This window comes from Rhodococcus sp. IEGM 1302 (assembly GCF_030056935.1).
GTDB classification, from domain to species: Bacteria; Actinomycetota; Actinomycetes; order Mycobacteriales; family Mycobacteriaceae; genus Rhodococcus_F; species Rhodococcus_F qingshengii.
The window spans coordinates 1-57671 of record NZ_JASHKY010000004.1 but is presented as its reverse complement, the minus strand read 5'-3'; the positions used below and the strand labels follow the sequence as shown (position 1 = coordinate 57671).

Annotated in this window: 56 protein-coding genes and 1 pseudogene (1 of these 57 running past the window's edge); 39 read left to right on the top strand and 18 right to left on the bottom strand. The window is 61.4% G+C overall.

What is annotated here, in order from left to right; all coding sequences use genetic code 11:
- The 4 genes in view from echA20 to QM609_RS09445 are tightly spaced (at most 7 nt apart) and all read left to right on the top strand, a layout consistent with a single transcriptional unit that may run on beyond the window.
- Positions 1 to 348: the 3' portion of a (7aS)-7a-methyl-1,5-dioxo-2,3,5,6,7,7a-hexahydro-1H-indene-carboxyl-CoA hydrolase gene (echA20, locus tag QM609_RS09460; protein WP_003945611.1), read on the top strand. 429 nt of this gene lie to the left of the window's left edge; the window shows 348 of its 777 coding nt (coding positions 430–777); its start codon lies beyond the left edge, outside the window; the stop codon is at positions 346 to 348.
- Between the two features lie 7 nt (positions 349 to 355).
- A complete protein-coding gene (ipdA, locus tag QM609_RS09455; RefSeq protein ID WP_003945662.1) occupies positions 356 to 1264 on the top strand; it encodes a cholesterol ring-cleaving hydrolase subunit IpdA in 909 nt (302 codons plus the stop codon).
- Positions 1261 to 2016, top strand: a complete 756-nt coding sequence (locus tag QM609_RS09450; protein WP_003945796.1) for a CoA-transferase subunit beta — start codon at positions 1261 to 1263, stop codon at positions 2014 to 2016. The genes ipdA and QM609_RS09450 overlap by 4 nt, the downstream gene beginning before the upstream one ends.
- The gene (locus tag QM609_RS09445) at positions 2013 to 3074 is read left to right on the top strand and encodes an NAD(P)H-dependent flavin oxidoreductase (protein ID WP_019746967.1); all 1062 of its coding nucleotides are present in this window, start codon (positions 2013 to 2015) and stop codon (positions 3072 to 3074) included. The genes QM609_RS09450 and QM609_RS09445 overlap by 4 nt, the downstream gene beginning before the upstream one ends.
- Positions 3075 to 3152: 78 nt before the next feature.
- On the opposite strand, the gene QM609_RS09440 is transcribed toward QM609_RS09445, so the two are convergent.
- The gene (locus QM609_RS09440) at positions 3153 to 3872 is read right to left on the bottom strand and encodes an IclR family transcriptional regulator (protein ID WP_050655743.1); all 720 of its coding nucleotides are present in this window, start codon (positions 3870 to 3872) and stop codon (positions 3153 to 3155) included.
- Between the two features lie 250 nt (positions 3873 to 4122).
- Between QM609_RS09440 and QM609_RS09435 the strand changes: the two genes are divergently transcribed.
- Together QM609_RS09435 and QM609_RS09430 are read left to right on the top strand one after the other, a co-directional pair.
- Positions 4123 to 4887 (top strand): SDR family NAD(P)-dependent oxidoreductase, encoded by a 765-nt coding sequence (locus QM609_RS09435; RefSeq protein ID WP_007734247.1) that lies wholly within the window; start codon positions 4123 to 4125, stop codon positions 4885 to 4887.
- Positions 4888 to 4971: 84 nt separating this feature from the next.
- A complete protein-coding gene (locus tag QM609_RS09430) occupies positions 4972 to 6126 on the top strand; it encodes a 3-ketosteroid-9-alpha-monooxygenase, oxygenase component (RefSeq protein WP_042449476.1) in 1155 nt (384 codons plus the stop codon).
- A gap of 245 nt (positions 6127 to 6371) precedes the next feature.
- On the opposite strand, the gene QM609_RS09425 is transcribed toward QM609_RS09430, so the two are convergent.
- Together QM609_RS09425 and QM609_RS09420 are read right to left on the bottom strand one after the other, a co-directional pair.
- Complete coding sequence (locus QM609_RS09425; RefSeq protein WP_050655742.1) at positions 6372 to 7577, bottom strand: winged helix-turn-helix domain-containing protein; 1206 nt, start codon at positions 7575 to 7577, stop codon at positions 6372 to 6374.
- Between the two features lie 34 nt (positions 7578 to 7611).
- Positions 7612 to 8871, bottom strand: coding sequence for a TetR/AcrR family transcriptional regulator (locus QM609_RS09420; protein ID WP_007734242.1), 1260 nt, complete (start codon positions 8869 to 8871; stop codon positions 7612 to 7614).
- A gap of 541 nt (positions 8872 to 9412) precedes the next feature.
- On the opposite strand from QM609_RS09420, the gene QM609_RS09415 reads away from it, so the two are divergent.
- The 11 genes and pseudogenes from QM609_RS09415 to QM609_RS09365 form a co-directional block, all read left to right on the top strand.
- Positions 9413 to 10222 (top strand): MlaE family ABC transporter permease, encoded by an 810-nt coding sequence (locus tag QM609_RS09415; protein ID WP_003945485.1) that lies wholly within the window; start codon positions 9413 to 9415, stop codon positions 10220 to 10222.
- Positions 10222 to 11079, top strand: coding sequence for an MlaE family ABC transporter permease (locus QM609_RS09410; protein WP_003945491.1), 858 nt, complete (start codon positions 10222 to 10224; stop codon positions 11077 to 11079). Before QM609_RS09415 ends, QM609_RS09410 begins: the two co-directional genes overlap by 1 nt.
- A 3-nt stretch (positions 11080 to 11082) precedes the next feature.
- A complete protein-coding gene (locus QM609_RS09405; RefSeq protein WP_076948579.1) occupies positions 11083 to 12306 on the top strand; it encodes an MCE family protein in 1224 nt (407 codons plus the stop codon).
- A complete protein-coding gene (locus tag QM609_RS09400; RefSeq protein ID WP_042449469.1) occupies positions 12303 to 13334 on the top strand; it encodes an MCE family protein in 1032 nt (343 codons plus the stop codon). Before QM609_RS09405 ends, QM609_RS09400 begins: the two co-directional genes overlap by 4 nt.
- On the top strand, positions 13334 to 14389 hold the full coding sequence (locus QM609_RS09395; protein WP_050655765.1) for an MCE family protein: 1056 nt from the start codon (positions 13334 to 13336) through the stop codon (positions 14387 to 14389). The genes QM609_RS09400 and QM609_RS09395 overlap by 1 nt, the downstream gene beginning before the upstream one ends.
- Positions 14386 to 15483: an MCE family protein gene (locus QM609_RS09390; RefSeq protein WP_003945762.1), complete on the top strand. Its 1098-nt coding sequence runs from the start codon at positions 14386 to 14388 to the stop codon at positions 15481 to 15483. The genes QM609_RS09395 and QM609_RS09390 overlap by 4 nt, the downstream gene beginning before the upstream one ends.
- A 32-nt stretch (positions 15484 to 15515) precedes the next feature.
- Positions 15516 to 16544: an MCE family protein gene (locus QM609_RS09385; protein ID WP_232319061.1), complete on the top strand. Its 1029-nt coding sequence runs from the start codon at positions 15516 to 15518 to the stop codon at positions 16542 to 16544.
- Positions 16541 to 17761 (top strand): MlaD family protein, encoded by a 1221-nt coding sequence (locus QM609_RS09380; protein WP_007734224.1) that lies wholly within the window; start codon positions 16541 to 16543, stop codon positions 17759 to 17761. The genes QM609_RS09385 and QM609_RS09380 overlap by 4 nt, the downstream gene beginning before the upstream one ends.
- Positions 17748 to 18305, top strand: coding sequence for an Rv1363c family protein (locus QM609_RS09375; protein WP_050655740.1), 558 nt, complete (start codon positions 17748 to 17750; stop codon positions 18303 to 18305). The genes QM609_RS09380 and QM609_RS09375 overlap by 14 nt, the downstream gene beginning before the upstream one ends.
- A 24-nt stretch (positions 18306 to 18329) precedes the next feature.
- Complete coding sequence (locus tag QM609_RS09370; RefSeq protein WP_003945519.1) at positions 18330 to 19235, top strand: oxygenase MpaB family protein; 906 nt, start codon at positions 18330 to 18332, stop codon at positions 19233 to 19235.
- 485 nt (positions 19236 to 19720) lie between these two features.
- Positions 19721 to 20047, top strand: a pseudogene (locus QM609_RS09365) (transglycosylase family protein); the annotation flags it as partial.
- 384 nt (positions 20048 to 20431) lie between these two features.
- On the opposite strand, the gene QM609_RS09360 reads toward QM609_RS09365, so the two are convergent.
- Genes QM609_RS09360 through QM609_RS09350 form a run of 3 tightly spaced genes read right to left on the bottom strand, consistent with a single transcriptional unit; the run spans position 20432 to position 22646 of the window.
- Positions 20432 to 20923: an NUDIX domain-containing protein gene (locus tag QM609_RS09360; RefSeq protein WP_076948611.1), complete on the bottom strand. Its 492-nt coding sequence runs from the start codon at positions 20921 to 20923 to the stop codon at positions 20432 to 20434.
- A 23-nt stretch (positions 20924 to 20946) separates the two neighbouring features.
- Positions 20947 to 22368 (bottom strand): alpha/beta hydrolase, encoded by a 1422-nt coding sequence (locus QM609_RS09355; RefSeq protein WP_042449462.1) that lies wholly within the window; start codon positions 22366 to 22368, stop codon positions 20947 to 20949.
- Between the two features lie 5 nt (positions 22369 to 22373).
- On the bottom strand, positions 22374 to 22646 hold the full coding sequence (locus tag QM609_RS09350) for a DUF2277 domain-containing protein (RefSeq protein ID WP_003945457.1): 273 nt from the start codon (positions 22644 to 22646) through the stop codon (positions 22374 to 22376).
- 132 nt (positions 22647 to 22778) lie between these two features.
- Here QM609_RS09350 and QM609_RS09345 point away from each other — a divergent pair, with 132 nt between their 5' ends.
- Positions 22779 to 23657, top strand: coding sequence for a bile acid:sodium symporter family protein (locus QM609_RS09345; protein WP_003945620.1), 879 nt, complete (start codon positions 22779 to 22781; stop codon positions 23655 to 23657).
- Between the two features lie 82 nt (positions 23658 to 23739).
- Positions 23740 to 24750, top strand: coding sequence for an ABC transporter substrate-binding protein (locus QM609_RS09340; protein WP_050655763.1), 1011 nt, complete (start codon positions 23740 to 23742; stop codon positions 24748 to 24750).
- A 47-nt stretch (positions 24751 to 24797) separates the two neighbouring features.
- On the opposite strand, the gene QM609_RS09335 is transcribed toward QM609_RS09340, so the two are convergent.
- On the bottom strand, positions 24798 to 25385 hold the full coding sequence (locus QM609_RS09335; protein WP_042449458.1) for a TetR/AcrR family transcriptional regulator: 588 nt from the start codon (positions 25383 to 25385) through the stop codon (positions 24798 to 24800).
- A 96-nt stretch (positions 25386 to 25481) separates the two neighbouring features.
- Between QM609_RS09335 and QM609_RS09330 the strand changes: the two genes are divergently transcribed.
- Both QM609_RS09330 and QM609_RS09325 read left to right on the top strand, forming a co-directional pair.
- Complete coding sequence (locus QM609_RS09330; RefSeq protein ID WP_050655739.1) at positions 25482 to 26882, top strand: cytochrome P450; 1401 nt, start codon at positions 25482 to 25484, stop codon at positions 26880 to 26882.
- Positions 26883 to 26980: 98 nt separating this feature from the next.
- Positions 26981 to 27298 (top strand): DUF4333 domain-containing protein, encoded by a 318-nt coding sequence (locus QM609_RS09325; RefSeq protein WP_020906277.1) that lies wholly within the window; start codon positions 26981 to 26983, stop codon positions 27296 to 27298.
- A gap of 54 nt (positions 27299 to 27352) precedes the next feature.
- Here the strand turns inward: QM609_RS09325 and QM609_RS09320 are convergent, their stop codons facing one another.
- The 4 genes from QM609_RS09320 to QM609_RS09305 form a co-directional block, all read right to left on the bottom strand.
- On the bottom strand, positions 27353 to 28501 hold the full coding sequence (locus QM609_RS09320; protein ID WP_007734192.1) for an acetyl-CoA C-acetyltransferase: 1149 nt from the start codon (positions 28499 to 28501) through the stop codon (positions 27353 to 27355).
- An 11-nt stretch (positions 28502 to 28512) separates the two neighbouring features.
- Positions 28513 to 29184, bottom strand: a complete 672-nt coding sequence (locus QM609_RS09315; protein ID WP_003945807.1) for a TetR/AcrR family transcriptional regulator — start codon at positions 29182 to 29184, stop codon at positions 28513 to 28515.
- Positions 29185 to 29260: 76 nt separating this feature from the next.
- Complete coding sequence (locus QM609_RS09310) at positions 29261 to 30073, bottom strand: SDR family oxidoreductase (protein WP_003945582.1); 813 nt, start codon at positions 30071 to 30073, stop codon at positions 29261 to 29263.
- The gene (locus QM609_RS09305; protein WP_050655738.1) at positions 30073 to 31302 is read right to left on the bottom strand and encodes an acyl-CoA dehydrogenase family protein; all 1230 of its coding nucleotides are present in this window, start codon (positions 31300 to 31302) and stop codon (positions 30073 to 30075) included. The genes QM609_RS09310 and QM609_RS09305 overlap by 1 nt, the downstream gene beginning before the upstream one ends.
- 55 nt (positions 31303 to 31357) lie before the next feature.
- On the opposite strand from QM609_RS09305, the gene QM609_RS09300 reads away from it, so the two are divergent.
- The 8 genes from QM609_RS09300 to QM609_RS09265 all read left to right on the top strand — a co-directional run bounded on the left by QM609_RS09300 (position 31358) and on the right by QM609_RS09265 (position 39751).
- Entirely contained in the window at positions 31358 to 32899 is a 1542-nt protein-coding gene (locus QM609_RS09300) for a FadD3 family acyl-CoA ligase (protein WP_021332413.1), read from the top strand.
- Positions 32896 to 33768, top strand: coding sequence for an enoyl-CoA hydratase (locus QM609_RS09295; protein ID WP_007734183.1), 873 nt, complete (start codon positions 32896 to 32898; stop codon positions 33766 to 33768). Before QM609_RS09300 ends, QM609_RS09295 begins: the two co-directional genes overlap by 4 nt.
- Positions 33768 to 34928, top strand: coding sequence for an acyl-CoA dehydrogenase family protein (locus tag QM609_RS09290; RefSeq protein ID WP_007734181.1), 1161 nt, complete (start codon positions 33768 to 33770; stop codon positions 34926 to 34928). The genes QM609_RS09295 and QM609_RS09290 overlap by 1 nt, the downstream gene beginning before the upstream one ends.
- Positions 34925 to 35890, top strand: a complete 966-nt coding sequence (locus QM609_RS09285; RefSeq protein ID WP_007734178.1) for an acyl-CoA dehydrogenase family protein — start codon at positions 34925 to 34927, stop codon at positions 35888 to 35890. Before QM609_RS09290 ends, QM609_RS09285 begins: the two co-directional genes overlap by 4 nt.
- On the top strand, positions 35887 to 36939 hold the full coding sequence (locus QM609_RS09280) for an acyl-CoA dehydrogenase family protein (protein ID WP_050655737.1): 1053 nt from the start codon (positions 35887 to 35889) through the stop codon (positions 36937 to 36939). The genes QM609_RS09285 and QM609_RS09280 overlap by 4 nt, the downstream gene beginning before the upstream one ends.
- A 146-nt stretch (positions 36940 to 37085) precedes the next feature.
- The gene (locus QM609_RS09275) at positions 37086 to 37850 is read left to right on the top strand and encodes an SDR family NAD(P)-dependent oxidoreductase (RefSeq protein ID WP_003945543.1); all 765 of its coding nucleotides are present in this window, start codon (positions 37086 to 37088) and stop codon (positions 37848 to 37850) included.
- A 122-nt stretch (positions 37851 to 37972) separates the two neighbouring features.
- Complete coding sequence (locus tag QM609_RS09270) at positions 37973 to 38638, top strand: hypothetical protein (protein WP_050655736.1); 666 nt, start codon at positions 37973 to 37975, stop codon at positions 38636 to 38638.
- Positions 38639 to 38863: 225 nt separating this feature from the next.
- A complete protein-coding gene (locus QM609_RS09265) occupies positions 38864 to 39751 on the top strand; it encodes an alpha/beta fold hydrolase (protein ID WP_007734173.1) in 888 nt (295 codons plus the stop codon).
- A 1-nt stretch (position 39752) separates the two neighbouring features.
- Here QM609_RS09265 and QM609_RS09260 read toward each other — a convergent pair whose 3' ends face one another.
- Positions 39753 to 40571, bottom strand: coding sequence for an HAD family hydrolase (locus QM609_RS09260; protein ID WP_003945542.1), 819 nt, complete (start codon positions 40569 to 40571; stop codon positions 39753 to 39755).
- A 62-nt stretch (positions 40572 to 40633) separates the two neighbouring features.
- Positions 40634 to 41104, bottom strand: a complete 471-nt coding sequence (locus QM609_RS09255) for a MarR family winged helix-turn-helix transcriptional regulator (protein ID WP_007734171.1) — start codon at positions 41102 to 41104, stop codon at positions 40634 to 40636.
- A gap of 111 nt (positions 41105 to 41215) precedes the next feature.
- Here QM609_RS09255 and QM609_RS09250 point away from each other — a divergent pair, with 111 nt between their 5' ends.
- From QM609_RS09250 to QM609_RS09240, 3 genes are read left to right on the top strand one after another with little or no spacing between them, the layout of a single operon-like run.
- Complete coding sequence (locus tag QM609_RS09250; RefSeq protein WP_007734170.1) at positions 41216 to 41713, top strand: VOC family protein; 498 nt, start codon at positions 41216 to 41218, stop codon at positions 41711 to 41713.
- A 37-nt stretch (positions 41714 to 41750) separates the two neighbouring features.
- Complete coding sequence (locus QM609_RS09245) at positions 41751 to 42539, top strand: pirin family protein (protein ID WP_020906267.1); 789 nt, start codon at positions 41751 to 41753, stop codon at positions 42537 to 42539.
- Between the two features lies 1 nt (position 42540).
- Positions 42541 to 43605, top strand: a complete 1065-nt coding sequence (locus QM609_RS09240; RefSeq protein WP_050655735.1) for a maleylacetate reductase — start codon at positions 42541 to 42543, stop codon at positions 43603 to 43605.
- A gap of 7 nt (positions 43606 to 43612) precedes the next feature.
- Here QM609_RS09240 and QM609_RS09235 read toward each other — a convergent pair whose 3' ends face one another.
- Positions 43613 to 44134: an Lrp/AsnC family transcriptional regulator gene (locus QM609_RS09235; protein WP_003945867.1), complete on the bottom strand. Its 522-nt coding sequence runs from the start codon at positions 44132 to 44134 to the stop codon at positions 43613 to 43615.
- 109 nt (positions 44135 to 44243) lie between these two features.
- Between QM609_RS09235 and ald the strand changes: the two genes are divergently transcribed.
- Positions 44244 to 45344 (top strand): alanine dehydrogenase, encoded by a 1101-nt coding sequence (gene ald / locus QM609_RS09230; protein ID WP_050655734.1) that lies wholly within the window; start codon positions 44244 to 44246, stop codon positions 45342 to 45344.
- 68 nt (positions 45345 to 45412) lie between these two features.
- Complete coding sequence (locus tag QM609_RS09225) at positions 45413 to 46288, top strand: aldo/keto reductase (protein ID WP_007734162.1); 876 nt, start codon at positions 45413 to 45415, stop codon at positions 46286 to 46288.
- On the opposite strand, the gene QM609_RS09220 is transcribed toward QM609_RS09225, so the two are convergent.
- From QM609_RS09220 to QM609_RS09210, 3 genes are all read right to left on the bottom strand, one after another.
- Entirely contained in the window at positions 46289 to 47539 is a 1251-nt protein-coding gene (locus tag QM609_RS09220) for an NADH:flavin oxidoreductase/NADH oxidase family protein (RefSeq protein WP_007734160.1), read from the bottom strand. It abuts the gene before it with no gap.
- 28 nt (positions 47540 to 47567) lie between these two features.
- The gene (locus QM609_RS09215) at positions 47568 to 48071 is read right to left on the bottom strand and encodes an SRPBCC family protein (RefSeq protein ID WP_019746932.1); all 504 of its coding nucleotides are present in this window, start codon (positions 48069 to 48071) and stop codon (positions 47568 to 47570) included.
- Positions 48072 to 48143: 72 nt separating this feature from the next.
- Positions 48144 to 48719, bottom strand: a complete 576-nt coding sequence (locus QM609_RS09210) for a TetR/AcrR family transcriptional regulator (RefSeq protein ID WP_007734151.1) — start codon at positions 48717 to 48719, stop codon at positions 48144 to 48146.
- A gap of 85 nt (positions 48720 to 48804) precedes the next feature.
- Here QM609_RS09210 and QM609_RS09205 point away from each other — a divergent pair, with 85 nt between their 5' ends.
- The 3 genes from QM609_RS09205 to QM609_RS09195 all read left to right on the top strand — a co-directional run bounded on the left by QM609_RS09205 (position 48805) and on the right by QM609_RS09195 (position 52419).
- Positions 48805 to 49263: a PaaI family thioesterase gene (locus QM609_RS09205; protein ID WP_003945940.1), complete on the top strand. Its 459-nt coding sequence runs from the start codon at positions 48805 to 48807 to the stop codon at positions 49261 to 49263.
- Positions 49264 to 49550: 287 nt separating this feature from the next.
- Positions 49551 to 50852 (top strand): TrpB-like pyridoxal phosphate-dependent enzyme, encoded by a 1302-nt coding sequence (locus QM609_RS09200; RefSeq protein ID WP_003945451.1) that lies wholly within the window; start codon positions 49551 to 49553, stop codon positions 50850 to 50852.
- 142 nt (positions 50853 to 50994) lie between these two features.
- Entirely contained in the window at positions 50995 to 52419 is a 1425-nt protein-coding gene (locus QM609_RS09195; RefSeq protein ID WP_050656838.1) for an outer membrane protein assembly factor BamB family protein, read from the top strand.
- Between the two features lie 642 nt (positions 52420 to 53061).
- On the opposite strand, the gene QM609_RS09190 is transcribed toward QM609_RS09195, so the two are convergent.
- Positions 53062 to 54279, bottom strand: coding sequence for a PucR family transcriptional regulator (locus tag QM609_RS09190; protein WP_283337271.1), 1218 nt, complete (start codon positions 54277 to 54279; stop codon positions 53062 to 53064).
- A gap of 401 nt (positions 54280 to 54680) precedes the next feature.
- Here QM609_RS09190 and QM609_RS09185 point away from each other — a divergent pair, with 401 nt between their 5' ends.
- Positions 54681 to 56045: an MFS transporter gene (locus QM609_RS09185; RefSeq protein WP_076948577.1), complete on the top strand. Its 1365-nt coding sequence runs from the start codon at positions 54681 to 54683 to the stop codon at positions 56043 to 56045.
- Between the two features lie 234 nt (positions 56046 to 56279).
- A complete protein-coding gene (locus QM609_RS09180) occupies positions 56280 to 57590 on the top strand; it encodes an NAD(P)/FAD-dependent oxidoreductase (RefSeq protein ID WP_003945449.1) in 1311 nt (436 codons plus the stop codon).
- Positions 57591 to 57671: the final 81 nt, after the last annotated feature.

Below are 57671 nucleotides of genomic sequence, written 5' to 3'. Positions count from 1 at the left end.
TCGAGGCTGGTGCCACAGCACATGATGCGCACGCTCTACTACACCGCACAGAGCGTCGACGCGCACACACTCAAGCAGTTCGGCAGCGTCTACGACGTGGTCCCGCGCGAGAAGCTCGACGAGTGCGCTCGCGAGATCGCCGCGAAGATCGCCGCCAAGGACACCCGCATCATCCGGTGCGCCAAGGAAGCCATCAACGGCATCGACCCGGTGGACGTCAAGGGCAGCTACCGCCTCGAGCAGGGCTACACCTTCGAACTCAACCTCCTCGGCGTGTCCGACGAACACCGCGACGAGTTCGTCGCCACCGGCAAGCCGCGCGAGAACGCAACCCAGAAGGAAGGCTGAGACAAACATGGCTAGCAAGCGTGACAAGACGAAGTCGCTCGACGAGGTAGTCGGCGAACTCCGCAGCGGAATGACGATCGGCTTGGGCGGCTGGGGATCTCGCCGCAAGCCGATGGCCTTCGTGCGTGCGATTCTGCGTTCGGACATCAAGGACCTGACCGTGGTCACCTACGGCGGACCGGATCTCGGACTGCTGTGCTCGGCCGGCAAGGTCAAGAAGGCGTACTACGGTTTCGTGTCCCTCGACTCCGCGCCGTTCTACGACCCGTGGTTTGCCAAGGCACGCACCGCCGGTGAGATCGAAGTCCGCGAGATGGACGAGGGCATGGTCAAGTGTGGCCTCGAAGCAGCTGCCGCTCGCCTTCCCTTCCTCCCGATCCGCGCCGGCCTGGGTTCGGATGTCCGGAACTTCTGGGGCGACGAACTCAAGACCGTCACCTCCCCGTACCCCGAGGCCGACGGCCGCTCCGAGACCTTGATCGCGATGCCTGCGCTCAACCTCGATGCGTCGTTCGTTCATCTCAATCTCGGTGACAAGCACGGCAACGCCGCGTACAACGGCGTCGACCCGTACTTCGACGACCTGTACTGCATGGCGGCCGAAAAGCGTTACGTCTCCGTCGAACGCATCGTCGAGACCGAGGAACTGGTCAAATCCGTTCCACTGCAGAACCTTCTGCTCAACCGCATGATGGTCGACGCCGTCGTCGAGGCACCCAATGGTGCGCACTTCACGTTGGCCGGCGAAAGCTACGGCCGCGACGAGAAGTTCCAGCGTCACTACGCCGAGTCCGCCAAGACCCCCGAGTCGTGGCAGGCGTTCGTCGACACCTTCCTCTCCGGCAGCGAAGAGGACTACCAAGCCGCAGTAAAGAAGTTTGCCGATTCATCAAAGGCAGGGGAGCAGGCAAAATGAGCGAATCCACCGTCACCCGCGCAGAGTACGTTGTTCTCGCTTGCGCTGAAATCTTCTCCGGTGCAGGCGAAATCATGGCCAGCCCGATGTCGACGTCGTCCACCATCGGCGCTCGCCTGGCTCGACTCACCACCGAACCCGACCTGCTGATCACCGATGGTGAAGCCCTCATTCTCGAGGACACTCCGGCCGTCGGAACGAAGGGCCCCGTCGAAGGATGGATGCCGTTCCGCAAGGTGTTCGACGTCGTCGCTTCCGGCCGTCGCCACGTTGTCATGGGCGCCAATCAGCTCGATCGCCACGGCAACCAGAACCTCTCCGCCTTCGGCCCGCTTCAGCAGCCGACGCGTCAGATGTTCGGTGTGCGCGGCGCCCCGGGTAACACCATCAACCACGCGACGAGCTACTTCGTCCCCAAGCACTCCAAGCGAGTGTTCGTCGACAAGGTCGACGTGGTGTGCGGTGTCGGCTACGACCAGATCGATCCCGAGAACCCGGCTTACAAGTACCTGAACATCCCCCGCGTCGTCACCAACCTCGGTGTCTTCGACTTCGGCGGACCGGGAAACACCTTCCGCGCGTTGAGCCTTCACCCCGGCGTCACCGCCGAAGAGGTAGCCGAGAACACCTCGTTCGAGGTTGCCGGACTCGCCGAGGCCGGTATCACCCGTGACCCCACCGCCGAAGAACTTCACCTCATCCGCGAAACCCTCGATCCGCGCAACCTCCGGGACCGTGAGGTCTCGGCATGACCCCCACCCTGAAGACCGCGCTGACCGAACTGGTCGGTGTCGAGTACCCGATCGTGCAGACGGGTATGGGCTGGGTTTCCGGTCCCGCCCTCACGTCGGCAACGGCTAACGCCGGTGGTCTCGGCATCCTGGCTTCGGCCACGATGACGTACGACGAGCTCGAGCACGCGATCAAGAAGACGAAGCAGCTCACGGACAAGCCGTTCGGCGTCAACATGCGTGCCGACGCCACTGACGCCCCGCAACGCGCGGATCTGCTGATCCGTGAAGGCGTCAAGGTCGCGTCGTTTGCGTTGGCTCCCAAGAAGGAACTGATCGCCAAGCTCAAGGACCACGGCATCGTCGTCGTACCCTCGATCGGTGCCGCGAAGCACGCGGTCAAGGTTGCATCCTGGGGCGCGGACGCCGTCATCGTCCAGGGCGGCGAAGGTGGTGGCCATACCGGCGGTGTGGCCACGACATTGCTTCTCCCCTCGGTTCTCGACGCGGTCGATATTCCGGTCATCGCCGGTGGCGGATTCTTCGACGGCCGCGGGCTGGCTGCCGCATTGGCGTACGGCGCTGCCGGTGTCGCAATGGGAACGCGATTCCTTCTCACCAGCGACTCTTCGGTTCCCGATTCCGTCAAGCAGGAGTATCTCAAGCGCGGACTGACGGATACAACAGTCTCCCGCAAGGTCGACGGCATGCCTCATCGTGTGCTCAACACCGACCTGGTCAACAGCCTCGAAGGTTCCAGCTATGCAACCGGTTTGATCGCAGCGGCCAAGAATGCCACGAAGTTCAAGGCCATGACGGGCATGAAGTGGTCGACCCTCGCCAAGGACGGTCTCGCGATGAAGCGGTCGGGTGACCGCACGCTGATGCAGATCATCATGGCAGCCAACACACCGATGTTGCTCAAGGCCGGACTGGTCGAGGGCAATACGGAAGCCGGCGTGCTTGCCTCGGGTCAGGTTGTCGGCATGATCAACGATCTGCCCAGCTGCAAGGAACTGATCGAGAACATCATGGAGGACGCGGCCAAGCGTATCGACGCGCTTGCGGCTCTTCGCTGACGCAGATTCATCCGAGTGCGTCTCCCCCACTGCGCTTTACGCGGAGTCGGAGGAGGCGCACTCTTTGCGTTTGTCGGACTATCCCGTCTTCTCCTGCTCGAACCCGTCGATCATTCCGAAATACTGCGAGATCGCTGCTGCCGCCATCTGTACGGGAGCGGCGTTCCTCTTGTCTATCGTGCCGCGAATCAAGGGCCCACAAATCGAGAGACCTACTGGCATGTGGTCGAGCACCCCGATTCGCGCGCCGATACAGCCCATCCCGGAATTGCAGATTCCGAACGCAACTGCGTGTTGGCGAACGCCATTGGCGTTGTGCGACGATGCCACCGATCTGTTGCCGGCGCTCAACAGTGACTTCCCGATGGTCGACGCTTGCGCTGGGATACGTGAGCCGACGCGAGTCTGAAGGTCGGGGACCATCAGGCTCCCGATCTTCTGGATGTAGCGCACATGGTTTCCTTCCAACACCCCGAGGTGCACGGCGTGTCCAGTCACGAAATGTAATTGCTGAAGTAGGGGCGTAACCACTCGATCCACTTTGTTTCGATACAGCGAGAGCGCGCCCAGATCTCCTAGCTTGTCGCCTATCTCGTACTCGAGTCCTTCGCGGCGTAGCCAGTTCATCCTCACGAGTTTCAGTAGCATCCGGTGCACGGACGATCGCGGAATCCCGGTTCGGCGCGCCACCTCCCCCAATGTCAGCCGAGGCGCGTCACGAAAGCAGTCCACCACCACCGACAGTCTGTCGAGAGTTGACATGGGGATGGACTCTTCGGTGATCGGTCCGATCAACATCGATGTCTCCGTTCCGGTGGCCCGCCGCTTCGGCAGCCAACATTCGTTCCGCCCATCTGAGCTTCCGTGGACACACGACGCCAGTACGTTTCCCACGCAGCGGGAGATGCATCTGCATGGGCTCTCACCAGCACCTATACCGATGATCGGTCATGTTCGTTGAGCCCGAATCCATCCCTCGTCACAGTGATGACCGGAGCCCATCAGATCATGCGGCGCCGAGCAGAACGCTTCAAAATCAGGAGGACACATGAATGCTTCATCCCCGTCGACAGGCGTGATCATCACCGGCGGCGCATCCGGAATCGGATTGGCCTCCGCCCGCGCGCTCGCGGCGATCCGACGACCAGTCGCTCTCTGGGATATCGACGAGGCAAAAGCGGTCGATCAGGCAGCAGTGATCTCCTCCGAATTCGGCATCGACGCCATCGGAGTGGGAATCGATCTCACGAGAGCGGACGACTACGCGGCCGCATTGGCCACAACCCGTTCCTCACTTCCCTCCATCGGCGGACTTGTTCACTCCGCCGGGGTCGTCGATATCGGATCCCTCGAAGGAGTGACGCTCGACGTGTGGGAGACGGGTATCAACACCCATCTACGTCCGCTCATCCTGTTGGTTCAACAGTTGATGCCTGATTTCACGGCCAATCCCGGTTCGGCAATAGTCGGAATCGCTTCGATCAACGCAACTTTGGGCAATGCAATCAACCCTGTCTACTCCGCTGCAAAGGGTGGGATGTTGTCGATGGTCCGATCGCTGGCGGACCGACTGGGCCCGGACGGCATTCGGATCAACTGCGTCTCTCCCGGACAGATTCTGACCCCTCTGCTTCAGCCGACCGTAGACGCATTGGGTGACGGGGCATTCGAACGACGCATCCTCCTCGGCAGGCTCGGTCGCCCGGAGGAAATCGCACACGCTGTCCGCTTCCTGCTGTCCGACGAAGCAAGTTACATCACCGCAACGGAATTGGTTGTCGACGGCGGCAACATCTCGTCGCAGCGTATGTGACTTGCCCAAAGATTTACCCCCCCTTCGACTGTCGTACAACGTCGCTCGGTCCAGCCCACCGGGTGCACTCACGAAAGGAAGAACATGACAATTGCGGATGTCAATGAATCGGAAGAGGTTCGCATCATCGACCAGGGAGAACCTCCCACTCGATTTGCCCGCGGATGGCACTGCCTCGGCCTCGCCAAGGACTACAGCGACGGGAACCCGCATTCCGTCGAAGCTTTCGGTACCAAACTGGTCGTCTTCTCCGACTCGCATGGCGAACTGAAGATCCTCGACGCGTACTGCCGTCACATGGGCGGCGACCTGAGTCAGGGCACGGTCAAGGGCGATTCGATCGCGTGCCCCTTCCACGACTGGAGGTGGGGAGGCAACGGTAAGTGCACCGCGATTCCCTATGCTCGACGTGTCCCCCCGCTTGCCAAGACCCGCGCTTGGACTGCGCTCGAACAAGACGGGCTGCTCTTCGTCTGGCACGACCCCGAAGGCAATCCGCCTCCTGCCGAAGTCGCCATACCGATCATCAAGTCTGCGGAGCACGAGTGGACCGATTGGGTCTGGAAGTCGATAGTCATCGATACGAACTGCCGAGAAATCGTCGACAACGTCGTTGACATGGCGCACTTCTTCTACGTGCACTTCTCGTTCCCCACCTATTTCAAGAACGTCTTCGAAGGACACGTCGCCATCCAGGAGCAGAGCGGCATCAACCGCGACGACATCGTGACCTGGACCGACCCCGACGTACCGAAGTTGGTGTCGAATCTTTCGACAGCGGCCTACCACGGACCGTCGTTCATGATCGACGACTTGCGCTACGTCTACGAGAACTTCACGACCGATTCGGTGCTGATCAACTGCCACTACCCGGTGAGCCCGAACAAATTCGTACTCATGTACGGCATTACCGTCCAGAAGTCCGCAGAGATGCCCGCCGAGTTCGCCGATCAACTTGTCGACGCGATGATCGGATACATCGGTGTCGGGTTCGAGCAGGACATCGAGATCTGGAAGAACAAGACCCGCATCGACAATCCGCTGCTCTGCACCGAGGACGGTCCGGTATACCAACTGAGGCGGTGGTATGAACAGTTCTACGTGGACGTCGCCGACGTCACGCCCGAGATGGTCGACCGTTTCGAATTCGAGATGGACACAAGCAAACCCATCGAAGTGTGGAAGCAGGAAGTCGCTGACAACATCGCACGCAGGGCCGCCGCAGGAGTAGGGCAATGACCATGGAACCGCTGGACTGCGAGCGGTGCGGAACATACGTCCTCGTGGAGAAGAACAGCTGGCATCACACGTCGACCCAGTGGCGATCAGATTCGCGCACGGCATGTTTGGAGTACCGCGACGATGCTGAACCGCCGAGAATTCGATCCGGAAGTTGTTCCGCATTGAGAAATTCCATCAATCAGGCAGCTACCGACGGACGCATAACAGTTCCCGAATGACAATCGTCCTCGCGACCTTAAGGCTCACGTCATAGCGGCGGCCAACTGCTGAGACAACGTACCTTTGTTCTCCACCTCGACGGTGTCGCAGCCCTGCCAACGCGCAGTTCTCCGAAGGAGTTCCGCCAACCGCGGCGCAGTGTCGGCGTCCGCGGTGGGTTCGGCCCACGCCGCGCGGACAAGCAGTCGACGGTTCTGACGGTCGTTCTTCAGATCGACTCGGGCGCAGATCTTGTCGTCGATCAACACCGGGAGCACGTAGTATCCGTGAACTCGCTTGTGCGCCGGAGTGTAGATCTCGATCCGGTAGTGAAAGTCGAAGAGCCGCAACGCTCGATCGCGTGCCCACACTACCGGGTCGAAGGGTGACAACAGCGCATCCGCACGGATGGACCTGGGACGCTTCGCTCGCGGATCGATCCACACCTCCCTTGCCTTGCCTCGACGCTCCCAGCCGTCGACGGACACCCGGCGCACGCTGCCGGCGTCTTCGAGTTCCTGCAAGGCCGTTCGTGCTTCTGCGCTGGGCAGACGAAAGTAGTCGGCGATGTCGTCGAGGGTGCCGAGACCGTGTGCCTTCACACCCCGCAGCACCAGTTCGCGTATCGCCTCCGACCGCTCGACGTGTGCGTCGAGTATCTCGGGTGCAAGCATCTGCTCGGCCAGGCCGTAACGACGCTCGAAACCGGCGCGCCCCGCCGAGACCACCTCGCCCCAACGGAACAGCGTCTCCAGCCCGACCTTCACGTCGGACCACCCCCACCACGGACCGCGCCGTGTGTTCGCCTCGTGTTCGATCTCGCTCGCCGCCATCGGACCGTTGTCGCGCAACTCCTGCCGCAACCAATCGAGGAAGACGCTCCGATCGGAAGCCCACCCGTCCTTGTCACTCAACGCTTTGGCGCGAAACTGGTCCATCCGCCAACGGAACAACGGCCACATGTCCACCGGCAAGAACGTTGCTTCGTGGCCCCAGTATTCGAGGTATCCCGAACCGGGGGCGAAGGCAAGTTGATCGAGTCTGGATTTGTCGTATGCGCCCAATCGCGCATAAACGGGTAGGTAGTGACTGCGTTCGAAGACATTGACCGAGTCGATCTGCAGCACCTGCAGCCGGTCCATCACGCCGACCAGATTGCGACGCGTCACCGTCGTGGGATGCGATTTGCCGAATCCCTGAGCGGCAAGGGCTATGCGACGGGCAGCTGCCAGTGACACGACTTCGCTCATAGTGGGCCAGACTACGCACACTCACCGACACGCTTCAGGCGGCCGAAGCCCGACGGCCGAACAGTACTGCCGACATGAACACCTGCAACATGGCCGCGTTCTCTGCGGCAGCGTCGAACTTCATCATGCGGCCGACATCCGGGACCAGGTTGAGCGCAGCGTGAACTACGAACTTCGCCTCTACTGCCGACAGCTCAGGACGAATCTCGCCGAGCACTCGCGCCCATTCGACCACGTAAAGCTTCTGGCGATTCTTCAGATCGCTTCGATGACTCGGCAGAAGGTTGTTCATCTCGGAGAAGTAGACCGACATCAATTCGTGCTGTGCAAACGACAACTCCACGTACATCGCCGACAGTGACCGGAGCACTTGTTCGTGCGAAGTCGCGGAGTCGAAGACCGCTGCCGTCGCCAAGTCCAAGCGATCTGCAGCTCGATAGAACACGGCGCCGAGAAGCTCTGCCTTGCTGGGAAAGTAGCGGTACATACCGGATGCGTTCAAGCCGGCGGCCGCGGCGATCTCTTCGATGCTGACGTCGTGATACCCGCGAGAGTCGAAGAGGCGCACGGCTTCCTGCAAGAGACGTTCACGTTTGTTCGTGGTCACGGTTCGAGGTAACGAGGACTGCTCCAAGCGGCTAGCGGTGATTGCACCCTCACCTTGATCTATCGCCAGACACGCGTCGAGCAGAACCTTCTCCATCGCTCGCTGGGGCAGCAACAGGTTATGGACGGTGATACTGCCGATGACGCTGAACATCGCTGCCACGACAAGGGTCTCGTCCCTCGCCGTCATCGCGGGTTCGGAACGCGAAAGATACCGGGCTACTCGGCGATTGACCGTACTGGCTTGCGCTCGAACGGATTTCCGATCATCGGTGTCGAGAAACCGGCTCTCCCAACGATAGATTCCGGCCGTACGCCGATTGCGGATCGTCGTTCGTATCACTGCAATCAGATCTTCGCGCAACCGCTGCGCATCGGTTGCCGCAGGCGCAACCGAAACGGCATCGAGGGCACTGGCGAGCGCTCCGGTCAACTCCAGTGCCGCGTGGCGGAACATCGCGTACTTGTTCGGAAAGTGCCGATAGAGCGCCGAACCCGAAATACCGACCGCCGACGCGATGTCGTCGACACTGACAGCAGGATATCCGCGCTCACTGAACGCGATTGCCGCTGCAGCCGCGATCTGCGCCTTGCGGTCCTTCGGTCGCCTCTTGACGGAGTCGGACCTCGGCTGCCGAACAATCCCATTCGACGTCTGCGCGTCGACGAACTGATCGTTCAGGCTCACCGTGTACCCCACTCTCCAGCCCTCACGCACAAAGCACTTCGATCCGCCTGCTCATCAGACGAGAATCAGCATAAGCATGATTCTGAAAACTCGTACACCGATTTCAGCACATCGCGCGTCTAGAGTTTCATACATGCAGGTAACACTGCCTTTGATCAGAACACACCACTCGCCATTCGCCACCTCCCCCGTTGCTTCCACCGAGAATCTTCGTTAACAAAACGTTGCCTGTGGCCACCAGCAGTGGGTAGGGTCACCGCTCGAAGCATCCAGCCCGCATCCACGAAGCAATCCGACTGACAGATTCGGAATATTCGTAAACATACACAGGATGTCGATATGAACAGTTCCGATATCTCCACGTCAATGAAGGAAACTCGGTCAACAGAGCTGACAGTTCGACGAGAATTTCGGTTCACATAATGCTTGCTTGGACACATATATGTGTGAGATGCTTCACAGGCAGTTCGCTCGACCGCCAGCGCTCGAACAGTTCGAACTCCGTGCCGAACACTGTTGATCTGCAAAGGAATTCAATTAGATGACGTACGAGCTGCCAGCCGCGAAGGGCCCGGTGCGAGACGTAGCGTTACAGGGGGGCTATCTGATCGGATTCTCGGTTCAGGCACTCTTCGGCCTGTTCACGGCAATCCTGCGCAGACGACTCTCGTTGCACGAGACGGTTACTCAGACCCTGTTCATCGGTCGCGTCAGCACCGGCCCGTCGCTGCTTCTCATGATTCCGATCGGTGTATTCATCGCCGTCTCGGTCGGTGAACTGGCCGGCCGGATCGGAGCCGGTGGATATTCCGGAGCTGTCGTAGCTTTCATCATCGTCGGTCAGGCCGCGGCGCTGGTGTGCGCGTTGATGATGGCCGGTGTCGCAGGATCGGCGATCTGCACGGATTTGGGTTCACGAAAGATCCGGGAAGAGATCGACGCGATGGAAGTGATGGGCATCGACGTGATCGAGCGCCTCGTCGCACCGAGATTGGTTGCGGCAGTGATCGTCTCCCTTGCACTGTGTTCGATGGTCACCTTCGGCGGTGTGATCGCGTGCTACCTGTACCACATCTACGTCCAGCATCTTCCGGCCGGAACGTTCATGGCAACGTTCAGTCAGTACGGGCGATCTTCCGACTTCGTCATGGCTTTGGTGAAGGCTGCGGTCTTCGGCATCGCTTCGACTTTGGTCGCCACCTTCAAAGGTCTACATGCAAAAGGTGGCCCACGCGGCGTTGCCGACGCAGTCAACGAAGCCGTGGTCATCGCGTTCGCGCTCGTCTTCATCGTGAACACAGTGTTGTCCGCGCTCTACACCGTAATCGTCCCGGCAGTCGGTGAATTCTGATGTCGCTCGTCGATCTCCGTGTTCGAGCACGTCAAGCGAGCAGACCCCTGCGAACCGCGGGCGACGGCCTCGTCTCCCTCGGTCAGCACGTCACTTTCTACGTCCGCACTATCGCATCGATCCCCTTTGCGCTCACCAAGTACCGCAAGCATGTACTCGGTCAGATCAGCGAGGTCAGCTTCGGCACGAACTCCTTGTTGTCCGGCGGCGGCACCATCGGGATCGTCTTCGCGATGTCGCTGGCCGCGGCGATGATGTTGGGCGTCGAGACCCACCGGGGCCTCGAGCTTGTCGGGATGACCTCGCTCTCCGGCATGCTGTCCGCGGTTGCCAACACCCGTGAACTGGCCCCTGTTGTCGTCGCGATCGCGTTGGCCGCCAAGGTCGGAACGGGTTTCACCGCCCAGATCGGGGCCATGCGTATCTCCGACGAAATCGACGCGCTGGACTCGATGGCGATCCGATCGATCCCCTTCCTCGCGGGTACCCGGGTGATCGCTGCCATGATCTGTGTCATCCCGATCTACATGATCGGACTCCTGGCCAGTTACCTCTCGACCCGACTGGTCGTCGTGTTCTTCAACGGCGCATCGGCCGGTACTTACGACTACTTCTTCCATCTGGCGATCTCTCCGCAGGATCTCCTGTACTCGGGTCTCAAGGCCGTGGTGTTCGCCGCTGTTGTCGCGCTGGTTCATTGCGCTTACGGCTACTACGCATCGGGCGGTCCGGCCGGCGTCGGGCAAGCGGCCGGGCGCGCGCTCCGGACTGCGATCCTCGCGATCGGAATCCTCGACGTACTGATGACTTTCGCGCTGTGGGGCCTCGTGCCCCAGATCCCGGGAATGGGGGTCTGAGCCGTGGACAGACTCACTACACGCACGAAGATCGTGTACGCCCTTCGCGGCGCGATCGCCATAGTCGTAGCCGTCGCCGCCGCCGTGACAATGGTTCTACGCGGTTCGGGAAATCTCGAGCAGAGCACCGACATCTTCGTCGCTGTTCCAGCCACAGCCGGTCTCATCAGCGGTGAAGCTCCGGTTCGGTACCACGGCGTCAACGTCGGCCGAATCGGCGAAATCGAATCAGGAACCGCCGAATCCGTTGTGCAGTTGCAGATTCAGACCGATGACGCGTCGAAGATTCCCGCTGACGTGGTGGCTCGCGTCGTTCCGCGCACGTTCTTCGGCGACATCTACATGCAGCTCGTGGACAGTCCGAATGAGCAGGACCAGACGACTCTGTCGGACGGAGACGAGATCCACATGGACGACGGACCCGAGGCCGTCGCCCTCTACGACGTGTACACCAAATTGGTCGGAGTCCTCACCGCGATGCAACCCGAGAAACTTCAAACGGCTCTGACCGCACTCGGTCAAGCCCTGGACGGAAACGGAGCCGAGATCGGAGCCACGATAGACAATCTCAGTGCCGCGTCCGGCGTACTGACACCCGCCGCACACCAATTCCTCGAATCGACACCCGAATTCAAGTCGGTCGTCGACGCGTTGGACCGTGCGACCCCCGACATTCTCGATACCTTGGCAGCCGCCACAACTGTCTCGAACGACATGGTCGCCAACAGAGCGAATCTCGAGTCCTCGATCGGCGCGGCCGCAGTCTTCGCCGCTACCGTCGACGATTTTGTCGGGGCGAACAACCGAAACATCATCACTGTGATCGATTCCGCCGGAAAGATACTCGCAACCACCGCGGCCAATCCCGGAGGACTGCGTTCCACCCTCGCCAATGCCAGTACGTTCGGCGCCGCGGGCGCTCGAGTCTTCGCCACCGGAAAGTTCGACATCACAGCAGTTGCCACGTTCGCCGAACCGCTCCCATACACGGGTGATGATTGCCCGCAGTACGGTGACTCGCGCGGAGCACAGTGTTCGGGCTCCAACCTGACGCCTGAACAACCCGTCAGTGCCCCGGTCGTGGGCGGCGTAGCCGAAGCGGCCTCCCTGCGGTACCTCGAAGATCAACTACTGGGCGGATCGCCGGAACCCTCGGATACCCCCAACCCGGCAACAACACTGATGTTGGGGCCGATGGTCAGAGGTAACGAGGTGACCGTCCCGTGAAGGTCCGTCCTGGCCAGGTAATTCGGTTGTCACTCTTCTGTCTCACCGGCGTCGCCTGCGCGTCGTTCGTGGCGAACACGTTGTCGGTCCCGGTTCGCGGAAGCACCGATTCGTACTCGTTCGAGTTCACCGACGTCGAAGGACTCAACCCGGGCAACCCGGTCACCATGTCGGGTGTGCGTATCGGCCGCGTGGACTCGGTTGCGTTCGCCGACAACGGAGGCGGGACGAGCAAGGCGATCGTCGACGTCGAAATCGAGTCGCGATATTCCCTCGAGTCGGATGTCCGTGCCGCCGTGCGCTACGGCGACATGCTCGGTGCTCGATATCTGGCACTGACGCAAGACGACAGCGCAACAACGGTATCCGCACGACAGCTCGAACCAGGTGACACGATACCGCTGGCGCAGACAACACCGCCGATCAACTTGACGGCCCTGATGAACGGGTTCAAACCGTTGTTCGCCGCGCTGCAGCCCGAGCAGGTCAACACGCTCACGCGAAGTTTTGTCGAAACCTTCAACGGCCAGGGCCAGGCAATGACCACCCTGCTCGACCAGATCGCGACCATGAGTTCCGGCCTGGTCGACCGTCAGGACGTCTTCGCGCAACTACTCACGAACATGAACACTCTTCTCACCTCCGTCGACGAGCGTCAACCCGAATTGGTCGGTCTGTTGGACGGTTTGAACGATCTGAGTACTTCCGTCGTCGGGCAGAACGATCAACTGGTCTCGCTCTTGGATCAGGGAAACCGCACTGTCTCGTCGTTGGCTCAGATCATGGCCGGGTCGAACGGCGCATTCGGTCAGACCGTGCAACAACTCGAAAGTGTCACCGGGAGTTGGATTGCGAGCACCGACGAGTTCAACAGACTTCTCGTCAACCTTCCCCAGTTCGCCGACGCCGCCAACCGGATCGGAAGTTACGGAAGTTTCATCAGCCTGTATCTGTGCAATTTCACTCTGAAGGCAGGCGACATGGAAGCCAACATCTTCGGTCCGACACACTCGCCGGTGTGCTCATGATGTTCCTGGTCAAGCTGATCGACGTGTTCGTCGGCATCATGCTCTTCCTGTTCAAAGGGGATCGCCGTCGCAGCGGTAGCGGCACCGCTCTCGCCCTGGGCAGTCTCGGAATCTTCGTTCTGGTGGTGGGACTCGGCGCCGCCTTGGGCATTCCGAAGCTCTGGTACAACGTACGCACGTCGGCATACACAGCCGAGTTAGCCAATGCCAGCGGGCTTTCCGACACCGATCCGGTTTACGTGGCCGGGGTTCCCGCGGGCCGAGTGGATTCGATCGACCTTGCCGGCGACCACGTCGTCGTCAACTTCCGCTTGGACAAGGACCAGCCTTTGGGAAACCAGAGCACGGCGACGGTCAGGCTCAAGACGGTCCTCGGCAAGCGCTACCTGGAGATCGTGCCGGCCGGAGTGGTCGACGACTCCGAGGCGCGGGTCATCCCGCTCTCCCGCACAACCGTGCCGTACAGCCTCGACGACGTCAGCAGTGATGCCACCACTGCGGCAACAGGCGTCGACCTACAGGCGATGGAGTCCATGATGAACACCCTTTCGCAGGTGATTCCCACTGATTCCGATCAGGTGGGCCGGGCTCTGGCCGGAATCAGCGGCGCCTCGTCGGCTTTCGCGCAGAACAGTGAACAGATCGACCAGATTCTCATCATGTCTCGTGAGCTGTCGGACATGGCTGCGGCACAAACCGATTCGATCGTCGGTACTGCGGCCAATGCTCAGACGATCGTTCGAACTCTTGCGATGCGCAAGGACGCACTGACTCAGCTGGTCGACAACCTGACAATCATCATCTCGAAGCTCTCCACCACTTTCGTCGATCGTCAGGACGAGTTCGGAGCCATGACCGACAACCTCGTCGCGGTCACCACCACGCTGAAGAACAACGCAGATCAGATCGACCTGCTGTTGACTCGTCTTCCTTCCGCGCTGCGTTCGGTCACCGATTCAACCGGCACCGGCAATTGGACCGACGTCAACGCGCCGGCGGCCGTGATCCCGGACAATCTGCTCTGCGCGCTCGGCATCATGGAGGGCTGCAAGTGAATACACGAAAAGCCGTCACGGCCATGCTGGTAGTGACCTTGGCGATCGCCCTGCCCGGTTGGTACATATTCGGACGAACAGATCAGTCCAAGACCGTCTACGCCGATTTCAGCTACGTCGGCGGAATCTACGAGGGAAGCAAGGTCACCGTCCTCGGAGTCGGCGTCGGGACGGTCACGTCGGTGGAACCTCGCGGAACTTCTGTTCGAGTAGCGATGTCGATGCCCGACTCCGTGGACCTGCCCGCCGACGCCTCGGCCTATGTCCTCAATCCATCGGTGATCAGCGATCGACACATCGAACTCGGCCCGGCGTACACCGGCGGAGAGACACTGAAAGACGGCGACCAGATTCCGATCGAACGTGCCCACTCCCCCATAGATTTCGACGGCTTGATGGGAAGCGTCAGCACTTTGGCCGACGCATTTGCCGGGGATGGGGGCAATCTCGGCGATCTCGTGAGCCGCGGCGCCGCCGGGTGGCAGGGCCAGGGCGATCAATTCAACACCGCAATTCGCAACCTCAGCACAGCAACCGGAGTTGTCGGCGCTCGGTCGGAAGACATCGGTGCCCTTGTCGACAATCTCAACACTTTGATGAATGCTCTGGACGCACGGCAGGTCAGCCTCGACGAACTTGTCGGCGACCTCGGCGTCCTGGGTGATCAATGGGCGAGCCAGAACATGGACATCTCACAGCCTCTGCAGGATCTGCAGGTGGTCTTCGACCAGTTGAACAGTTTCATGACAACTCACGGCGATGATGTCGGTGCCATAGCCGACAACGTGCGAGTTCTCGGTGACACTCTGGCTGCCAAAGAACCCGGCCTCGCCGAGTTCATGGACCTGGTGCCGTTGATGATGCAGAACCTCTCCCAGACAATCGGTCCTGATCAGCGCGGGCGCATTCGGCTCAACGTCTCGACTGCATTGACTCAGTTCGCGGTGGCGAAACCGCTGTGCGACACCTACAAGTTGCCGATCTGCACCGGAGCCGGGTTCACGAATCCGATTTCCTTCCCCCTCAGCACTTCTGATCCGCTCGGCATCGCCTCCGCGATTTCCGGCGGAGCCGTCCCCGGAGGTGGCAATTGACGCGGCAATCGGTTCGAATAATCGCCGGTATCGTGATCATCGGTGTGGGTTCTGCGGCCGTGCTCGCCTTCGGCGGCTGTAGCGCAGGCATTCAAGACCTACCCCTGGGTCGTTCGGCCGACGGTGACGCGTACAACGTGGCGCTGCAGCTGGCCGGCGCCGACGGCCTGGTGTTGGGAGCAGACGTCCGCAGCGGCCAGAAAGTCATCGGTCGAGTATCCGCGCTGTCAGCCGATGTCGTCGGAGCCGATGTGACTCTGAGTCTGGACGCCGCGACGCCATTGCCCGACAACGTCGAAGCTTCCGTCGAACTCCCGTCCGCACTTGGCAATCCGTTCATCAGACTCTTGGTGCCGGAAGTTCCGTCCGGCTCCACGCTCAGCGACGGAGACACAATTCCGGAGTCTCGCACCGAGATCGGTCCGCAGGTCGAAAGTGCGCTTGCCACCCTCGGCACGGTTCTGACCGGAAGCGGCATCGACCAACTCGATACCGTGGTGCGCGAGCTGAACACCGCGTTTTCCGGGCGCTCCGGTGAAGTTCGTTCTCTGACCGAGACCCTCACCTCGCTCATGGCAGAGGCAAGCAGTCACCGCAGCGAGTTCGACGAGGCCGTCGACCTCGCTGCCCGGGTCTCCTCCCAACTGGCCGGCCAACGCGTAGTTGTCGACAACTACCTCGATTCCGTTCCACAGGTGGTGTCGATTCTCGTGGGACAGAAGGATCAGATTGCGAGCCTGTTGAACTCGACCGTTCAGCTCGCCACCAACGCAAACACCATTCTCGACTCGTCTCCCAACGGCCTCGACGCGATGCTGCACGATGCGTCGACCGTTGTCGGGACTCTGGATTCGTTCAACTCGGAGATCGGCCAGACGCTGACGAACATGAACGGGTTGCTCGAAAACTTCACCGGTGCAGTGCAGGGCGACTATCTCGTTTTCGACGGCGCCCTGGATATTCCGGGAACGATCGACAAGCTCTGGAGCGGCGGTATGGCCGGTCAATCGATCGCACCAGCGGGAACTCTCACCGATCTACTTCAGGGAGGTCCGCGTTGAGTCGCCTTGCGCTTGTTCAACTTGTCCTGTTCGCTCTGATCGCTGCTGTGGTCATCCCTTTCGGGATCGTCTACGTGGTCGGCCCTCAGGGTTTCGGGGGTCAAATCCGGCTGCACGCCAACATGTCCGACGCCTTCGGACTGACCAAGGGCACGGTCGTCACGTATCGCGGCGTACAGGTGGGGAAAGTGAGTGAAGTCGAACTCGACGCAGGCACCCGCACGGCTCGGGTGGAACTCTCACTCAACGACAACACCGAGATACCTACCGACAGCGTCGCCAAGGTGACGATGGGGACCGCAGCCGGAATTCAGAATGTCGACATCTACCCCAACACAGACCACGGCCCGTATCTTAGGGACGGCGACGAGATCGCCATGCCCGCGGATCAGCAACCGGTCCAGATGAGCCAGTTGATGCTTCAGGCGTCCGGTGTCCTGGAAGGGATTGATCCACAAGCGATCAGCGACATCGGGACCGAGCTGGGGAATTCGTTCAACGGGCTCGGCCCGAGCTTGGCGACGATGATCGACAACGGTGGGACCATGTCGGCGCAGTTGAACGACCAGTCGGCCGAACTCGCTGCGCTGCTGTCGCGAACCTCCACGTTGGTGGACTCCATGGCGACACAATCGGATTCGTTCGTCCGGGGAATGGCAGCTGCCAAGAACTTCACCGAACAACTCGAATCCAACGCGCCGGTGCTGATCTACCTCACCGATCATTCGCCCGCCGCCCTGAACAGCGCTCAACAGTTGTTCGACAAGTACCACAACACTTTCGGAGCGGTCCTGGCCAACCTCGTCACTGTCGCACCGATCATCTCCGACCGCACAGACGCCCTGGAAACCGGACTTGTCACGATTCCTGAAGGTCTCGCCAAACTGGCATCCATCGTCAAAGGCGATCGAGCCGACTTTGCCTTGGTTGCGACCCAGGGGCCGGTCTGCAACTACGACACCCCTCGGCGTGAGGTCGGCGATCTGTCTCCCACCAGTCCGAGTCTGGCGATGTACTGTCCCCCCGCCGACGACCTCGTCCAACGCGGAGCACAGAATGCTCCGCGTCCGAACGACCTCGGTTTGCAGAACTCGACCGTCCCGGGCACTCCGATCGGACCGCCCGTCGTCGCAGATCCGATTCTCGTCCCGACCGGAGTCGACGCCCTGAACTACTGGAGATTGATGTTGGAAGGACTGGGAAATGGCACACGGTGACAACGCACTACTCGACGAGACAGAAGCCGAGGTGGCCGAACATCCGACTTCTCCGTCGCTACTTCACCGCCTGAAGGAGCCACGCAACGCACTGATCTCACTAATGGCGGTAGCGCTGGTCGCAGCATTGGCGGTGCTCGGATTCCAGATGTACTCGGCGAATCAGGAAGACACGCTGCGGCAGGGGGCTTTGGACACCGCACGGGATTACTCAACCATCATGTCCTCCTTCGATTATCAGAACCTCGATGTCAACAAGGACACCATCGCCTCGATGTCGACCGACGAGTTTGCCGGCACCTACCGAACGATGGTGGATTCCCTGAGGGAAGTCGTTGCCGGGGGCCAAGGCCAGGCGAGCGCGACGGCGACAGACGTCGGCATCGAATCGCTGGACAATTCGTCGGCCAAGGTGCTCGTGTTCGTCGACCAACAAGCCAAGAATGTCGCAGCGCCAGAGGGAAACACACAGAAGTACCGCATGGTCGTGTCCCTGGTCCGCTCGGGCGACCGGTGGCTCGTGAGCAACGTCGAGACCAAGTAACTCACCACACGCGGAGGAAGATCCATGCCCACTCACTACCTGGATTCGGAAAAGTCCGAGTCGTCGCTTCGCACCGATCAGACACGCATCACCATCACGGCCGAGCGTAGACGGTGGGCACGTAAGCCCGCACACATCACCGACGCACTCGATTTCTGGTCGTTCGCCGGAGCCGCTGCCAACGTCATCCTGCAACTCGGTTGGCCCGAGGTGGCGTACGGCGTCATGGAGAGCAAGGTCGAATCGGGTGCTCTGACAGCGCATCCGTGGAAGCGTGCACGAACCACGACGCAGTACCTGACGGTCGCGATCCTGGGTGACGAGGAAGAGCGAAAGGCTTACCGCGAGGCCGTGAACTCGGTGCACCGACATGTGAAGTCGGATTCAAACAGCCCGGTCAAGTACAACGCCTTCAATCGCGAACTCCAATTATGGGTTGCTGCATGCCTGTTCATCGGTTTCGAAGACAGTCATCAGTTGCTGCACGGCAAGATGTCCGAAGAACAGGCGGAGTCGTTCTACAAGTCCGCGTCAACTTTGGGAACGACGCTGCAGGTCACCGAAGAGATGTGGCCGGCCACACGTGCCGACTTCGAGCGCTACTGGAACCTCGGTTGCGAACGCGTCGTCATCGACGAACGCACCAAGCAGTACCTGATCGACTTGGTCAACCTACAGATGATCGCGTGGCCGATACGCCTGGTGTTCCGAAACTTGTTGCGGTTCCTGACGGTCGGATTCCTTCCACCGATCTACCGCGACCAACTCGATCTCGAGTGGACCGAAGACGACCGCCGCCGGTTCGAACACCTCTTCATTTTCGTGTCGTTCGTCAACAGGTTCATCCCACGCTCCGTTCGTCAGGCCGGCAACACCATTCAGATGCGCGACATTCGCCGCCGGATCAAGGCGAGCAAGAATCTCGTCTGAGCCAGCGGCGCGTTATTCGTTGTCAATTCTGCTGCCCTACAGGTAAATCGGGCCGGTCGGTCGACAACAGATCACGGCTGGACATGGGTTCCAGCACGACTGAAGACCGGGTCGAAAAGCCGACAAACCGGGCTGATTGAGTGTCACATTCGCCGCATATCGACGCCGTCGAGGCACGTTTCAGGTGACTTACATCACATTTTATCTCGTTTATGTAACGCCGGGAGAGGTGGTCATATCGCCATGCGACCTGGGAAAACACTCTTTGATGCATTTCTGTTGCACAAACATGTGTCGACACGCCGACCCGTGACCAATCCGTAATCATCTCTTATGGTTGGTGACAGCCCGATCAACCGGGCATTACCGAATCGCCACCGCCCGTCCCACCCCGCGGTTCGGACTCGACAACATTCCTAGTGGTGGGAGCGGAGCTGAGACGGTCACCGTCCTCCGTCGGCGGGACTCGAGAGGATTTACCAAAAATGACCAAGACCACCGTTACCCGTGCACTTGCCTCTGTCGCCGCAGCCGGAGCCCTCGCAGCCGGAGCCCTCGGATTGAGCGCAGGCACCGCATCCGCAGCCACCCACGACTGGTCGGGTGTCGCAGAATGCGAATCTTCGGGCAACTGGGCCGCGAACACCGGAAACGGCTACTACGGCGGACTCCAGTTCAGCCAGAGCACGTGGGAGGCCTACGGCGGAGCAGGCAGCGCCGCCAACGCCAGCCAGGCAGAACAGGTCCGCGTTGCTGAAAACGTCCTTGCCGGTCAGGGCGCCGGCGCGTGGCCGGTGTGCGGACAGTACCTCCGCTGATCCCAGCTCACATACTGCGTCGCTGCCCGGCGTTCGTCGAGAATTCGACGGGCCCCGGGCAGCGTCGTACTAGCGACCTTCATGCCCCGCCTGATCCGGCCCCTCCGCCGCTGCTGTTGAAAGACATTACGGCGGTACGTGATCCGTCGGGATGACGCGGAGCGAGCGAGGTGTACCGACTCGCCTTCCGATCACGCATCAGCCCTCGGAGAGCCATCCACAGTTTTTGGGCCGTCCTCGCCAACCGGTTGTGAGAACTGACCGGCGCAGCCGTAGAAGCGTACGGGATGGGGTCCTTACGCACGTAGTGCTCCATAACCCCAGCCTAGCCGTGTTTCGATGCCGAAATGTTCGTTTTCAATCGCTACCTCGCATCCCTCACGGCGACCGAACAAATCGATCCGGCGCACTCGATGGCCCATCCTTGACCAGGCGTGCAAACCGGTCGGGTAAATCGCGTGGCCCGAACACTTCTCGACCACTGTGTGACAAGAGGCGGTCAACGCTCCACCACTCGAAGTGCTCGACCAGCTCGGCGGCCAGCGCTTCGCGCCCCAACGACCCACAGGGCTCGAATGCGGTCGCCACCGGCACGAGGAAGTAGTCGTTGATCGCACCACCCCAACCCGGCAATATCGCCGGATCACGGATCTCCTCATGCCACACATGGGTGGCTGCGCCGTAGTCGCGCAAGCCGATCTCCTCGTCCAATTCGCGCGCGAGCGCCTCGGACGGGGTTTCGTCTCCTTCCAAGCCTCCGCCCGGAGGACACCAGACCGTCAGCCCGCCCCCGGGCGCGATGAATCGGTAAAGCAGAAGACGGAACTGGTCGTCAACGACCAACCCCCTGGCCGAATGCCTCAGACGCATGAGTGCCACTGTAAGCCAGCAGGTCAGGCCATAACGGCCAACTCCGGCAGTCCGGCAACCACAACCGCGAGGTTGTATCCCGACATCCGCAGTTCTCCGTTGTCCCCTGTCCTCGCGTACTCCGCATGCCCGAACGCTCGCTCGTGCTTCACTCCATCCGGGGTGATCCCCTCGGCCGTGGACAACCGATGGAACTCGGTGCGCGTCGGATCGCCACCGAAACGGCCGAACCCCGCGATACTGTCGCCTTCCGCTTTCATGACGTAGACGTGGCGGTCGGCGATACCGAGGTCCGACTCCACCTTGGCTCGCACCCCGGGTGAACCGTAGAACACCACGTCGTCGACCGCTGCGCTTGCCCCGCGTTGCAGCGCGAGAGAAGTCGCGAGGGATCCGTAGGAGTGGCCCAACGCGGTGATATGGACTCCGTCGTTGACCGACGCGGCACGAAGACCGTGAAAGAAGCTACCCAATGCGTCGGCGGCTATGCCTGCTTTGGACGATCGACTGACGTCGAAGCTGGCCCGACCGATGTCGAACTTTCCCGGCCCGATCACCTGTGGCGCGTCGTATCCGATCCAGGCGATGGTGGCCACGCTTTCCTTTCGGCCGGCCAGTTCGAGCTGCCGCATCGCCTCGGCTCGTAATCGCGTTGCCTCGCCGACCATTCCGCGCATCGAGTCCTTGACGTTGGTGTTCAGTCCGGGAATCGTCACGGAGATGTGATCCGCTGTGTCCGGATCACCGATCGCAATTGCAGCGAAGCCGCGTTCGCCCGAGCGCATGTCCATGAGCAGTAACCGTCGATCAGGTTCGGCGCGAAACAACTCGTCGAGCGCGTCCAGATCCTCGAGTTTGCGTTCGGCGTACCACTGGCCCGCCCCGGTGTTACTCAGTCTGCCGCCGAAGAACTCGCGGTGAAGTTCTTGCGAGATTCGGACTGAATCATCTTGCAGCCGCGCTCGTTCCGATTGAATTCGATCGAGGTTGGCCGGGCTGCGAATCGCAGCAGGAATGCCGTCGAGGTTGGCGATCAGGCCTGGTGCATGACGCAACATCTGACGCTGCCGATCAGGGCTGAACGCTCGCCACTCCTCCCCCACACGCACAGCTTTGTCACGGAGGTCGGTGCCGACCTGAGACCGCAGAGACAACGCATGATGAAGATCCGCGCTGACCAGCAGTGCCTCACCGATCAGTTCTCGAACTGCGACCTCGAGCAACTGGGCGTGCACGTGGAGCGGGTGACCGTCGGCGATGGGCGCAACAGCAGAGACGGTCCCATCCTGACGAATATGCAAGTCGTCGGCGACGGCCTCTTTGCGCAGCGTATCCAGCCGTCGACGGATGTCGCGAACGCGGTGAGCGACCAGAACGCCTTCCAACCCAGCAGACAGTTGATCCAAGGCTTCGACGTCCCATACGTCGATATCTGTGAGATCCACTCGGGTCAGGACGAACGAGCAGCGATCCGGGCCTGTACTTCCGGGCGACGCAACGGAGGGACGGTCTGAGGTGGCTGTCTGCGAGGCGGCAACGCACTGAGCAGGCGCGTCGTCGTTTCGGTCACCTCACGAACCGCCTGTTCGAAGGCGTCTCGGTTCGCGTCGGACACCTTGGCTATTCCGCTCACCTTACGTACGTATTGGCGAGAGGCCGCCTCGATCTCCTCCGGCGTAGCAGCGGGCTCGAGTCCACGAAGTTCAGTGATGTTTCGGCACATAATTCGACGATAACCCTGCTCACCGACGCCGTCACGGTTCGATACATCAATGTATCCAAACTGCCACGCAGATCCGGGCATCACGGTAGTTTCAGTGAAATTCCCCCAGTGACTGGAAGTAGCCACTAACTCATGGACTCTGCACTCACCTCCGTCGGCCTACCCGCCGCACTCGCCATCATCATGTTCGGCCTCGGGCTTTCCTTGACGGTCGGAGATTTTGCCCGCGTGGCAAAAGCGCCGAAAGCCGTCTCGATTGCCCTGATCTGTCAGTTGTTGTTGCTCCCGGCCGCGGCCTTCGGTCTGGTCACGTTGTTCGACCTCGACCCACTGCTCGCTGTCGGCATGATGCTCCTCGCCGCATCACCGGGCGGCACCACGGCAAACCTGTTCAGCCATCTGTTCCGCGGCGATGTCGCTCTCAATGTGACACTCACTGCGGTCAATTCGGTGATAGCGGTGGTCACCCTTCCGCTCATCACCAACTTCGCGTTGGGCTACTTCGAACCCGAGGACGCGGACGGCACCCTCGGACTGCAGTTCACGAAGGTACTTCAGGTCTTTGCCGTCGTACTGATTCCTGTCGCCCTCGGAATGTGGGTTCGATTGCGCTCGAGCGCCTTTGCCGAGCGCATGGACAAGCCCGTCCGCATCGGATCCGCGGTGGTTCTGGCACTGGTGATCGTCGGAACGGTTGTTTCCGAGCGCGAGAACATCGCGGACTATCTCGTCGACATCGGCGTCGTCGCTGCCTTGTTCTGCCTACTGAGCCTCTCGATCGGTTACGTCGTTCCCCGGATATTCGGCATCGAGGATCGTCAGGCCATCGCCAGTTCCATGGAAATCGGCATCCACAACAGCACGCTGGCGATCACCATCGCCGTCAGTCTCCTCGACAACGTGCAATTGGCAGTGCCGGCCGCGGTGTACGGCGTTCTGATGTTCCCGCTCGCTGCAGCCTTCGGCGCCGCCATCACCCGAAAGTCACGGACCATGGCCGAAATCGACTAATATCAGGCGGTTTTCGATATAGGTGATCTGGTATCGCCAACCCTACGATCGATACGGACTCAGACCGAAGGGTATCGAAAAAATGCTGACCAACACACCTACCGTGCCGGACGAACGCGTCTGGCAAGAGCTAGTCGACGCACTTACCCGTCGCCAATTCGGCATCGGAGCCGGGATGGCAGCAGTCGCAACTATTCTGGCGTCCTGCAGTTCCAGCGACGGTTCAGGTACCGATGATGACGCTCAAATGCGCACCGTCACCACGCCGTTGGGGACCTACGACATACCTACCAACCCGAAGCGGGTCTTGGCCGTCGACGCCCGAACCGACCTCGAGCTCGCCATTGCCCTGGAACTACCGGTGTTCGGATACAACATCTCGCCCGTCACCAAGTGGGTTCCCGTCGACGGCTCGGCCGAATACCTCAGCGACAAGCCCAATCTGGAGCAGATCCTCGGACTCGCACCCGATCTCATCATCTGCGTCAACGCCGACAACGAGTACTGGCCCGCTGCAAAGCTCCAAGCCATCGCTCCTGTCCTGACGACCGAATCGAAGCAGACGTGGCGGGAGAACCTGACCCGGCTCTCCGATTGGCTGGGCCGAACACCCACCATGGATCGCCTGATCACCGATTACGACGCTCTCATCACCGACATTCGCACTCGACACGCTTCGGCGATCGCGGGCAAAACCGTCGCAAGCTTGTCCTACAGTCCGGACAAGGCCACGATCTACATCGACAGCCTGCCCGTGTCGGAGGAAACGGGAAAGAAGAATCGTCAACCCACCGACATGACGCTCGCCGATATCGGCGGAAGAACATTGAACACAACCGGTTTCGACAATCAGGGACGACTGAGCATCGAAGAGATGGATCGTCTGCAAGGCTGCGACGCGTTCATGGTTTCTGTCACCGACAGCAGTGACACCACCTTCGATCAACTCTCGGACAACAAGTTGTGGCAAAGACTTCCGGCTGTGCAGGCCGGGAACGTCACCGTTCTGCAAGGAAGTATGTACTACGGGTCCATCTACACCAACATGTACGTGGCCAAGGGCTGGGACGATCTCTATTCGACGCTCGACTGATCAGACTTGTCCGTGGAAATGCCGGCCGCTCCCGCGCGGTCGGCTTTTCACATTTCGAGGTCGATGCCCAACGCTCCGGAGAGGGTCCGCAGACAGATCACTCTCAACTCTTCCTGCGGTATGGAAGGTTGATCGAGCCAGTCGAGGCAGACAGCTCGGACGAACGCGATCCATCCCCGAACTGCAACGGCAGCGAGCTGTCTTCTTTCGCCCTCGAATCCCAGTGCATCGAGGATTCGAATCTGCTGCTGTTCGAGTTCGCGCTCGACAATCGCCCGGATACCGGCCTCGGCCGAGAGCGTCCCGACGTTGATGGCGCGCACTCCCCTGCTGTGCGACTTCACGTACGCGAAGTAGGCGTCCAACCCGGCTGCCACCTGTTCGCGCACCGGTAGCGTCGCGTCGGGTGCGGTCACCTCGAGCAGGTGCTGCGATTCGCGCTCGACGATTGCGGCGAAGAAGTCTCGCTTGGTCGGAAAATAGTGGTACATCAACCCGCGCGAGACGCCCGCAATCTCGGCGACCTCTTCGATCCACACATCCTCGTACGAGCGATCGGCAAAAAGTTGCGCGCCGATGTCGAGCAACTGCGTGCGCCGCTGCTCTCGGTCCAGGCGTTTTCGTGGTGCGACCATAGGCAAGTCAGATTACTACTTGACACCGATTCAGTAAGGCGTACTTTGCGTACTAGACATCAATTCAGTAAGCGATCTCACCCCGGGGGACACACAATGAGCGTCGACACCACTCCAGAGGCGACGTCCGATGCTCGGATCCCGCATCCGGCGTGGCGCCTGCCGGTCCTCGGGGACGTTCTCGGGATCAATATCCGGACACCGCTGCAGAACTCCGTGAGCATCGGCCGCGAACTCGGCCCGATCTTCGAGAGAAATGTCCTGGGAAATCGCTTCGTCTTCGCCTCGGGCGCGGACATGGTGGCAGAACTGTCCGACGAGTCCCGGTTCGCGAAGCACCTTGCACCTGGAGTCAAAGCACTCCGCGGAATCGGCGGCGACGGCCTGTTCACGGCGTACAACCACGAACCCAACTGGGGCAAGGCGCACAATCTCCTGGCACCGGCGTTCAGCCAGACTGCGATGCGCTCGTACCACCGCACCATGCTCGACGTGGCCGGCGAGTTGGTCGACCATTGGGACAGTCGTGAAAGTGACTCCCCCATCGACGTCTCCGCAGACATGACCAAGCTGACGCTGGAGACCATCGGACGCACTGGATTCAGCTACTCGTTCGACTCCTTCGAACGTGAAGAACAGCATCCGTTCGTCAAGGCAATGGTCGGCGCACTCTCCCATTCGCAGCGCACGACGTTCCTGAAGTCGACCGCCCTCGGGCGAGTGCTCGCACGTCGCGCCGATCAACGTGACGAGGTCCGCAAGGCGTACATGGCCGAGGTTGTGGACGAAGTGATCCGTGCCCGGCGGACAAGTACCGAACCGGGGCCCGAAGATCTTCTCGAACTGATGCTGCGGGCGGCACGCGAGAACGATCCCAACCGTATCGACGAACTGAACATCCGCCATCAGGTCGTGACCTTCCTCGTCGCCGGACACGAAACGACCTCCGGCGCATTGTCGTTCGCGCTGTACTACCTGTCACGAAACCCTGACGTGCTGGCCAAGGCGCAAGCCGAGGTCGACAAGGTATGGGAGGGCGAGGAGCCCGCCTTCGAGAAGATCGCGAAACTTCGATACGTACGACGCGTCCTCGACGAATCATTGCGTCTGTGGCCGACCGCTCCCGCCTACGGGCGCGCGGCGCTCGAAGACACGACGCTCGTCGGCAAGTATCCGATGAAGAAGGGCGATTGGATGCTCGTGCTCATCCCCTCACTTCATCGTGATCCGGTGTGGGGCAACGATCCCGAGGCGTTCGATCCGGATCGCTTCCTGCCCGCCAACATCAAAGCCAGGCCGGCGCACGTGTACAAGCCGTTCGGAACAGGTGAACGCGCCTGCATCGGAAGACAATTCGCTATTCACGAAGCGGTCCTCGTGTTGGGCACCATCTTGCAGAAATACACGATCGAGGCCGATCCGGACTACGAGTTGAAGGTAGCCGAACGGCTCACCCTGATGCCCGAAGGCTTCAACTTGACGGTCCGCCGACGCTGACCTCGCAAAACTGCGTCGCGCAACTCGGTTGAAACAGTCCCGAATGCGGTAATCCCTGAGGTGGCAGCAGCGAGCACCGGCGCACCCTGGGAGTTCACATGACAAAGAGGCCTGCAGTGGGAATCGTCTTACTCTCGGCGGCATTGGCCACGGGAGCTTGCTCGGCAAGCGTCGGGACGCCGCAAGTGGACAAGTCCGAAGTCGCAAGTCAGATCTCCACTCAACTAGCCGAGAAGATCGGCGAGCCACCCGACGACGTGACGTGTCCGGAGAACCTCGACGCCGAAGTCGGCGCATCGATCACGTGCATCCTGACCGAGCAGGGCACCGAGTACGACGTCACAGCTACCGTGACCAGCGTTGACGGTGAAAGTGCGAACTTCGACATCAAGGTCGCGGATGTGCCGAACAACTAACTGCTGTGCGCCTTTATTAACCGCCGGCGGTTAATAAAGGCGCACAGCAAGGCGTCAGAGCCGCTCGATAATCGTCGCGTTCGCGGTGCCGCCACCTTCACAGATGGTCAGCAGGCCGTAACGTCCGCCGGTGCGCTCGAGTTCGTTGAGCAGGGTTGCCATCAGCTTGGTGCCGGTCGCGCCGAGCGGGTGACCGAGTGCGATCGCGCCGCCGTTGACGTTGACCTTGGCCGGATCTGCGCCGATTTCCTTGATCCAGGCCAGGACGACCGGGGCGAAAGCTTCGTTGATCTCGACGATGTCGATGTCGTCGATGCTCAGGCCGGCCTTCGCGAGAGCATGCTTCGTGGCCGGGATCGGCGCACTGAGCATGAAGATCGGGTCGTCGCCGCGTGCGCTGAGGTGATGAATCCGGGCGCGGGGCTTGAGGTTGTACTTCTCCACCGCTTCCGCCGACGCCAGCAGCAGCGCACTCGCACCGTCGGAGATCTGGCTGGCCACTGCCGCGGTCATGCGTCCGTCTTCGACGAGAACCTTGAGCGTCGCCATCTTCTCGAGGCTGGTCTCGCGGGGTCCTTCGTCGACGGTCGCGTCGCCCATGGCGACGATCTCGTTGTCGAAACGACCCGCGGCGATTGCAGCCTTGGCGCGCTCATGGCTCTGCAGGGCCCACTTCTCGAGCTCTTCGCGGCTGATGTCCCACTTCTCGGCGATCATTTCGGCGCCCTTGAACTGCGAGACCTCTTGGTCACCGTAGCGCTCGGTCCAACCGACCGAACCCGAAGTCGGCGTGTCGAATCCGTACTGCTGACCGACGATCATCGCTGCCGAGATCGGAATCTGGCTCATGTTCTGAACGCCGCCGGCAACGATCAGATCCGCGGTGCCCGACAGGATGGCCTGAGCGCCGAAGTGCACTGCCTGCTGGCTCGAACCACACTGACGGTCGACGGTCACCCCGGGAACGTGCTCCGGGAATCCCGCTGCGAGCCAGGACATACGGGCGATGTTGCCGGCCTGGCCGCCGATGGCGTCGACGCAACCGAAGATCACGTCGTCGACGTCACTGGGGTCGATACCGGTGCGCTCGACCAGTGCCTTGACGACGTGCGCACCGAGATCGATGGGGTGCACGCCGGACAGCGCGCCGCCCCTCTTGCCGATCGGTGTGCGAATGGCGTCGACGATGTAAACCTCGGACATAGCGTTAGCTCCTAGTTTCGTTGTGCAGCAATAGTTCTTGAAGTTGATTCAGCAATAGCGTCTGAAGTTGTGGCCGGATCGGAGAGCCCGTCGAGCACGATCGCGAGATATTGAGCCGCGACGGCGTGCGCCGAGAGGGATCCACCCGGGCGGTACCAGCGAACCGCGACCCACACGGTGTCGCGCATGAAGCGGAAGACCAATTCGACGTCGATGTCGGAGCGGAAGGTCCCGTCCGCGACGCCGGCTTCGAGGACGCCGACCCACAGGTCCCGGAATTCGGTGTTGCGCTCGGCCAGGTAAGCGAAGCGCTCGTTCCCGACGAGGTGCTTGACCTCGTCCTGGTAGATCGCCACAGCCGAATGTGAGGCGTCGATGGCCTCGTACGACGTCACGACCAGTGCTTCGAGCGTCGCGCGACTGTCCAACCCCGCCGCGACGATCTCGCGGTATTTTCCGAAGAGTTCGTCGAGGAACTGGTGCAGGATCTCGTCGACCATCGACTCCTTGGAATCGAAATGGTGATACAGGCTGCCGGACAGGATCCCGGCGGCGTCGGCGATGTCGCGGACGGTCGTCGCGCGCACTCCGCGATCGGCGAAGAGCCCCGCCGCGATCTCGAGCAGCTCGTCGCGGCGCCCGGACTTGCCGTTTGATTCGTCGGAATTTCGAGGTGGCGTCATGTATTCAATCCTATCCAGGGCCTTCCCCTGTGCGCGGTCAGCGAGTCCAGGGACTCCTTAACCGCGCACGGGGACGCTAGGCCCTCTGCGAAGAAACGGAGACGATCTCGCCGGTCATGTAAGTGGAGTAATCGCTGGCGAGCATCGCGATGACCGTTGCGATCTCCCAGACCTCCGCGGCGCGGCCGTAGGCCTCACCGGAAGCCAACTGGTCGAGCAGTTCCTCACTGGTGACCTTCGCCAGGAACGCGTGACGCGCAATGGAAGGCGAGACCGCGTTGATACGGACTCCGTACTCCGCTGCTTCGATGGCGCTGCACCGAGTCAGCGCCATGACGCCGGCCTTGGCTGCGGCGTAGTGCGCCTGGGAATGCTGCGCGCGCCAACCGAGAACGGACGCGTTGTTCACCAGAACACCGCCGTGGGGAACGCTCTTGAAGTACCGCAGGGCGGCGCGCGTCGAACGGAAGGTGCTGTTGAGTGTGATGTCGAGAACGCGATCCCACTGATCGTCCGTCATGTCGACGACGGGAGTTTCACCGCCAAGGCCCGCGTTGTTGACGACGATGTCGATACGTCCCAACTTCTCGGCGGCGCCGACGAACAACGCGTCGACCTGCTCGGTGCTCGATACATCGCAGATGATCGATTCGACCTGCTGACCGGGGAATTCGGCCTTCAGCTTCTCCACCGTCTCGCCGAGTCGACGCTCGTGGAAGTCGGAGACGAGAACGTCGCCGCCCTCGAGAAGCACCCTGCGCGCAGTGGAGAAACCGATGCCGGTTCCGGCTGCGGCGGTGATGATCGCCTTCTTGCCCGCGAGCAGTCCGTGGCCCGGGGTTTCCTCCGGCGCAACGGAAAGCGGGGACGCGGCTTTGGTGTCAGACATTAACGGGCCTCTCGGGGAAGACCGAGCACGCGCTCGGAAATGATGTTGCGCTGAATTTCGTTGGAGCCGCCGTAAATCGTGTCGGCGCGGGTGAAGAGGAAGAGGCGTTGCCATTCGTCGAGCTCGAGGTGCTCGGGATCGGTGATGTCCGAGGCATTGCCTTCGGAATCCGCCCACGGTGCAACCAACGACGACGCACCCTGCACGTCCATCGCCAGCTGTCCCAGATCACGATGCCAGTTGGCCCACAACAGTTTTGCGACGGACGCTTCTCCGCCACCGGTTCCGGCGTCGACCGCGTCGAGAGTACGCATCGCGTGGGCGCGCATCACGCGCAGTCCGACCCACGCGCGGGCGATCTTTTCACGAATGTGCGGATCCTGGTCACTGCCATTGGCTTTCGCCAGGTCGACGACGTCTTGGAGCTCGCGGGCAAATCCGATCTGCTGTCCGAGCGTGGATACACCGCGCTCGAAGGTGAGCAGCCCCATCGCGATCTTCCAGCCCTCGCCGGGTTCCCCGACCACCAGATCGGCATCGGTAACGGCGTCGTCGAAGAAGACCTCGTTGAACTCCGATGTGCCGGTGAGCTGCTGAATGGGCCGAACTGTCACACCGGGCTGATCCAACGGGACAAGCAGGAAGCTCAACCCCTGGTGACGCTTGGAGCCCACCTCGGTGCGGCAGACCACGAAGCACCACTGCGCGACGTGAGCCAGTGAGGTCCACACCTTCTGGCCGTTGATGATCCACTTGCCGTCTTCGAGGCGTGCGGTCGTGGAGACGTTCGCGAGGTCGGAACCGGCGCCGGGCTCGGAGTAGCCCTGCGACCACAGTTCACTGACCGTGTTGATGCCAGGAAGGAATCGGCGCTTCTGCTCGTCGGTGCCGTACGCGATCAGCGTCGGGCCGAGCAGCTCTTCACCGATGTGGCTGACGCGAGCGGGCGCACCGGCCTTCGCGTACTCCTGATGGAAGATGACCTGCTGGGAGATGCTTGCTCCCCGCCCGCCGAACTCCTTCGGCCACCCGAGGCACGTCCACCCCGACGCTGCGAGGTGCTTGTCCCACTCGAGTCGTTGCTCGAAGAACTCGTGCTCACTGCCGGGGCCGCCCTTACCCTTGAGCTGGGCGAATTTGCCCGTCAAGTTCTCGGCCAACCACTGCGCGACCGTGGCCGCAAACTCGTCGTCCGTCATCTGCCCGTCCGGGCTCTCGCTCTGGTCCACATATGTAAGATAACCTACCAAGCACTTGCTAGGTAGCGTGTCAGGTAGGAGTCCAGTGACCGAACAACCGAGAACCATCCCATCAGCCCTCATCCGGGCCGCCGAGGAGTTCGGTGAGCGCGCGGCTATCGCCGATGGCGACACCCGACTGACCTTCGCACAGCTACATCAGCGCGTCCGCGATTTCGCCGGCGCACTGATCAACCGTGGGGTGAAGGCAGGCGACCGCGTCGTCATCTGGGCGCCCAACACGTACCACTGGGTGATCGCCCTGCTCGGCGCTCAGTACGCCGGCGCAGCCATCATCCCGATCAACACGCGCTACACCGGCACCGAAGCACTCGACATCATCGAGCGCGTCGACGCAGCTGCCCTGGTGGTCGTCGGCACGTTCCTCAAGGCCGACCGGTACCAGCAGTTGCTCGACGCCAATCCGGACCTGAGGATCCCCACCGTCATCCAGGTACCGATCGACGGGGACGACGACCGTGACGGCGTCATCGAGTTCGAGGACTTCCTCGCGCTCGCCACCGACGCCGCCCGCACCGAAGCCGACGCGCGTGCTGCGAAGGTGCAGCCAGACGACGTCAGCGACATCCTCTTCACCTCCGGCACCACGGGGCGCAGCAAGGGTGCGATCACCGCGCATCGTCAGTCCATCGCTGTCGCCAAGTCGTGGGGTGAATGCGCCGAGGTCACCGCCGACGACAACTTCCTCATCATCAGCCCGTTCTTCCACACCTTCGGGTACAAGGCCGGAATCCTGGTCTGCCTGTTGAACGGTGCGACGATCGTGCCGGTGTCCGTCTTCAACATCGACGACACCCTCGCATTGGTCAGCAGCGAGAAGATCAGCATCCTGCCTGGCGCCCCGACGATCTACCAGACCATCCTCGATCATCCCCGCCGCAGCGAATACGACCTGTCCTCGCTCCGCATCGCGATCACGGGCGCAGCACCCGTGCCGGTTGCTCTCGTCGAGCGCATGCAAGCAGAGCTTTTCGACGCCGTCCTCACGGCATACGGTTTGACCGAGGCAGTGGTTGCGACCATGTGCCGCACCGACGACGACCCGGTCACCGTCTCCACCAGTTCCGGCCGCGCGACAGCCGATTTCGAGGTCAAGATCGGCGACCAAGGCGAGATCCTGCTTCGCGGACCGAACGTCATGCTCGGGTACCTCGACGACCCGGAATCCACCGCCAAGGCAATCGACGTCGACGGCTGGCTGCACACCGGAGACGTCGGAACCCTCGACGAGCGCGGATATCTCGACATCACCGACCGTCTGAAAGACATGTACGTCAGCGGCGGATTCAACGTCTACCCCGCCGAGATCGAGGGCATGTTGGCTCGCCTGCCCGGCGTCCACGAGTCTGCTGCCATCGGCATCCCCGATCACCGGATGGGAGAGGTGGGCCGCGTCTACATCGCCCAACTCGACGGTGCCGGCCTCACCGAAGAGTCGGTAATCGCCTTCCTCAAGGAGAAGATCGCAGGCTTCAAGGTGCCCCGCGAGGTGCGCTTCGTAGATCACCTGCCCCGTAACCCTTCGGGCAAGGTCCTCAAAACGGTTCTGCGCGAGGAACAATCATGACCGTTCCCTTCGAAGCCGACGTCGTGACCTACGAGGTTCGTGACTCGGTCGCCGTCGTGACCTTGAATCGACCCGACTACCGCAACGCCCAGAACTCGGTGGTCACGTACGCCCTCGACGCGGCATTCCAGCGCGCCGTCGAAGACGACGAGGTGAAGGTGATCGTCCTGGCAGGCAACGGACCTCACTTCAGTGCCGGTCACGACCTGGGAACTCCGGGACGCGACCATCACGTCGAGTACGAGAACAAGGCCACCATGTGGTGGGATCACGTCGACAAGCCAGGCGGTGACCAGCGTTTCGCCCGCGAGATGGAGGTCTACCTGGGCATGTGCCGCCGTTGGCGGGAGATCCCCAAGCCCACCATCGCGATGGTGCAAGGCGCCTGCATTGCCGGCGGGCTCATGCTCGCCTGGGTCTGCGACATGATCGTCGCGGCCGACGACGCCTTCTTCTCCGATCCCGTTGTCCGCATGGGCATCCCCGGCGTCGAATACTTCGCGCACCCGTGGATGGTCGGTTCACGATTCGCCAAGGAAATGCTCTTCACCGGCGATCGGTTCACCGCGCAACGTGCATACGAAATCGGCATGGTGAACCGCGTCGTCGCCCGCAAGCATCTCGAGAAGGAGACGTTCGAGCTCGCCGGACGTATCGCCGAGATGCCGCGCTTCGGACTGGCTTTGACCAAGAAGGCCGTCAATCAGTGCGAGGATCAGATGGGGATGCGCAACGGCATCGACTCCGTCTTCGGTCTGCATCACTTCGCTCACGCTCACAACGCCGAAGTCGGCAAAGACTCGCTTGGTGGTCTCGACGCCAAAGCTATGGCTGCCAGTGCTCGCGCACCGCAGGAAGGAACAAACTAGTGGATCTCGTATTCGACGACGCCACAACCGCATTCCGTGACGAGGTTCGCTCGTTCCTGGAAGCGAATGTGCCCGCGACTCCCCTGAAGTCGATGGATACCGCCGAAGGCTTCGAAGAGCACCGTCAGTGGGAGCACACACTCGCCGATGCCGGCTACGCCGTCGTCTCCTGGCCCAAGGAACTCGGCGGACGCGATGCGTCCCTGCTCGAATGGGTCATCTTCGAGGAGGAGTACTACCGCTCGGGCGCGCCCGGCCGCGTAAGCCAGAACGGCATCTTCTTGTTGGCTCCCACACTGTTCGAGCATGCAAATGCCGAGCAGTTGGCTCGCATCATGCCGCGCATGGCTCGTGCCGACGACATCTGGGCCCAGGCCTGGTCCGAGCCCGAGTCCGGTTCCGACCTCGCAAGCCTGCGTTCGAGCGCCAAGAAGGTCGACGGCGGCTGGCTGCTCAACGGTCAGAAGACGTGGAGCTCACGCGCGAGCTACGCCGACTGGGGCTTCGGCTTGTTCCGCTCCGATCCGGATGCGCAGCGCCACAAGGGCATCACGTATTTCATGTTCGACCTCCGGTCGAAGGGTGTCACCGTTCGCCCGATCGATCAGCTCGACGGTGAGCCCGGCTTCGCCGAGATCTTCCTCGAAGACGTCTTCGTTCCGGACGACCCGGCCAACCCAGGTGAGTCGGGTGTGATCGGAAACGTCAACGAAGGTTGGCGGGTCGCGATGAGCACCGCGAGCAACGAGCGTGGTCTCTCGCTGCGCAGCCCCGGCCGCTTTCTCGCCACCGTCGACCGCCTGCTCGAGCTGTACAAGTCCAGCGGACGCACCGACGACAGCGCTCTGCGCAACCAGGTCGCCGACGCCTGGATCGGCGCTCGCGCTTACCAACTCAACACATTCGGCACCGTCACCCGTCTGGCCGACGGTGGACAGCTCGGCGCCGAGTCCTCGATCAACAAGGTCTTCTGGTCCGAGTGGGATATCGCCACCCACGAGACTGCTCTCGAACTTCAGGGCCCTGAAGCCGAGTTGGCCGACAACTGGATGGACGGATACCTGTTCTCCCTGTCCGGCCCGATCTACGCAGGCACCAACGAGATTCAGAAAAACGTCATCGCTGAGCGTCTGCTCGGCCTACCGAAGGCGGACCGATGAGATTCGCGCTCGACTCCTCCCACCAGGACTTCGCTGCAAGCATCGATGCACTGCTGACCAAGTCCGACATGCCCGCCGTCATCCGTTCGTGGAACGACGGTGACACCGAGCCGGGCAAGAAGCTCTGGCAGCGCCTCGCCGAGACCGGCGTCAACGGTCTCGTCATCTCCGAAGAGCACGACGGACTCGGCGCCGACGCCGTCGACCTGGTCGTTGCGCTCGAACAGCTCGGTCGGCACGCAGTACCCGGACCGGTCGTCGAGACCATCGCCGTGGCGCCGACGCTCCTGGCCTCCGTTGCACCGGAACGTCTCTCTGCTCTCGCCGAGGGTTCGCTGGCAACCGTCGCAGCTCCCCCGCGCACACCGTTCGCGCTCGACGCCGATGCTGTGGATCTGGTTCTGCTCGCGCAGGACGGTGCCGTATCACTCGGCGTCCCTGGCGAAGCCAAGGCATCGGTGGATCTCTCCCGCAAGCTCTACGAGGTTTCCGCCGGCGAATCACTGGGCTCCGCCGACTTCTCGGCCGCCTTCGACATGGGCGCTCTTGCCACTGCCGCGCAGTTGCAGGGCCTGGGACAGACACTGCTCGAGGTCACCACCGAATACGCGAAGCAGCGCAAGCAGTTCGGCAAGGTCATCGGACAGTTCCAGGCCATGAAGCACCACCTGGCCGAGGTTGCCGTCTCCCTCGAGATGGCTCGCCCCCTGCTGCACGGCGCCGCCCTGTCGGTTCGCGATCAGTCGGCCGACGCCTCGCGTGACATCTCTGCGGCCAAGGTCGCGTGCGGGGATGCTGCGTACAAGGCCGCTCGCGTCGGACTCCAGGTTCACGGCGCCATCGGCTACACGATGGAACACGATCTCTCCTTGTGGCTCACCAAGGTACGGGCGCTGCTCACCGCGTGGGGCACACCGTCCGAGCATCGCGCACGCGTCGTCGAAGCGCTGGTTGCATCATGAGCATCGACACCGAAGACCAGGCAGCATTGCGCGCATCGGTACGCGATCTCCTGAGCAAGCATTCCGACTCCGCTGCCGTCCGCGCCGCCATCACCACAGAGATCGGCTACGACGCCGCTTTGTGGAGCAAGCTGTGCGAGCAGATCGGCGTCGCCGCGCTGGCGATTCCGGAGGAGTTCGACGGCGTCGGAGCAGGTTTGGGCGAAGTACACGTGGTCCAGGAGGAATTGGGCCGCACGCTGACCCCGTCACCGATGCTGGGTTCGGCGATTCTTGCCGCACAGGCACTGCTGCTTTCCGGTGACAACGACGCATGCTCGCGACTGCTGCCCGGTGTCGCGTCCGGCGAGAGCACGCTCGCTCTGTGCTGGGCAGGTGCCGCGGGTTGGAGCACCTTCGGCGTCGAGGCAACCGAAGACGCGTTGACCGGCACGGCGTCGTACGTCCTCGACGGACACGTCGCAGACACCCTGCTCGTTCTGACGGCTGACGGGTTCTACGAAGTGGATCCAGCGGCCGAAGGCGTCTCCCGCCGACGCGTCCCCACCATGGATCCGACGCGAACGCTGGCGGAGGTCACGTTCTCCGGTGTTCGTGGTCGGCCACTGGAGTGGTCCGAAGATCTGGTCGATCGGATCCGAACCGTCGTTCTGATCGCGTTGTCTGCTGAACAGGTGGGAGCGGCCACAGCGATCGTCGAACAGACCGTGGAATACACCAAGTCGCGCAAGCAGTTCGGTCGCGCGATCGGTTCTTTCCAGGCCCTCAAGCATCGGATGGCCGACATGTACACGTTGGTCGAGACGGCGCGGTCGATGACGTACGCCGCCGTGGCGACGCAGTCGGCGGACGACGCGGCAGTGGCGAAGGTCTACTGCTCGGAAGCCTTGCAGCAGATCACCTCCGAAGCGGTTCAGTTGCACGGCGGAATCGCGATCACCTGGGAGCACGACGCTCAGCTGTACTTCAAGCGTGCACACGGCAGCGCTCAGCTCTTCGGTCAGCCGAGCACCTACCTGCCGAGCCTCGCGCAGGCAGCGGGCCTCTAGGAGACGTCGGTGCTTGTTCGCTCGGGATTGCGAGCGAACAAGCACCACTGGTGCCCAGTCAGTGGAATGCCCAGCAGATTAATAGCTCTGGATCGCGCAGAATCGGTCACCAGACAGCTGTCCATCCCACAGACCGGAGTTTTCTCGTGAATCGATTCGACGACAAGCGCGTCCTCATCAGCGGCGCAGGATCCGGAATCGGCCAGGCCACCGTTGCCCGCATCCTGGCAGAAGGTGGCACCGTCGTCGCCGCCGACATTTCCGAGACCGGCCTCGAACAGACGCTGAACGCAGCGAAGGACGCAGGCCATTCCGATCGCCTGACCACGGTGAAGGTCGACATCTCCAGCGAAGAGTCTGTTCGCGAACAGGTCGGCGCTGCGATCAAGGCTCTGGGCGGGCTCGACGTGCTGGTCAATGCGGCGGGCATTCTGCGCTCCGCGCACACCCACGAGATGACACTCGATTTCTGGAACACCGTCATCGGGGTCAACCTCACCGGAACTTTCCTCATGACGAGGGAGTCCCTGCCGGCACTGCTCGAAAGCGGAGCAGGCGTCGTGGTCAACTTCAGTTCCACATCGGCGACCTTCGCCCACCCGTACATGACGGCATATGCGGCGTCGAAGGGTGGAATCCAATCCTTCACGCACGCACTTGCACTCGAGTACAGCAAGCAGGGCCTTCGCGCCGTGGCCGTCGCACCCGGCAGCATCGCTTCGGGCATGACCTCCGATCCCGGCTTCCCGGCCGACATCGACTTCACGCTGCTCGGCAAGCTGGCCCCGGCAATCGGTGAGGGTTTCGCTCCCCCGTCCGCGGTCGCCGGCGTGATCGCGATGCTCGCTTCCGAGGACGGCTCGTTTGTCACCGGAACGGAAATCCGCATCGACGGCGGCACGCATATGTGACCACTTGCTGTGCGCCTTTATTAACCCCCGGCGGTTAATAAAGGCGCACAGCAGCGAGGCGGCATACTTAACTGGCCGCCGGGAACCCGTCCGGCGGTACGACGTGCGGTGGGGAGCCAGCGGTGAGCGAGTCAACAGGCACTACGAACCTCGAGCCCGTGCTGATCAGTCCCGTCGTCGGCGGAATGATTCGCACGTGGTCCGAGGACGAGACCCGCTTGTGGAGCGTCGACGATCCCGCGGCGCTCGGCGCACAGTTGGGACGCGGTCTCGTAGCCCGTACGACCCTGCCGGACAACAAGTTCCGAGAGGTTGCGTTTCTGGATACCCAGACCCAGGCCCTCACTGTGCAGCCGCGCTTCGCTTCCCCTGACAGCACTGCACTTGCCGCACCGTTCAAGCTCACCGACGCGTCCTCCCCGACCGGCGACGCTTGGGAAGATCTCGAATCGGTACTCGCGTCCATAGCGATCTCCGCTGCTGGACGCGGCGAATTCTGGCTCGCGGAACTCGGCGGGTGGGATTCCCCCCACGAGCCGAACTGCCTCTTCACTACCGTCGACGAATCGGGACTGGCCAACGCGGTCATGGAGGCCACCCCCGCGCCCGCCGGAACCGGCGTCTGGCCGGAGGTTCCGAGCGGACAAACCGGCGTTTCCGTTTCGGCACCAGCCTCACAGGACACCATCGAGGCTGCCGGAATCTTCGCGGTATCAGCGATCGAGACGTGGGGCGTCACACCGTGGGACATCAACCTCACTTTCGGCAAACTGGTCGATTTCGCCTGATCAGCGGCGCCGACACGCGGCGGTGAGTTGTACGTCTCCCCTCAGCCGACGGCTCACGGTTCGTCACAACACGCCCGATGGCGACGACATCGGGCCCCGCGGTGGGCATACTGAGGGAACTGGGGTTACTCCCGGTCACAAATACCCGTGGATCCGCGTCGGGGCGGGTGCGGTCCGACAACACGCGAGCAGCCACAGACACTGGCGGCTCCGAAAGGTTCAATCATGGCAACCGACCAATTGCAGACGGTTGTATTGCACGGCGACCAGCTCAAGTACGTCGACCAAGGCAGTGGCCCCGTTGTGGTGCTCATTCACGGCCTACTGGGCGCGCACTCCAATTGGGAGCCGCAGATCGAGACACTCTCGCGCCACTACCGTGTCATCGCTCCTGACCTCTTCGGACACGGTGCGTCGGACAAGCCTGCCGGCGACTACTCACTCAGCGCTCACGCCGCCACTGTGCGTGACCTCCTCGAGGCCCTCGACATTCCGTCGGCCACCCTCGTCGGCCACTCCCTCGGTGGTGGGATCGCGATGCAGACGCTGTATCTCTTCCCCGAGCGTGTGGAGCGGCTGTGCCTGGTGGCCAGCGGCGGACTCGGCCCCGAGGTGAGCCCACTCCTGCGCGCGGCAACTCTGCCCGGCAGCGAACTGGTACTTCCCGTTCTCGCGTCCAGGACGCTGACCGACGTGACGGACAAAGCGCTCGGACTTTTCAACAAGATCGGCCTGTTCAAGCTCGGTGCCAGCGCGAGTGAGGCCCGTAAGAGCTTTGCTTCGGTATCGGACGCGTCGACACGTCAGGCATTTCTGGCGACCGCGCGATCGGTCATCAACTACAACGGCCAAACCGTCAATGCCACTCCGCATTTCGCCAACTTCAAGAACCTGCAGGCACTACTGGTGTGGGGCGAGGAAGACACCATCATCCCCAACGCCCACACCGAGAATGCTCGCGCCGAACTACCGCTGGGGCGGGTGGAGATATTCAAGCGCGCCGGGCATTTCCCGCACCTTGACTATCCGGATCGCTTCGACCGTGTCTTCTCCGAATTCATGACGGACTGCGGAGTCGGTATCGGCACCGGACCCAAGGCCGTCAGCAGCTGAACTAGCTCCCCGCAACCAGCTCTTCGAGGTAGCTCGCCACCCCGTCCTCGTCGTTCGTGGGCAAAATTCGGTCGGCGAGCTCGATGACCTCGGCTCTGGCGTTGGCGGGCGCCAGAGCCGTTCCGGCCCAGGTCAGCATCGCAACGTCGTTGAAGGCGTCACCGGCCGCGGCAACTTCCGACGCGTCGATGCCGTCGATCGCGCACAACTGCGCGAGAGCGCTGGCCTTCGAGACGCCCGCTGCAGCCATTTCCATGTACGGAGCCCCGGAGTGGGTCAACTCCACACCCTCGATGCCCGCAGCGACCGCAGTTCGGTACAGGTCGGCGCTGGGAACCTCGGCATGCCGGGCCACGATCTTGACCATCGGCTCCACGTCCAGCGGCAGCGTATCGGCGAGCACCATCTCGTGCAGGTGCCGGTGATGGTCCGCGAACTCGCACAGAGCGGCATACTCCGGCTCGGCAAAGAACTGCGTGGGTCCGACGTTCGCGAACACGACGCCAGGAATCAGAGCACGAACCTGCTCCATAGCTGTTGCAGCCAAAGATGTTTCGATCGAAACGGTGTCGACGATCTCCGGAGTCCCGTCCGCCAGGTCGAGAATGACAGCTCCGTTGGCACACACAGCTTTACCGCGAAATCCGCACGAGCTCGCCAACGTGTGTACCGAATGCCTGGCCCGGGCCGTCGCCCACACAACTTCGATCCCCGCGAGCCGCGCGTTCTCCATGGCCTGCGCGGTGCGCGCCGAAATCGTTCGGTCGGAGCGCAGCAGGGTGCCGTCGAGGTCGGTTGCGAACATACGAATACGGGTCACCAGACAATGATGGCAGTCCGTTCGCAGCCCTCACCAACTACGTGACATGGGCCGTTGCTCTGTCAATTACTTGCTTGGGCCTCGAGAAGGTGCCGACGCATCTCACCGAAGACCACACCCAACCGCTCGACATCCCGCGGGCTCAGCAGATCGAACATGCTCTCCCGTACTGCGGCTACATGCGCCGGGCTTGCCGACGCCAATTTCTCGGCACCCGAGTCGGTCAGCTCCGCATTAGCGCCCCTCTTGTCGTCGACACACTCGACCCGGCGCACCCACCCGGCACCGACCAGCCGATTGACGGCCCTGGTCACACCACTTCGGGTAGCCATCACAGCGTCGGCGAGCTCACTCATGCGCAGTTGCCGGCCGGGCGCTTCGGCGAGAGCGACCAGCAGTTCGAAATCGGTGAAGGAAATGTCGGAGTCTCGCACCAACTGCTGATCGAGAACACGCTGGAGCAGTCGGGTCGAGTCCAGGTAAGCCCGCCAGGCCGTTTGCTCCGAGTCGCTCAACCACCGCGTCGATTCCATGACACCAGCATATCCGAAGTAGTTGACAACGAAATCAAATGATCTATTCTCAATGTAGTTGATCAGTCAACTACCTGTTCGAAGAGAAGGTTCAACCGAGAGGCGGGCGCCATGAGCGACAACAACGCAGTGCAGTTCGAGGAACGCCGGGCCGAGATCAGGGATCGACATCTGCTCCCCGCCGACAAACGACCCGCATCGACCGCACGCGGCCTGCACCATACGGCCCTGATCAGCAGTGACGTCGAACGAACCGTGAAGTTCTACCAGGATCTCCTCGGATTCCCACTCACCGAGTTGATCGAGAACCGTGACTATCCCGGGTCTTCGCACTTCTTCTTCGACATCGGCAATGGCAACCTTCTGGCGTTCTTCGACTTCCCGGGTCTCGACGTGGGCCCGTACCAAGAAGTACTCGGCGGCCTCCACCACATCGCGATCAGCGTCGAACCCGCCAAGTGGGCGAAGCTACGTACCAGACTGACCGAGGCCGGCGTCGAACTGATCGAGCACAGTGAGGTTTCGCTGTACTTCCGCGATCCCGACGGCGCTCGACTCGAACTGATCGCAGACCCACTCGGTGAGATGTACGGCAATCACGTCCTCTGAAAACTTGCTCTCCCCCATACCATTCGGAAGGCACACCATGACCTCCACTCTGTCGCAGCCGAACCTCGATATCCGTCGATCCGGGGATCGCTTCAAGTCCAATGCCGGCTGGCTGGACTCCAAGCACTCGTTCTCGTTCAGCAATCACTACGACCCGAAGAACACTCACCACGGTCTTCTCCTGGTCAACAACGACGACATCGTCACGCCCGGAATGGGATTCGACACCCACCCGCACCAGGACATGGAGATCGTCACCTGGGTACTGAGAGGTTCTCTCGTACATCAGGATTCGATGGGGCATTCGGGCGTCATCTACCCCGGTCTCGCCCAGCGGATGAGCGCTGGAACGGGAATCCTGCATTCGGAGAAGAACGATTCGTGGCGACTCGGTGACGTGGCGGGTGCGCATTCCGACAAGCACAGCGACCCGGTTCACTTCATCCAGATGTGGGTCGTCCCCGACGAGGCCGGAATCACGCCCGGATACGAGCAGTTGGAGATCGACGCCGAATTGCTTGCCGGTGGACTGGTTCCCGTCGCGTCGGGCATGGACGCGTACGCCGATCACTCGGCAATCCGGATCAAGAACAAGTACGCCGCGATGCACGTTGCGCGTCTGCAACCCGGACAGCCCGTGACCCTGCCCGACGCACCGTTCCTGCACGTTTTTGTCGCCGACGGTCAGGCCGCCATGGAAGGCGTCGGAGTGCTCGAACAAGGTGACGCGGTACGCGTGTCCGGCGGCGGAGGTCAGCAGCTCAGCTCCGATACCGGGGCAGAGGTCATCGTCTGGGAAATGCACGCCACCGTTTCGCAGGGATGACATGAAGCCCTTCTCGTACGACGCTTCACCGGCTCGAATTGTCTTCGGCCAAGGGATGATCGATACGATCGCCGAAGAAGTGCGGCGGCTCGGCCGTAGCCGAGTGATGGTGCTGGCAAGTCGTCGACTCGACGCGGTTGCCGCCGCCGTGACCGAATCTCTCGGCGACATGGCGGTGGCCCGCTTCGACGGCGCTGTGATGCGTACTCCGATCGAAGTCACGACAGCCGCGCTGAGACTTGCCGAGAACCATCACGTCGACACGGTCGTGGCGATCGGCGGCGGTTCGGCAACCGGGTTGTCCAAGGCATTGGCACTACGAGCGGGGTTCGATCAGATCGTCGTTCCGACAACGTACGCGGGATCAGAAGTCACTCCGGTGTTGGGTGAAACAGAGAACGGACGCAAGACAACTCGCTCCTCTCCCCACATCAGACCGGAAACCGTCATCTACGACGTCGACCTCACTCTCGATCTGCCGCTGGATACCACCGTCACCAGTGCCGTCAACGCGATGGCGCATGCGGTTGAAGCGTTGTACTCCACCGAGTCCAACCCGATCACGGACTTGATGGCGATCGAGGCGATCTCCGGGATCGCCCGTGCGCTGCCGAGCATTGTCGATGATCCGAAAAATCTGGAAGGTAGGGCCGAACTACTGCAAGCAGCCTGGTTAGCCGGAACCTGCTTGGGCACGGTCGGTATGGGGCTTCATCACAAGTTGTGCCACACCCTCGGTGGCAGCTTCGGTTTGCCGCATGCTCCCACCCACACCGTTGTCCTCCCCCACGCGATGGCATTCAACGCGCCTGCTGTCCCGGATGTGATGTCGCGAATAGCGACTGCTCTGGGCGCATCCGATGCCGCTACCGGCGTTTTCGACCTCGTCACCGCGTGCGGCGGACCGACCACTCTGCGAGAACTGGGAATGAGTCACGATCAAATCGAAAATGCAGTCGAACTCGCCACCTCCGCCGCGTATCCGAATCCGCGTGAGATCACCCCGCCGGGCCTGAGCGAACTCCTCGAGAACGCCTGGTCCGGGCGTCGACCCGCCATCAGGTGAGAACTAATCAGGCAGTACCGCCTCGAGGCCTGACGTGTTCGAAGATCAGAATCGTCTCGGTCGCAGCAACCGCTGGATGTGCCGAGAGATTGTTGACGACGAAGTCACGCAACTGCGCCGAATCCGTCGTTGCGACGTGCAGCATGTAGTCGTCGACACCGGCAACGAAGTACACGTTGAGCACGGAGTCCAGCTTGGCGAAATCGTCGCCGAGCCGGTTGAGGTGCGACCGTGCGTTGGCCTGCAGTCGAACTGCGATCATCGCCTGCAGATCCATTCCGAGAGCGGCGGGGTCGATGTCCGCGTGAAATCCCCTGATCACGCCGTTGTCCACCAAGGCGCGCACACGGCCGAGGCATGTCGACGGCGCAATTCCCGCGATCGCAGCCAGCGCATTGTTCGGAATCCTCGCGTCTTTCGCCAGCTCTTCGAGCAGAACCCGGTCGATCTCGTCCAACTTCATTGCTGCCCGAACATGCTTCGGCGAGGCGGCCGTCTGAATACCGATTTTTGAACTTTCGCGCACCATGAATACAGCCTAGAGAATTATCTTCACTTCTCTTCACTATCTGGCGACGAAACTTCATGCTTGGCACCTGCCATTCGAAGAAACAACAGACTCAGTTCGGAGCCGTGTCATGAAGGTCGGAATCCCCCGCGAGATCAAAAACCACGAGTACCGCGTGGCCATCAGCCCAGCAGGCGTCCACGAACTGGTCGGCCGAGGACACGAAGTCGTCATCGAAACGGGTGCAGGCGTCGGCTCCTCGTTCAGTGACGAGGATTTCAAGGCCGCGGGCGCGCAGATCCTTGGATCTGCCGATCAGGTCTGGACGGACGCAGATCTACTCCTGAAGGTCAAAGAACCTATTGCAGAAGAGTATTCGCGACTCCGTAAGGATCAGGTTCTCTTCACCTACCTGCACCTGGCGGCGTCGAAGGAATGCACCGACGCGCTCCTGACGTCGAAGACCACCTCCATCGCCTACGAAACAGTTGTCGGTTCCGACGGTTCACTGCCCCTCCTCGCCCCGATGAGTGAAGTAGCCGGACGCCTGGCACCGCAGGCGGGCGCCTATCACTTGATGCGTCACGGCGGCGGACGCGGAGTGCTGATGGGCGGCGTACCCGGAGTGCGCCCCGCCAAGGTCGTGGTGATCGGTGCGGGAGTCTCCGGCAAGAACGCCATCGCCGTGGCCTACGGCATGCAGGCCGACGTCACCGTTCTCGACCTGTCGATCGCGCGCCTGCGGGAAATCGACGAGCTTTACCACGGCCAGGTCAAGACCATCACGTCCAACAGCCTCGAACTCGAACAGGCTGTACTCGACGCCGACCTCGTCATCGGCGCGGTGCTGGTCCCCGGGGCGAAGGCGCCGACTCTCGTCTCCAACAGCCTGGTGGCGCGTATGAAGCCGGGTTCTGTCCTGGTCGACATCGCCATCGACCAGGGAGGCTGCTTCGAGGATTCACACGCGACCACGCACGCTGATCCGACGTACCAGGTTCACGGTTCGGTCTTCTACTGCGTTGCGAACATGCCCGGAGCCGTCCCCCGTACGTCCACCTACGCACTCACCAACGCGACGCTTCCGTACGTCGTCGCATTGGCAAACAAGGGGTGGAAGGACGCGGTCGCGACAGTTCCCGGCCTGGGGTCAGGTCTGAGCACACACGACGGCCTGCTCCTGTCCGACAGTGTTGCAGCGGCGCATGGGTACTCGGCTACCACTCTCTGACCCAGGCAGCTCTGACCCAGGCAGCTCTGACCCAGGCAAGGACAGCTCGAGATCGCTAGCCTTGATCCATGAGCATTCCTGACATCACGCTGAATTCCGGAACCACGATCCCGCAACTCGGCCTCGGAGTCTGGCAGGCCACCAACGACGAAACCGAGCATGCAGTACGGTTCGCACTCGACGAGGCCGGCTACCGGCACATCGACACCGCTGCCGCCTACGGAAACGAAGAGGGCGTCGGACGAGGTATCGCCAACTCGTCCGTCGCGCGAGAGGACATCTTCCTCACCACGAAGCTGTGGAATGCGGATCAGGGCTACGAGCCGGCGTTGAAGGCTTTCGACACCAGCATCGACAAGCTGGGCGTCGACTACGTCGATCTCTACCTCATCCACTGGCCTCTGCAGGACAACGACCGACTCCTCCGCACGTGGGACGCACTCGAAAAGATCGCGGAATCGGGCCGCGCCAAGGCAATCGGGGTGTGCAACTTCGAGCCGCATCATCTGCAGCTTCTCGTCGAACGCGGTGGATTGTTGCCCGCAGTCGATCAGGTGGAACTGCACCCGCACCTCACGCAGCACGCCATTCGCGACAAGGCCGCCGAGCACGGGATCAAGGTCGAATCGTGGAGCCCACTCGGCGGTACCAGTAACGCAGGTTGGGGTAAGGCGTCCAAGCCCAACACCCTGCTCACCGACCCGATCATCACACGAATCGGTGACCGCCACAGCAAGACTGCCGCGCAGGTCCTGATCCGTTGGCACCTTCAGAACGGCCTGATCGTCATCCCGAAATCCGTACACGATGCTCGAATCGCTCAGAACATCGACGTATTCGACTTCGAACTCACCGATCTCGACCTGAGCGAAATCGACACTCTCGACGACGGTACCCGCGTCGGCGCGCATCCCGATGAACTCAACATCGGTGCACCGAACTGATCAAGCCGCTCGTTTGGTGGGGCGAAGCGCATCGAATCCGTTTCGCCTCACCATCGTTCCGAGGGTCTTCCACCACGGCCGAGCCGGATCCGGCTCGCTTCCGTCGCCCATCCGGTGCAGCTGATCGGTATGCCACTGCAGGTCGAGTGCACCGTCGAGCATCGAGATGTCGGCAACCTTCCCCAACAACTTCCGCGCTCCGAACTCAACAGTCGGCACGGTCAATCGTTCCCGATCCGATTCCAGGAGAACGGTTGCCGCGTCGGGGATCGTGATCGTCGGCCGGCCGAGGCCGATCACGTCGCACGCGCCGGAAGCCAGTGCCTCGACCATCGCCGATCGCGAGCGGAAGCCGCCGGTGACCGCCAAGGGAATGTCGCCGGCAATCGCTCGGACTGTCTCGGCGTACTCGAGGAAATATGCCTCTCGATCGCGAGTGCTCTGCTTCTGCGCTTTACCCATCATGGCCGGCGATTCATAACTGCCACCGCTGATCTCGATGAGATCCACCGACTCTTCGGTCAACGCGCGCACTACTTCTCGCGACTCGTCTTCCGAGAATCCACCTCGTTGGAAATCAGCCGAGTTGAGCTTGACCGAGACCGCGAATCCCGGAGCAACGGCAGAGCGTATGCGCCGAACGATCTCGATCAGAAAGCGTCGTCGACGCTCAGGATCTCCACCCCACTCGTCCGTCCGCTGATTGGACAAGGGCGAAAGGAACTGCGCAACAAGATAACCGTGCGCTGCGTGTATCTGCACGCCCCCGAAGCCGGAGGACTCGGCGACGCGAGCGGTTTCCGCGAACTTGTCGATGATCTCGTCGATCTCAGCGGTCGAGAGTTCTCGCGGCGTCGCCATTCCCGGAATCTTCAGCGCGATCGCGCTCGGGGCGACCGGTCTACCTCTGCTGGCAATCGGGTTGGATTGCCGCCCTGGGTGGTTCAGCTGCATCCAGATCTCGGCGCCGCCGTTCTTGGCGGTCTTGGCCCAGGCAGTCAGTGCTTCGGCATCACGATCGTCGTCGACGACGACATTGCCCGGTTCGGCGATCTGCGATCGATCGACCATGACATTGCCGGTGATCAGCAAACCGAACCCGCCACTGCCCCAACGACCGTACAGCGTTTCCAAGCGAGTGGACGGTCCATGAGTGCGGTCACCCAGAGCCTCGCTGAGCGCAGCTTTCATGGTCCGATTCCGCAGGATCTGCCCGCAGGGCAAAGTCAATGATTCTCCGAGCGTGGTCATGGATGCCTCTCGTATGAAGGGAAGAAAGTCAATGGCGTGGCGCAGAACCGAAGTGCCGCTTGGTATCGCGCACGAAGCTCGAGAAGATCAGCGAGTTGACCGGTAGCCCGCCGCGCACCGCGAGCGACAGCTTCGGACGCGGCGAGAATGCAAAATTCCACTGCAGTCTCGAACCCACTGCGAGCTCGTCGACGCGGTAGTCCTCCGCGAAGGATTGGAACAGCGGAACATTGGACTGTTCGACGTAAAACGAGTGCCGACGCGTTTCGTCGTCCCAGGTGATGAACTTTTCGCGCATCTGCATCGCACCGCCGCCCACCTCCGCGATTCGGCGCGTGCCGACGCCGTAGGGGCGCGGCGAGGTGTAGTGCACTTTTGTGAGCAGTCGGCACCACGACAAAGGCTCGTCGGCGGTCAGACCGGCCCAGACGGCGTCAGGTTCGGCGGCGAGATCGATCGAGTACGTGAAGATATGCGGTGCCGTGTCGAAGAAATCGACACCGACCGGTTCGAGGTCGAACCAATGTGTCATCGCCTACTCCTGCCCAATTAGCCGTTACATGAAGTTACGGATACTTGACGACCGAAGTCAACCCCCGAAGGCTCAGCGGGACCAAGCCTCAGAACGAGAGAGCCCCTGCAGTGAAGCGATGACCTGTTCGAGCGGCTCGATACTTCGAGTCGTCTGGCACACCGCCACTGCACCTTCGACCGACGTGATCGTCAGGTTTGCCATCGATTTTGCCTGCACTGCAGGATAACCCGCAGTTTCGAGTTGCGATTCGATCAACTTCTGCCATCCCAGCATGACCTCAGCCGACACTTCCGCGACTTCTGGCTCACTGGCACGCGCCAACCCGCCGGCAATCACCGGGCAGCCGATCGCGAAGTCCGAGCGTGTGAGATTGAGTCGCCAGATGTCTCCGACCGCTTCGATCACGTCGGCCGTGGAACCGGTAGCCGCAGCCGAGCTGATCCGTCTGGTGATGATCGCACCGGCCGCGCGCACGGCTTCGACCATCAACTCGGTCTTACCGCCAGGAAAGTGGTGGTAGATCGACCCACGGGGTGCGCCGCTGTGCTTGATGACGTCGCTGAAGGACGTCGCGTCGACACCGTTGCGGCTGATCAGTTCAACCGCACTGCGAATCATGCGATCACGTGAGCTCAGCTCTGCCATGTCACAGATCCTTCGGCCGTCGGTACACCTGTCGACTCATACGCTACGTTATGTATGACGACCTACATAGCGATGGGATGAAACAATGAGTGACGAGACAACCGCGACCGTCGATCCGGCGCAGATGACAGGCCTCGAACTTCTCCGCTGGATGGGAACGCAGGTCAACGACCGACCCAGCATCGGACGCCTCCTCGGCATGGAGATGCGCGAGGTCAACGAAGGATCCGTGAGCTTCGCCCTGACCCCGCGCGCCGATTTCAGCAACCCGCTCGGCACTGTGCACGGCGGCATCTGCGCAACGCTGCTCGACTCGGTCATGGGCTGCGCGGTACACACGATGCTTCCGGCCGGCGTCGGCTACACGACCCTCGAACTCAAGCTCAACTACATCCGCACGGTGCCTCTCGACGGTGACGAACTGACAGCCCACGGCAGCGTCATTCACGTGGGCGGGCGTACCGCGACGGCAGAGGGCAAGGTCCTCGACAAAAACGGCAAGTTGGTGGCGCATGGAACCACGACGTGCATGATTTTTCGCTGAGCCGACGAAGGATGGCGAGAATGTAGCCGCGCCGACGGAGGATGGCGAGAATGTAGCTGCGCCCGACGTGAGCAGGGTGCGAGTGCCGATGTACGATCGGCTCGTGACCCTGCTCACTGCGCACCTCTGGTGGCCCGACCGCTGACGGTCAGCCGCAACTGCGTGCTGCCCGGACCGATATCGGGTGGTCCAGCAGGCTCCTCTCAGGATCCCCGATCCGGCAAATGCCGTACGCGTCGTCGCTACGACCGCCAAGATCAGGTACCGAATCCACGAAGGAGAGTTAGTTGACCACCACCCCACTCAACCGTTCGCTCGAGCCTTTGGGCGTCTCCATCCCGTCGAAAGTGCCGACGCACTGGTACAACCTGGCGGCTGACCTCCCCGAGCCTGTTCCCCCGCACCTGCATCCGGGCACTCGTGAGCCGCTCGGCCCCGAGGACTTGGCGCCGCTGTTCCCGATGAACCTCATCGCGCAGGAAGTCGCAACCGAGCGCTACATCGAGATCCCGGAGACGGTTCGCGAGATCTACGGCATGTGGAGGCCCTCTCCCCTGTTCCGCGCGCACCGACTCGAGCGCGCTCTCGGCACACCTGCCCGCATCTACTACAAGTACGAAGGCGTGAGCCCGGTCGGTTCACACAAGCCGAATACTGCTGTCGCGCAGGCTTACTACAACGCAATCGAGGGAACCACCAAGCTCACCACCGAAACCGGTGCGGGACAGTGGGGTGCGTCGCTGTCGTTCGCGGGCGCGCTGCTCGGACTCGACGTCGAGGTATGGCAGGTTCGCTCGTCCTTCGATTCGAAGCCGTACCGACGCATCCAGATGGAGGCGTACGGCGGAATCTGTCACCCGTCGCCTTCGGACCTGACGGAAGCCGGACGCGCACTGTTGAAGTCGCATCCCGACACCACCGGCTCGCTCGGTATGGCCATCAGCGAGGCCGTCGAGGTCGCTGCGCAGGATCCGAACACGCACTACTCACTCGGTAGCGTGCTGAACCACGTCATGCTGCACCAGACCGTGATCGGTCAGGAAGCAATGGTCCAGCTCGAAGAAGCCGGCGACGCCGTCCCCGACACCGTGTTCGGTTGCGCCGGTGGCGGTTCCAACCTCGCCGGACTCACCTTCCCGTTCCTGGGACGAAACCTTCGCGAAGGCACCAAGACTCGTCTGGTCGCCTGCGAGCCGTCGGCATGCCCGTCCCTCACCCAGGGCGAGTACCGCTACGACTTCGGTGATGTCGCCGGCCTGACGCCGCTGCTCAAGATGCACACTCTGGGTAAGGATTTCGTACCGCCGGCCATCCATGCCGGTGGCCTCCGCTACCACGGCATGTCGCCGATGGTCTCGCACGCGGTCAACCTCGGACTCATGGATGCAATTGCCGTCGATCAGGACGACGCACTCCAGGCAGGTCTGATTTTCGCCCGCGCCGAAGGAATCATCCCGGCTCCGGAATCCACCCACGCGGTTGCCGGCGCTATCGCTCACGCCCGTGCCGTCACCGAACCCGAGGTGATCGTGATCGGGCTGTCCGGCAACGGTCAGTTGGATCTTCCGGCGTACTCGCCTTACGTCTGACGCCGTCGGTGTGGTGGTCTCGTGCGTACGAGGCCACCACACTTCGTCACACCGAGCACGTGGGCTCGATCTCGCGATCGACATCGTGCCGGCCGTCCGCGAAACGAACCGATCAGTTTGATCGATCGGTTACGGTCTTTCGATGCAGCTTCGGTTGAAGGAACATTGGAAACTGGTCGCACTCGGACTGGCATTGCTCTTGGCGATCGCGTTCATCGTCGTATCGGTAATCTCCGACTCCAGTGATGCGGCATGGCCGAAGCAGAAGACAGGCGGTCCGATCGTCGAGCAAGGCGTTGTCGACGTAGACCTCTCCGATCCTCCGCAACAAGCCTGGGAACTCGATGTCCGAGCGCTCACGGACAACCCCGGGGACGTGCTGCTGTCGATGCCTTCCACGCTCGATAGCTACTACGGCTACGGCAACACGTACCAAGTCGGTGACGTGCTGGTGGCCGCGACTGCTTATCCGCTTCCCAAGACCGACGAGTCTTCGTCGAGTCAGGGAGTCGGTGCCGTCACACTCGTCGGGGTGAATCCCGACGACGGAAGTCCGCTGTGGAAAACGCGAATCGGCGGAGTCATCGGCCAGTGCAGTCAGCAGAACGAATCCACGATCATCGCGTGCTGGGGCGATCGACGGATGATCTTTGTCGATACCGCGACCGGAACTCTGATGTCCGACCTCGGAACCGACTTCGATCTCAATGGCGCCACCATCGCCGGAGACACCGTGTACACGTCCGGCGAAAGGATGGACGGAACGGTTCGAACACGAATTCTTGCCAGCGGCACCACAACCAATTTGACTGCCAACTTCGTGCGTACCTTCGAACCAAGTGAGAAGTTCGGAGCCGTCTACACGGTCCCTCACACCGACACTGTCATTGCGATGGAACAGGGCGATGGCGGGGACCCGCAGTACCGCTATCGAATCTACGATCTGGATTCCGGCGCCGAGCGATTCCGATTCGAGGGCGATTCGCTTGTCCCTACCGGGAACGGATTGTTCCTCACCAGTGTCGGCGGCCGGTCGGGATATGCCGGAACCCAAAACCTCTTGGCTTCCGACGGATCCACGATTCGTGCGATACCGATTCCCTCGTACTCATCGTCGTCCTACCCGAGTAAGCCCTCGACGGCGGTGCCGATGTTTCTCGGCGACGGCGCCTACGATCCGGAGTCGGGTGACGAACTCTGGCGCAGTTCACAAATCGTCAACACCGCGACGGCCGGGACAGGAAGCACCATCGCCGCAGTGGTAGGAAAAACAATCCTCGTCACGTCGCCGGAGACCCGCACAATCTCGGGTCTCGACGTCGAGAGTGGCCGACAACTGTGGCAAACACCCTGGCAAGACGCGTACTGGGTTCGAAGCGGTGCGACTGATGGCGATCACTTCGTTTTCAGCGACTACACCGGCATGCATTCGATCAGGGCTCGCGACGGAAAGATGATGTGGTCGGTCCCCCTTCCGCCAGAGGTCGATCCGCGCGGAGTCGTCGTCTCGAATGCCGGCAAAAACGTGTCGTTCTCCTGGCAAAACCACTTCACCGTTTGGCGATAGGCCGGCAACATCACCGGTTCAGTGTCGTACTGACCAGCCGGCTCAGCAACCAGCAAATGGATAGACGTACAGCCTCGATGGCCACAATCCAGTCTGGCGCGTTTGTTCAATTTCGGGGGAACGATCTCGAACAACTGCATGTATCTTCGCGACTCCGACTTCGGAAAGATCAGACCAGACCTGCGGTGAAGGGGTGCATACGAATCGCACCGACTCAGGTATCTGATCCAATCCAACGATAAAGGGAGCCAACGCGAATGGATGCTAGATCCCCTGTTTGCAGTCGGCAACAAATAGTCCAGTTCGCGCGCGAACATCTGCGTACCGGGGGACCGAACTCAGACCAAATTCGTCGTCATTTCGGTTTGCAAAAACGCGCGTTCTTCACGCAGCTCGACACCCATCTGGACGATTCTGCACTTTCAATGCCCGAAAAAGTTGCACTCCGCCGCATCTGCCGACAGGAGGATAGAAGGTGCCCGATCAAACGTATGAACGTCTCAGCAGGTCAAGCCAACCCACCCCGGCCGATGTACGACGCGCTTCCTTTCCCACCCCAGAACCATCATGCTTGACGATCGAAAGCCGCCAACTACGTTGAGCCGCTGGATTCTTCCGCAGTCCCCTCTTCTCGGATCGGGATCATCGGAGATCCAACAGCCGCGCGACTTTCAGGCTCAAATGCAAGGCCAACCGGTCGTCGCCGTTTGCCAAGTCTGCTCGTGTTATCTCCTGAATTCGCCGCAAGCGATAGTACAAGCTCCCTCGATGCACACAGAGCGCCTCTGACGTTCGCTTTACGTCACCGGCATTGTCCAAAAAGCTCTCCAGCGTCGCGAGAAGAGCCTCACTTTTCGAGTCCTCATGGCTGAGCAAGGACTGCAAACCTGAGTGAATACTGTTCTCGAGTCGATCCTCCGACAGTTCGGCCAGTAGTCCGTAGACGCCGAGATCCCGATAACGCACAACATTTCCGAGCATCTTGACGACCTGGGCCACATCTGCGGAACGTCTGGACTCTTCGTAGGATTCGCGCACGTGTGCAACCGAGGTTCGCGGTTCACCGATACCGACCCAACATTCGATGTTCTGGCGCCCACTTTCAGACAAGACTCGCTCCCGGGCTGCCACGATCAGCGAGTCCAGATGGGTTTGAGTCGAGCGTTCGGCCACCGATACGATCAACAGACTGTGGTCGGGGCGGTCGAGTTGGATTGCACTGTTCCGCGGGAGCCTCCGTCGAAGCTGATCGACGCCGACGGCAACACTCAGACGATCTCTTTCGGTCAATGTCGACTGGTCGCCAGGACGGAGCAACACAGTGACCACGACTGCTGGACCCGCAGCCAACAAGCCCTCCTCGGCCAACCTGTTTGCCGCGTCCTCGCGCAGCGACCGCTCGCCCGACAGGACGTCTCGAGTAAGTTCCCGCTCCCGACTTCGGGACAACTCGTCCAGCAACTGTTCGCGGTGGAGGATCATCGCTGCCGCATCAGCCGTGCGCCTCAAGACCTCGGCTTGATCCTCGTCAACTTCGCCCTCCGAAGTCAACAGCCAGACGAAGCCCAGCAGCGCATTGCGGTACCGGATCGGCATCCCGACCCGGCCAAGGGTCAGCCCTAGTTCTTCGTTGACGGGAACAGTGAAGAGATCGAGGGCTTCACGGCCTCCACTCGCGTAGATGAAGTCTACGATCTCGCGTGAAACATTCCGCTGTAGAACGGAATTCATTCTGACTGAATCGACGGCACTGTCATGCGAGTTGTACGCGAGCAGACGAATCTGTACATCATCGATCGCAACGGAACGGTCCAGTCGGCGCCCGGTAGTGTCCACCAAATGCTGCAGTTCTCCGACCATGGTCGAACTGTACGAGCCCCCTCTCCGGTTTGCAACATATGCCCAAATTTCTACGTAGAAAATTGAACACATGACAGTGATGCAACTAACTTTCGCACCATAGGCTCGCTTCATGCCAAGCACCCGAGACCCGTGACGTCTTCACTCGGTCCGCAAACCGGCAGACGTGGCAGTGACGAGATCTGTTGCAGCCGTGGGATTTGCGTAATGGGGAGCGAGGCCGGCCGGCACGATCTCCCTCAGACGAAGTCGCCTCCGACCCGAAATCGACAAACGACCTTCGGTCGCCAGTTCAACATCGAATCCCACCGACCTCTTTCAATGTCGAATACCTCGAATGACATCGGTGACCGTGATATCGCAAAGCCGTTGCCATTCAGCATATCCCGAGAGGAATCATCATGACCGGCACAGCAAATGCTCCTGTAGAGCATCAAACCGAGACGTCACCTGGACGTCGATCGGCGCGCCGTAGGGCCCTGATCGCCGGGGCGACAGGCAACATCGTCGAATGGTTCGATTTCACGATCTACGGCTTCACTGCCGCAGTTCTCGCGACAGTGTTCTTCCCTCCGGAGTTCGGCAGTGGCGCACTGCTTGCCACCTTCGCTCTTTACGGAGTCGCCTTCTTGGCCAGACCTGCCGGCGGCATATTCTTCGGACGGCTTGGTGACCGCCTCGGCCGACGGAGATCATTGTCCCTGGCAATTACGCTCATGGGCTGCTCGACAGCGGCAATCGGTCTCCTACCGACGTACGCTTCGATCGGTGTTGCAGCACCGCTGTTGCTGCTGCTGTGCCGATTGGTTCAAGGATTCTCGGCCGGCGGCGAATACACCGGAGCGGCAACCTTCGTCGTCGAGCATGCGCCGTCTCACCGCCGAGGCTTGTACGCGGGGATTATCAGCTCTTCGTCGTTCGTCGGCAGTATCTTGGCCACGGTCACAGTCTTGTCATTCAGCTCGGTCGGCGCTGAGCACTTCGCCGACGGAGGATGGCGTTGGCCGTTCATCATCGGAGGCGTTGTCGCCATGGTGGGCCTGTTCATGAGGCTTGCCGTCGAGGAGACTCCGGCGTTCAAGGAAATGCAAGAAAACGATTCCCTTCCAACCCGCCCACTCGCAGATCTGTTCCGCAATCACTGGCGGACTCTGCTCACGTCCTTCGTGTACTTCGCCTCGCTCGGTGTCGTTACTCATATGCTGCTCGGCTACATGCCGACATTTCTGGTTCTCTCAGCCGATGTTCCGAGCACGGTTGCACTGCTGATGACAACCGGCGCTTTGGTTCTCGCAGTACCGCTGTTCATCTTCTTCGGCGCCACAGTCGACCGAATCGGCCGGAGGCCACTCGTCAGAATCGGCATGGTGATGTCAGTTTTCGTCTCGGTGCCCAGCTACATGCTCATCGGTACCGGAAACATTTTCGCGATTGCCATTGCACTGGCTGCTCTGGTCCTCGCGCTTTCCTTACTCGCGGCCGCTTTGCTCGTAATCCTCGAAATGATGCCGACGCATGCTCGATTCACCGGCACGGCAATCCCCTACAACATCGCATATGCGCTCTTTGCAGGAACTGCGCCGCTGGTGTGCGCAGCACTGGTCAACGCCACTGGAAGCGATCTGTCGCCTGCCTTCTACGCGACCGCCATCGCTTTGATCGCACTTCCCATTCTGTGGCGAGGGATTCCGGAAACGAAAAAACTGGTCTGCCACGCAGGGCAGCCCGACGAAACATTTCTGACAACGGACGCGCCACGGCTGTGATTTTTTGCGCAGCTGTCGATAGCGTTCCGATGGCCGCCACGAGAGAGTTGAGGACGACGAACACCTCTGGACTTTCAGGTGCCAAATTCATTAAGACAGAGCCGAATCCGAGAAGTCGGGATGAAGCTCTCCAGAGGAAGTCGACGGCGTCGGAATTACCAGAACCCAAGCTTGCCGGATCGAACAGCTGTGCTTTCGATCCGGCAAAGCCATCAGTAGAAAGAGAGGCCGAAAGTGCCTACCGACAAGACCGATGCAGTTGTGGTCGGAGCTGGAGTGATCGGCAGCTCCATCGCCTACGAACTGGCCGCTCGAGGTTACGAAGTCCTGGTCATCGACAAGTCTGGTGGTCCGGGCTACGGCTCGACCAGTGCATCCAGTGCGGTTATCCGGTTCAACTACTCCACATTCGACGGTATGGCTGCGGCTTGGGAGTCGCTGCATTGCTGGCAAAACTGGAACGAGCATCTCAACGCGACAGTCGACGGCGCGCTTGCGAAGTTTCGGCAATGCGGGATGGCACTGCTCGATGTCGACGTCGCGCCCCACGCGCGCACGATCGGATTATTCGAGAAGATAGGAATCGATTACCAGCTCTGGGACGCAACGACACTCGTCGAGAAGATTCCCGGTATCGACGCCGGCAAATACTATCCTCCGAAGCCAGTCGACTCGGAGTCCTTCTTCGCAGATGCCGAAACCACGCTCGGCGCGCTGTACACACCTCAGGCGGGGTTCGTCGACGACCCGCAACTGGCTGCCGCGAATCTTGCTGCGGCAGCACGTTCGCACGGTGCGGTTTTCGCATACAACACGCGTGTAGTGGCAGTCGAGCAGTTGCCTGACGGCATCTGGCAGCTAGGGCTCGACGACGGGGAAAGTGTGAAATCCAAGATTGTCGTCAATGCCGCCGGCCCCTGGTCAGGAGCGTTCAACAAGCTGTCGAACGTCGGGGCCGACTTCAAGGTTTCGGTTCGGCCCTTGCGCCAGGAAGTTCATCACGTCACCGCACCCACTGGCTACAACGACGACGAGATCCTCGGCCCGATGATCGCCGATTTGGATCTCGGAACCTACATGCGAGCCGAACCTGGAAACGGTTTCCTTGTCGGCGGAACCGAACCGGATTGCGATCCGCTCGAGTGGATCGACGATCCTGATACCGCCAACCCGAATCGCACTGTTGCCCGGTTCGAAGCGCAGGTTTTCCGCGCCGCCAGGCGTTTCCCCACCCTGGAGGTCCCGTCACAACCGAAAGGTATTGCCGGCGTGTACGACGCAGCATCCGACTGGACCCCGATCTATGACAAGACAGACAGGCAAGGTTTCTACGTCGCCATGGGCACCAGCGGGAACCAATTCAAAAATGCGCCCATCGCTGGGCGCCTCATGTCCAGGATCATCGACCAGGTGGAAGCTGGACACGATCACGACGCTGATCCCCTGACCTATGTCGGGATGCACACCGGGCTCGAAATCGACCTCGGCGCATTCTCCCGCCTTCGGGCACCCAATGCCGAGTCGACCGGGACCGTCATGGGTTAGAAGTGTTGTCCGGCTTGGAGAATCGATAGCCGCGACAACTGAATAGACACGGCTGTTGGTGTCCACCACGTGGTGGACACC

Coding starts and splice junctions, on each gene's coding strand:
- ipdA (WP_003945662.1), top strand. CDS start 356: ATGGCTAGCAAGCGTGACAAGACGAAGTCGCTCGACGAGGTAGTCGGC.
- QM609_RS09450 (WP_003945796.1), top strand. CDS start 1,261: ATGAGCGAATCCACCGTCACCCGCGCAGAGTACGTTGTTCTCGCTTGC.
- QM609_RS09445 (WP_019746967.1), top strand. CDS start 2,013: ATGACCCCCACCCTGAAGACCGCGCTGACCGAACTGGTCGGTGTCGAG.
- QM609_RS09440 (WP_050655743.1), bottom strand. CDS start 3,872: ATGTTGATCGGACCGATCACCGAAGAGTCCATCCCCATGTCAACTCTC.
- QM609_RS09435 (WP_007734247.1), top strand. CDS start 4,123: ATGAATGCTTCATCCCCGTCGACAGGCGTGATCATCACCGGCGGCGCA.
- QM609_RS09430 (WP_042449476.1), top strand. CDS start 4,972: ATGACAATTGCGGATGTCAATGAATCGGAAGAGGTTCGCATCATCGAC.
- QM609_RS09425 (WP_050655742.1), bottom strand. CDS start 7,577: ATGAGCGAAGTCGTGTCACTGGCAGCTGCCCGTCGCATAGCCCTTGCC.
- QM609_RS09415 (WP_003945485.1), top strand. CDS start 9,413: ATGACGTACGAGCTGCCAGCCGCGAAGGGCCCGGTGCGAGACGTAGCG.
- QM609_RS09410 (WP_003945491.1), top strand. CDS start 10,222: ATGTCGCTCGTCGATCTCCGTGTTCGAGCACGTCAAGCGAGCAGACCC.
- QM609_RS09395 (WP_050655765.1), top strand. CDS start 13,334: ATGTTCCTGGTCAAGCTGATCGACGTGTTCGTCGGCATCATGCTCTTC.
- QM609_RS09375 (WP_050655740.1), top strand. CDS start 17,748: ATGGCACACGGTGACAACGCACTACTCGACGAGACAGAAGCCGAGGTG.
- QM609_RS09370 (WP_003945519.1), top strand. CDS start 18,330: ATGCCCACTCACTACCTGGATTCGGAAAAGTCCGAGTCGTCGCTTCGC.
- QM609_RS09360 (WP_076948611.1), bottom strand. CDS start 20,923: ATGCGTCTGAGGCATTCGGCCAGGGGGTTGGTCGTTGACGACCAGTTC.
- QM609_RS09350 (WP_003945457.1), bottom strand. CDS start 22,646: ATGTGCCGAAACATCACTGAACTTCGTGGACTCGAGCCCGCTGCTACG.
- QM609_RS09345 (WP_003945620.1), top strand. CDS start 22,779: ATGGACTCTGCACTCACCTCCGTCGGCCTACCCGCCGCACTCGCCATC.
- QM609_RS09340 (WP_050655763.1), top strand. CDS start 23,740: ATGCTGACCAACACACCTACCGTGCCGGACGAACGCGTCTGGCAAGAG.
- QM609_RS09335 (WP_042449458.1), bottom strand. CDS start 25,385: ATGGTCGCACCACGAAAACGCCTGGACCGAGAGCAGCGGCGCACGCAG.
- QM609_RS09330 (WP_050655739.1), top strand. CDS start 25,482: ATGAGCGTCGACACCACTCCAGAGGCGACGTCCGATGCTCGGATCCCG.
- QM609_RS09325 (WP_020906277.1), top strand. CDS start 26,981: ATGACAAAGAGGCCTGCAGTGGGAATCGTCTTACTCTCGGCGGCATTG.
- QM609_RS09320 (WP_007734192.1), bottom strand. CDS start 28,501: ATGTCCGAGGTTTACATCGTCGACGCCATTCGCACACCGATCGGCAAG.
- QM609_RS09315 (WP_003945807.1), bottom strand. CDS start 29,184: ATGACGCCACCTCGAAATTCCGACGAATCAAACGGCAAGTCCGGGCGC.
- QM609_RS09310 (WP_003945582.1), bottom strand. CDS start 30,073: ATGTCTGACACCAAAGCCGCGTCCCCGCTTTCCGTTGCGCCGGAGGAA.
- QM609_RS09295 (WP_007734183.1), top strand. CDS start 32,896: ATGACCGTTCCCTTCGAAGCCGACGTCGTGACCTACGAGGTTCGTGAC.
- QM609_RS09285 (WP_007734178.1), top strand. CDS start 34,925: ATGAGATTCGCGCTCGACTCCTCCCACCAGGACTTCGCTGCAAGCATC.
- QM609_RS09280 (WP_050655737.1), top strand. CDS start 35,887: ATGAGCATCGACACCGAAGACCAGGCAGCATTGCGCGCATCGGTACGC.
- QM609_RS09265 (WP_007734173.1), top strand. CDS start 38,864: ATGGCAACCGACCAATTGCAGACGGTTGTATTGCACGGCGACCAGCTC.
- QM609_RS09255 (WP_007734171.1), bottom strand. CDS start 41,104: ATGGAATCGACGCGGTGGTTGAGCGACTCGGAGCAAACGGCCTGGCGG.
- QM609_RS09250 (WP_007734170.1), top strand. CDS start 41,216: ATGAGCGACAACAACGCAGTGCAGTTCGAGGAACGCCGGGCCGAGATC.
- QM609_RS09245 (WP_020906267.1), top strand. CDS start 41,751: ATGACCTCCACTCTGTCGCAGCCGAACCTCGATATCCGTCGATCCGGG.
- QM609_RS09240 (WP_050655735.1), top strand. CDS start 42,541: ATGAAGCCCTTCTCGTACGACGCTTCACCGGCTCGAATTGTCTTCGGC.
- QM609_RS09235 (WP_003945867.1), bottom strand. CDS start 44,134: ATGGTGCGCGAAAGTTCAAAAATCGGTATTCAGACGGCCGCCTCGCCG.
- ald (WP_050655734.1), top strand. CDS start 44,244: ATGAAGGTCGGAATCCCCCGCGAGATCAAAAACCACGAGTACCGCGTG.
- QM609_RS09225 (WP_007734162.1), top strand. CDS start 45,413: ATGAGCATTCCTGACATCACGCTGAATTCCGGAACCACGATCCCGCAA.
- QM609_RS09220 (WP_007734160.1), bottom strand. CDS start 47,539: ATGACCACGCTCGGAGAATCATTGACTTTGCCCTGCGGGCAGATCCTG.
- QM609_RS09215 (WP_019746932.1), bottom strand. CDS start 48,071: ATGACACATTGGTTCGACCTCGAACCGGTCGGTGTCGATTTCTTCGAC.
- QM609_RS09210 (WP_007734151.1), bottom strand. CDS start 48,719: ATGGCAGAGCTGAGCTCACGTGATCGCATGATTCGCAGTGCGGTTGAA.
- QM609_RS09205 (WP_003945940.1), top strand. CDS start 48,805: ATGAGTGACGAGACAACCGCGACCGTCGATCCGGCGCAGATGACAGGC.
- QM609_RS09195 (WP_050656838.1), top strand. CDS start 50,995: ATGCAGCTTCGGTTGAAGGAACATTGGAAACTGGTCGCACTCGGACTG.
- QM609_RS09190 (WP_283337271.1), bottom strand. CDS start 54,279: ATGGTCGGAGAACTGCAGCATTTGGTGGACACTACCGGGCGCCGACTG.
- QM609_RS09185 (WP_076948577.1), top strand. CDS start 54,681: ATGACCGGCACAGCAAATGCTCCTGTAGAGCATCAAACCGAGACGTCA.